48 protein-coding genes and 2 tRNA genes (1 of these 50 running past the window's edge) are annotated in these 57,671 nt (G+C 45.1%); 30 read left to right on the top strand and 20 right to left on the bottom strand.

The window, feature by feature from the left end:
• A protein-coding gene (locus MSG34_RS08150; protein WP_248336978.1) for a SidA/IucD/PvdA family monooxygenase crosses the window boundary here: on the top strand, positions 1-1,218 show its 3' portion. The gene continues 108 nt to the left of window position 1, outside the view; only the last 1,218 of its 1,326 coding nucleotides appear in the window; the start codon falls outside the window, past its left edge; its stop codon occupies positions 1,216-1,218.
• A 162-nt stretch (positions 1,219-1,380) separates the two neighbouring features.
• On the opposite strand, the gene MSG34_RS08145 is transcribed toward MSG34_RS08150, so the two are convergent.
• A complete protein-coding gene (locus tag MSG34_RS08145; protein WP_248336976.1) occupies positions 1,381-1,884 on the bottom strand; it encodes a GNAT family N-acetyltransferase in 504 nt (167 codons plus the stop codon).
• Positions 1,885-2,182: 298 nt separating this feature from the next.
• Here MSG34_RS08145 and aroC point away from each other — a divergent pair, with 298 nt between their 5' ends.
• Entirely contained in the window at positions 2,183-3,268 is a 1,086-nt protein-coding gene (gene aroC, locus MSG34_RS08140; protein ID WP_004734182.1) for a chorismate synthase, read from the top strand.
• A 113-nt stretch (positions 3,269-3,381) separates the two neighbouring features.
• Here aroC and MSG34_RS08135 read toward each other — a convergent pair whose 3' ends face one another.
• Entirely contained in the window at positions 3,382-4,005 is a 624-nt protein-coding gene (locus MSG34_RS08135) for a trimeric intracellular cation channel family protein (RefSeq protein WP_004734183.1), read from the bottom strand.
• Positions 4,006-4,304: 299 nt separating this feature from the next.
• Here MSG34_RS08135 and MSG34_RS08130 point away from each other — a divergent pair, with 299 nt between their 5' ends.
• From MSG34_RS08130 to MSG34_RS08120, 3 genes are all read left to right on the top strand, one after another.
• Complete coding sequence (locus MSG34_RS08130; RefSeq protein ID WP_248336974.1) at positions 4,305-4,835, top strand: elongation factor P hydroxylase; 531 nt, start codon at positions 4,305-4,307, stop codon at positions 4,833-4,835.
• Positions 4,836-4,844: 9 nt separating this feature from the next.
• Complete coding sequence (locus tag MSG34_RS08125) at positions 4,845-5,108, top strand: YfcL family protein (RefSeq protein ID WP_017063425.1); 264 nt, start codon at positions 4,845-4,847, stop codon at positions 5,106-5,108.
• Between the two features lie 176 nt (positions 5,109-5,284).
• A complete protein-coding gene (locus tag MSG34_RS08120; protein WP_017070306.1) occupies positions 5,285-5,806 on the top strand; it encodes an NADPH-dependent FMN reductase in 522 nt (173 codons plus the stop codon).
• A gap of 146 nt (positions 5,807-5,952) precedes the next feature.
• Here the strand turns inward: MSG34_RS08120 and mnmC are convergent, their stop codons facing one another.
• Positions 5,953-8,031 (bottom strand): bifunctional tRNA (5-methylaminomethyl-2-thiouridine)(34)-methyltransferase MnmD/FAD-dependent 5-carboxymethylaminomethyl-2-thiouridine(34) oxidoreductase MnmC, encoded by a 2,079-nt coding sequence (gene mnmC / locus MSG34_RS08115; protein ID WP_248336972.1) that lies wholly within the window; start codon positions 8,029-8,031, stop codon positions 5,953-5,955.
• A 128-nt stretch (positions 8,032-8,159) separates the two neighbouring features.
• On the opposite strand from mnmC, the gene fabB reads away from it, so the two are divergent.
• The 10 genes from fabB to purF all read left to right on the top strand — a co-directional run bounded on the left by fabB (position 8,160) and on the right by purF (position 23,216).
• On the top strand, positions 8,160-9,371 hold the full coding sequence (fabB, locus tag MSG34_RS08110) for a beta-ketoacyl-ACP synthase I (RefSeq protein ID WP_017062353.1): 1,212 nt from the start codon (positions 8,160-8,162) through the stop codon (positions 9,369-9,371).
• A 483-nt stretch (positions 9,372-9,854) separates the two neighbouring features.
• A complete protein-coding gene (locus MSG34_RS08105; RefSeq protein WP_048611503.1) occupies positions 9,855-10,988 on the top strand; it encodes a 4-phosphoerythronate dehydrogenase in 1,134 nt (377 codons plus the stop codon).
• 12 nt (positions 10,989-11,000) lie between these two features.
• The gene (locus tag MSG34_RS08100) at positions 11,001-12,014 is read left to right on the top strand and encodes an aspartate-semialdehyde dehydrogenase (RefSeq protein WP_048615089.1); all 1,014 of its coding nucleotides are present in this window, start codon (positions 11,001-11,003) and stop codon (positions 12,012-12,014) included.
• 207 nt (positions 12,015-12,221) lie between these two features.
• Positions 12,222-17,141: a FimV/HubP family polar landmark protein gene (locus tag MSG34_RS08095; RefSeq protein ID WP_248336971.1), complete on the top strand. Its 4,920-nt coding sequence runs from the start codon at positions 12,222-12,224 to the stop codon at positions 17,139-17,141.
• A 194-nt stretch (positions 17,142-17,335) separates the two neighbouring features.
• Positions 17,336-18,130, top strand: a complete 795-nt coding sequence (gene truA, locus MSG34_RS08090) for a tRNA pseudouridine(38-40) synthase TruA (RefSeq protein ID WP_248336969.1) — start codon at positions 17,336-17,338, stop codon at positions 18,128-18,130.
• Positions 18,131-18,306: 176 nt separating this feature from the next.
• On the top strand, positions 18,307-19,233 hold the full coding sequence (gene accD / locus MSG34_RS08085) for an acetyl-CoA carboxylase, carboxyltransferase subunit beta (RefSeq protein ID WP_017062348.1): 927 nt from the start codon (positions 18,307-18,309) through the stop codon (positions 19,231-19,233).
• Between the two features lie 42 nt (positions 19,234-19,275).
• Positions 19,276-20,538 carry a bifunctional tetrahydrofolate synthase/dihydrofolate synthase gene (gene folC / locus MSG34_RS08080; RefSeq protein WP_248336967.1) on the top strand — a complete coding sequence of 421 codons (1,263 nt, stop codon included), beginning with the start codon at positions 19,276-19,278 and terminating at the stop codon, positions 20,536-20,538.
• Positions 20,539-21,114 (top strand): SPOR domain-containing protein, encoded by a 576-nt coding sequence (locus tag MSG34_RS08075; protein ID WP_248336965.1) that lies wholly within the window; start codon positions 20,539-20,541, stop codon positions 21,112-21,114.
• Positions 21,115-21,175: 61 nt separating this feature from the next.
• A complete protein-coding gene (locus MSG34_RS08070; RefSeq protein ID WP_009848678.1) occupies positions 21,176-21,667 on the top strand; it encodes a CvpA family protein in 492 nt (163 codons plus the stop codon).
• A gap of 34 nt (positions 21,668-21,701) precedes the next feature.
• Positions 21,702-23,216 (top strand): amidophosphoribosyltransferase, encoded by a 1,515-nt coding sequence (purF, locus tag MSG34_RS08065; protein WP_248336963.1) that lies wholly within the window; start codon positions 21,702-21,704, stop codon positions 23,214-23,216.
• Positions 23,217-23,338: 122 nt separating this feature from the next.
• Here purF and MSG34_RS08060 read toward each other — a convergent pair whose 3' ends face one another.
• A complete protein-coding gene (locus MSG34_RS08060; RefSeq protein ID WP_017067604.1) occupies positions 23,339-24,214 on the bottom strand; it encodes a LysR family transcriptional regulator in 876 nt (291 codons plus the stop codon).
• Between the two features lie 228 nt (positions 24,215-24,442).
• On the opposite strand from MSG34_RS08060, the gene MSG34_RS08055 reads away from it, so the two are divergent.
• The 7 genes from MSG34_RS08055 to recR all read left to right on the top strand — a co-directional run bounded on the left by MSG34_RS08055 (position 24,443) and on the right by recR (position 30,401).
• On the top strand, positions 24,443-25,546 hold the full coding sequence (locus tag MSG34_RS08055) for a response regulator (RefSeq protein ID WP_248336961.1): 1,104 nt from the start codon (positions 24,443-24,445) through the stop codon (positions 25,544-25,546).
• A gap of 148 nt (positions 25,547-25,694) precedes the next feature.
• Complete coding sequence (locus MSG34_RS08050) at positions 25,695-25,832, top strand: hypothetical protein (protein WP_017067606.1); 138 nt, start codon at positions 25,695-25,697, stop codon at positions 25,830-25,832.
• 74 nt (positions 25,833-25,906) lie between these two features.
• Positions 25,907-26,278: a YbaN family protein gene (locus MSG34_RS08045; RefSeq protein ID WP_248337243.1), complete on the top strand. Its 372-nt coding sequence runs from the start codon at positions 25,907-25,909 to the stop codon at positions 26,276-26,278.
• Between the two features lie 161 nt (positions 26,279-26,439).
• Positions 26,440-26,985: an adenine phosphoribosyltransferase gene (apt, locus tag MSG34_RS08040; RefSeq protein WP_017101994.1), complete on the top strand. Its 546-nt coding sequence runs from the start codon at positions 26,440-26,442 to the stop codon at positions 26,983-26,985.
• Between the two features lie 18 nt (positions 26,986-27,003).
• Entirely contained in the window at positions 27,004-29,241 is a 2,238-nt protein-coding gene (gene dnaX / locus MSG34_RS08035; protein ID WP_248336959.1) for a DNA polymerase III subunit gamma/tau, read from the top strand.
• Positions 29,242-29,393: 152 nt separating this feature from the next.
• Positions 29,394-29,723: a YbaB/EbfC family nucleoid-associated protein gene (locus tag MSG34_RS08030; protein WP_050647394.1), complete on the top strand. Its 330-nt coding sequence runs from the start codon at positions 29,394-29,396 to the stop codon at positions 29,721-29,723.
• A 78-nt stretch (positions 29,724-29,801) separates the two neighbouring features.
• Positions 29,802-30,401 carry a recombination mediator RecR gene (gene recR / locus MSG34_RS08025; protein WP_019823189.1) on the top strand — a complete coding sequence of 200 codons (600 nt, stop codon included), beginning with the start codon at positions 29,802-29,804 and terminating at the stop codon, positions 30,399-30,401.
• Positions 30,402-30,467: 66 nt separating this feature from the next.
• Here recR and aqpZ read toward each other — a convergent pair whose 3' ends face one another.
• Positions 30,468-31,157: an aquaporin Z gene (aqpZ, locus tag MSG34_RS08020; RefSeq protein ID WP_050620916.1), complete on the bottom strand. Its 690-nt coding sequence runs from the start codon at positions 31,155-31,157 to the stop codon at positions 30,468-30,470.
• A gap of 100 nt (positions 31,158-31,257) precedes the next feature.
• Positions 31,258-31,506: a YkgJ family cysteine cluster protein gene (locus MSG34_RS08015; RefSeq protein WP_248336957.1), complete on the bottom strand. Its 249-nt coding sequence runs from the start codon at positions 31,504-31,506 to the stop codon at positions 31,258-31,260.
• Between the two features lie 159 nt (positions 31,507-31,665).
• On the opposite strand from MSG34_RS08015, the gene MSG34_RS08010 reads away from it, so the two are divergent.
• A complete protein-coding gene (locus MSG34_RS08010; protein WP_017059388.1) occupies positions 31,666-32,103 on the top strand; it encodes a YcgN family cysteine cluster protein in 438 nt (145 codons plus the stop codon).
• 105 nt (positions 32,104-32,208) lie between these two features.
• Here MSG34_RS08010 and MSG34_RS08005 read toward each other — a convergent pair whose 3' ends face one another.
• From MSG34_RS08005 to gap, 7 genes are all read right to left on the bottom strand, one after another.
• Entirely contained in the window at positions 32,209-34,095 is a 1,887-nt protein-coding gene (locus MSG34_RS08005; RefSeq protein WP_017063436.1) for a BCCT family transporter, read from the bottom strand.
• 128 nt (positions 34,096-34,223) lie between these two features.
• Positions 34,224-34,577 carry a hypothetical protein gene (locus MSG34_RS08000; RefSeq protein ID WP_048610474.1) on the bottom strand — a complete coding sequence of 118 codons (354 nt, stop codon included), beginning with the start codon at positions 34,575-34,577 and terminating at the stop codon, positions 34,224-34,226.
• Positions 34,578-34,851: 274 nt separating this feature from the next.
• A complete protein-coding gene (locus MSG34_RS07995; protein WP_050633715.1) occupies positions 34,852-35,805 on the bottom strand; it encodes a ChaN family lipoprotein in 954 nt (317 codons plus the stop codon).
• 75 nt (positions 35,806-35,880) lie between these two features.
• Positions 35,881-36,696, bottom strand: coding sequence for a 23S rRNA (guanine(745)-N(1))-methyltransferase (rlmA, locus tag MSG34_RS07990; protein WP_050633716.1), 816 nt, complete (start codon positions 36,694-36,696; stop codon positions 35,881-35,883).
• 192 nt (positions 36,697-36,888) lie between these two features.
• Positions 36,889-38,925 (bottom strand): methyl-accepting chemotaxis protein, encoded by a 2,037-nt coding sequence (locus tag MSG34_RS07985; RefSeq protein ID WP_248336955.1) that lies wholly within the window; start codon positions 38,923-38,925, stop codon positions 36,889-36,891.
• Between the two features lie 299 nt (positions 38,926-39,224).
• The gene (locus MSG34_RS07980; protein ID WP_248336953.1) at positions 39,225-40,109 is read right to left on the bottom strand and encodes a D-hexose-6-phosphate mutarotase; all 885 of its coding nucleotides are present in this window, start codon (positions 40,107-40,109) and stop codon (positions 39,225-39,227) included.
• Positions 40,110-40,351: 242 nt separating this feature from the next.
• Positions 40,352-41,347, bottom strand: coding sequence for a type I glyceraldehyde-3-phosphate dehydrogenase (gene gap / locus MSG34_RS07975; RefSeq protein WP_009848658.1), 996 nt, complete (start codon positions 41,345-41,347; stop codon positions 40,352-40,354).
• Positions 41,348-41,666: 319 nt separating this feature from the next.
• Here gap and msrB point away from each other — a divergent pair, with 319 nt between their 5' ends.
• Positions 41,667-42,104, top strand: a complete 438-nt coding sequence (gene msrB / locus MSG34_RS07970) for a peptide-methionine (R)-S-oxide reductase MsrB (protein WP_248336951.1) — start codon at positions 41,667-41,669, stop codon at positions 42,102-42,104.
• A gap of 175 nt (positions 42,105-42,279) precedes the next feature.
• Here the strand turns inward: msrB and MSG34_RS07965 are convergent, their stop codons facing one another.
• Positions 42,280-43,086: a DUF2989 domain-containing protein gene (locus MSG34_RS07965; protein WP_193840586.1), complete on the bottom strand. Its 807-nt coding sequence runs from the start codon at positions 43,084-43,086 to the stop codon at positions 42,280-42,282.
• A gap of 113 nt (positions 43,087-43,199) precedes the next feature.
• On the opposite strand from MSG34_RS07965, the gene MSG34_RS07960 reads away from it, so the two are divergent.
• Entirely contained in the window at positions 43,200-43,481 is a 282-nt protein-coding gene (locus tag MSG34_RS07960; protein WP_010437067.1) for a DUF1315 family protein, read from the top strand.
• 143 nt (positions 43,482-43,624) lie between these two features.
• On the opposite strand, the gene ansA is transcribed toward MSG34_RS07960, so the two are convergent.
• Entirely contained in the window at positions 43,625-44,641 is a 1,017-nt protein-coding gene (gene ansA, locus MSG34_RS07955) for an asparaginase (RefSeq protein ID WP_019823767.1), read from the bottom strand.
• 118 nt (positions 44,642-44,759) lie between these two features.
• The gene (gene sppA / locus MSG34_RS07950) at positions 44,760-46,610 is read right to left on the bottom strand and encodes a signal peptide peptidase SppA (protein ID WP_248336949.1); all 1,851 of its coding nucleotides are present in this window, start codon (positions 46,608-46,610) and stop codon (positions 44,760-44,762) included.
• A 279-nt stretch (positions 46,611-46,889) separates the two neighbouring features.
• Between sppA and MSG34_RS07945 the strand changes: the two genes are divergently transcribed.
• The 3 genes from MSG34_RS07945 to MSG34_RS07935 all read left to right on the top strand — a co-directional run bounded on the left by MSG34_RS07945 (position 46,890) and on the right by MSG34_RS07935 (position 51,764).
• Positions 46,890-48,899 (top strand): NADPH-dependent 2,4-dienoyl-CoA reductase, encoded by a 2,010-nt coding sequence (locus MSG34_RS07945; protein ID WP_165886704.1) that lies wholly within the window; start codon positions 46,890-46,892, stop codon positions 48,897-48,899.
• 206 nt (positions 48,900-49,105) lie between these two features.
• Positions 49,106-49,654: an NAD(P)H nitroreductase gene (locus tag MSG34_RS07940; RefSeq protein ID WP_017070328.1), complete on the top strand. Its 549-nt coding sequence runs from the start codon at positions 49,106-49,108 to the stop codon at positions 49,652-49,654.
• Positions 49,655-49,769: 115 nt separating this feature from the next.
• Entirely contained in the window at positions 49,770-51,764 is a 1,995-nt protein-coding gene (locus tag MSG34_RS07935; RefSeq protein WP_248336947.1) for a DNA topoisomerase III, read from the top strand.
• Positions 51,765-51,782: 18 nt separating this feature from the next.
• Here MSG34_RS07935 and MSG34_RS07930 read toward each other — a convergent pair whose 3' ends face one another.
• Together MSG34_RS07930 and MSG34_RS07925 are read right to left on the bottom strand one after the other, a co-directional pair.
• Positions 51,783-52,784, bottom strand: a complete 1,002-nt coding sequence (locus MSG34_RS07930; RefSeq protein WP_248336945.1) for a DUF3080 domain-containing protein — start codon at positions 52,782-52,784, stop codon at positions 51,783-51,785.
• 7 nt (positions 52,785-52,791) lie between these two features.
• Positions 52,792-53,478: an SDR family oxidoreductase gene (locus tag MSG34_RS07925; protein ID WP_248336943.1), complete on the bottom strand. Its 687-nt coding sequence runs from the start codon at positions 53,476-53,478 to the stop codon at positions 52,792-52,794.
• Positions 53,479-53,740: 262 nt separating this feature from the next.
• On the opposite strand from MSG34_RS07925, the gene MSG34_RS07920 reads away from it, so the two are divergent.
• Both MSG34_RS07920 and MSG34_RS07915 read left to right on the top strand, forming a co-directional pair.
• Complete coding sequence (locus MSG34_RS07920; RefSeq protein ID WP_248336941.1) at positions 53,741-54,661, top strand: histone deacetylase; 921 nt, start codon at positions 53,741-53,743, stop codon at positions 54,659-54,661.
• A 194-nt stretch (positions 54,662-54,855) separates the two neighbouring features.
• Positions 54,856-56,982: a methyl-accepting chemotaxis protein gene (locus MSG34_RS07915; protein ID WP_248336939.1), complete on the top strand. Its 2,127-nt coding sequence runs from the start codon at positions 54,856-54,858 to the stop codon at positions 56,980-56,982.
• Between the two features lie 75 nt (positions 56,983-57,057).
• On the opposite strand, the gene MSG34_RS07910 is transcribed toward MSG34_RS07915, so the two are convergent.
• Positions 57,058-57,148, bottom strand: a tRNA-Ser gene (locus MSG34_RS07910).
• A 419-nt stretch (positions 57,149-57,567) separates the two neighbouring features.
• Positions 57,568-57,658: transfer RNA gene (locus MSG34_RS07905), tRNA-Ser, on the bottom strand.
• Between the last annotated feature and the right edge of the window lie 13 nt (positions 57,659-57,671).

The raw sequence follows: 57,671 nt of genomic DNA, 5'->3' as shown, positions 1-57,671 counted from the left end.
GAACTAAACACGCTATTTCTAGATAAGCGTTCTCATTTTGCATGGCATCCAGGGTTGCTACTAGACGATGCAAAAATGCAAACATCATTCTTAAAAGATTTAGTGACTGCGGTTGACCCAACTAGCCCTTACAGTTTTCTCAACTATTTAGTCTTGAACAGAAAGTTCTACCCGTTTATGGCTTCGGGACAGAACACGATAGGACGTTTAGAGTTTTCAGATTATATGGGGTGGGTGGCGAATCAACTACCCAATGTAAAATTTAGCCAAGAAGTCATTCATATTGAAAACAACGATGGTTTATTTAAGGTAGTAACGGAAAACCACATCTTTTATGCAAAAAACCTTGTCATGGGAACCGGTGTTGTACCAACCGTTCCTGAATGTGCAATGCTACACATGGGCGATGAGTGCTTCCATGCCAGTGAGTTGGCTTTGCGTGCTCCTCAATTTGAAGGTAAACGAGTTGCCGTGATCGGCGGAGGGCAAACGGGAGCAGATGTTTTCCAACATAGTTTTGATCAACAGTTCGGTGCGTTATCTGAGCTTCATTGGGTGTCGAGAAGAGCGAATATCGAGGTACTTGATGAAGGTTGCTTTACTGACCAGTATTTCATGCCAGATTATGTGAATGGATTCTATCAACTTGATCAAAAAGTGAAAGATAGCGAAGTAGGGCGACAAAAGCTAACCAGCGATGGAATTACAAGCGAGTGCCTTCAGGGGATCTATCAGCGTTTGTATCATGATAAGTTTGTGTTGAGAAATAGACCATGGTGGAGCATTCAACCAAGCCGCTCCTTAATCGAGATGCAACGTGATAGCACAGATTACCAATTGAAACTTGAACATAGCTTAACAGGCGAAGTATCACAGATTACAGCGGATGTTGTTGTGATGTGCACTGGTTTTAAGCGCGTAACACCAAGCTGTTTAAACGCGTTACATGAACAAATCAAATGGGATGATGATGGGCGTCCTAAATTGGCAGAAGACTTCTCTGTAGAATGGGACGGTGGGGAGCATAATCGTATCTATATGGTTAATACTGGCATGGGGAGTCATGGTATCGCAGAGCCACAATTAAGCTTAGCTGCGTGGCGAGGTGCCAAAATACTCAACAGCGTCGCACAGAAAAACCTTTACGACCCGGTTGAGCACACCTGTGTCGTTGATTGGGGATTAGAGCCAAGTAAACAACAGAAAGAGCTCTGTTGATTTCGAGAAGGCCCTAAATTCTGCGTAACTCTCTAAACTCAAGCCTTTCATGCGAATGAGAGGCTTGATTGGTATGTTAACTGGGGAGGTAAATACCACTAAACTAGAGGAAGCTTCTCAATCTATAAAAGCGAGTACTTATACTGCGTCTGCCGCTTTCAGCTAAACCATCACAACCTCGGGAGTGTATCGAAGGCCTAACATCGTACACCCATCTTCTAAGTAACTGTCCGTAACCACGTCGAAACCGAATTTACCATAGTAGTCTTTAAGGTGTGCTTGTGCCGAAATAAAAATTGAGCAATCAGGATAAATCTTTCGAGTTGCATCAAAACTCACCTGCATGAGTTGGTTACCTATCTGTTTACCGCGATAGTCCTTTGTGACAATCACTCGTCCGATACATACATCGTTAGCGTCTGAATCGAGCAAGGGAAGAACATCGGTTGGATACCCAAGTTTCTGAGCCATAATTCGACTGTAAGCTACTAGGCGTTCGTTCTCATAGCCCATGACGTGATAAGTCTCCGGATGGTTATCTTTGCCATCCAAATCGCTGTAGGGCGTGTTCATATCGACGATAAAAATATCAACTCTTTGCTGCAAGAAATCATAGAGCTCTTGAACAGACAGATCCGCAAACTTTTTAACTCTCCACTCAATCATTATTCTTCTCCTTATTATTGTGGGCTACAACATAGAGAGTATTTAAAGTGACTTCATTAACCTTTGTTAATTGGACAATGTTACTGGTGAAAACGGCCACTTCAAAGCGACGCTCATTTCTCCTTGTCATTCATTTCATTCGGCTCATGTAATAGAAAGTTAAAATTGTTCGTTTTTTGGGGTTTACATCATTTGGTAATAAAGCCACTATGAATTCACGAAGAATAGACAAGTAAAGCTATTAGTCAGTCGGTTTAGGAATCAAACCTTCTGCTCAATAGCTGATTTAGAGGAAGTAATGGCAGGAAACAGTATCGGACAACATTTCCGCGTGACCACGTTCGGAGAAAGTCACGGTATCGCACTAGGATGTATCGTAGATGGGTGCCCACCAGGATTAGAAATTACCGAAGCAGACCTTCAAAGAGATTTGGATCGTCGTCGCCCTGGTACTTCTCGTTATACAACGGCTCGCCGTGAAGCGGATGAAGTGAAAATCTTATCAGGTGTATTTGAAGGCCAAACTACGGGCACTTCTATTGGTCTATTGATTGAAAATACAGACCAACGCTCTAAAGACTATTCCGAAATTAAAGACAAGTTCCGCCCTGGACACGCTGACTATACGTACCATCAAAAGTACGGTGTGCGTGATTACCGTGGTGGTGGTCGTTCTTCAGCTCGTGAAACTGCAATGCGTGTAGCGGCAGGTGCAATTGCGAAGAAATACCTAAAACAAGAATTTGGTGTTGAAATCCAAGCTTACCTTTCTCAAATGGGTGATATCTCAATTGATAAAGTGGATTGGAACGAGATTGAAAACAACGCTTTCTTCTGCCCAGATGCCGACAAAGTGCCGGAATTTGACCAACTGATTCGTGACTTGCTAAAAGAAGGCAACTCGATCGGTGCGAAGATTCAAGTGGTTGCGACTAAAGTGCCTGTAGGCCTTGGTGAGCCAATCTTTGATCGTCTCGATGCAGACATCGCGCACGCTCTAATGAGCATCAATGCGGTGAAAGGTGTTGAGATTGGTGATGGCTTTGATGTGGTTAATCAACGCGGTAGTGAACACCGTGACCCATTAACTCCGGAAGGTTTCAGCAGCAACCACGCTGGCGGTATCTTAGGTGGTATTTCTACTGGCCAAGATATTGTGGCAAGCATTGCGCTTAAACCAACATCAAGCATTACCGTTCCTGGTGACACGATCACTAAAGACGGTGAAGCAACGCAGCTAATCACTAAAGGTCGTCATGATCCATGTGTGGGTATCCGTGCTGTGCCGATCGCAGAAGCAATGTTAGCGATTGTATTGCTTGACCACTTGCTACGTCACCGTGGTCAAAACTTTGGTGTGACAACTGAAACGCCAAAAATCTAGTTCTGCTTCGTTTTATTCAGAACAGATTTGAAACTGTTTTGATAGAAACAAAAAAGGGTTGCTTCGTAATGAAGCAACCCTTTTTATATTGTGCGTAATTGAGAATATATTATCTAATGTACCGAGCTTTCCGGATCAAGCTGGAACGAAGGTAAACGCCACTTGAATCGCACGGCCGCCATGCGCAGCAAGTAACCAACCACAAGCGTAACAATCGTCGCGGTTACGTCGTTGATGCCAAGCTCAAGCAAACCTAGGTATAAACCTGAAGCGACAAGTGCGACAGACGCATACAGCTCTTCATGCAATACCAATGGTGTTTGACGACAGATAAGATCGCGCAGCAAACCACCAAAGACGCCAGTGACTAGCGCAGATACCATGCAGATCATAGGGTGAAGACCCATGGTCATCGCTACCTTAGTACCAATGATACTGAACACGATAAGCCCTAGTGCATCCAAACGAATGAATAGCCCTTTGAGCTTGATTACCCATTTAGCCAGTCCTGTAGTGATAACACCTGCGATACAGGTGATTGCCAGATACTGCGGGTTCTCAACCCAACCTAAAGGGTAATGGCCAAGTAGGATATCTCGTACTGTACCGCCGCCAATTGCCGTTGCACTGGCAACCAGCATTACACCAAACCAATCCATTTTTTGTTTGCCAGCACTGAGAGCGCCGGTCATGGCTTCTGCCGTGATGCCAATGATATACAAAACACTTAGTAGCATTGCTGTAGCTCTATAATATAGGTCTATAAATTGGAGTCTTATAGGCCTTAGGGATATAAAAATGAAGCGCGAGTGTAGTAGTAAAAACGCTTATTGACGAATGAATATTTGTACCGTGAATAGGCATTTCAGATTAGCTAAACTAATCATTCACCTCAAAGTAGTGTAATCTGGGATCTGCAATCGATTGTCACGGTAAAGTATTGGGGTCAACCCAATGCCATTGCTTGTGATAGGGCTTTACCGATCGCTGAAAAAAACGCAAAATGCCCCAGTTCTTTTTACTTAAATTTGATTTTATGACGCACCAATACTCAGACATCATCGATATTTTCAATCAAACCTTTTTCGAGAGCTACAATACCAAGCTCGAACTGGGTGCAGACGAGCCTATTTACCTGCCAGCCGACGAACAGATTTCTCATCACCGTATCGTTTTTGCTCGCGGCTTTTACGCGTCAGCCCTTCACGAAATAGCACACTGGTGTGTTGCTGGGCCTGAACGTCGTTTGTTGGAAGATTTTGGCTATTGGTATGAACCTGATGGTCGAACTGAGGTGGTTCAAGCTGAGTTTGAAAAAGTAGAAATTCGCCCACAAGCGTATGAATGGATCATTGCGATGAGTGCGGGCTTTCCTTTTAATGTCAGCTGTGACAATCTACACGGCGATTTTGAGCCAGATCGTTTGGCCTTTATGAATAAAGTACACAGTGAAGTCATGGGTATCTTTGAAGCTGGTCTTCCGCCTCGCGTGAAAATGCTCTCTGAAGCATTACGCAGCTTCTACGATGTAGAACCTTTATGTACTAGCCAATTTATTGTGAAATAAGAGAATATTATGATTATCGAATTTGAAGAAAAACTACTTGAAGTAATTGATGCTCGCATTGAAAACGCATCAGACGATGAACTGTTTGCTGGTGGTTACTTACGTGGTCATATTTCTCTTTCTGTGGCTTCATGTGAAGAAGAAGGCATTGAAGATGTGGCAGAAGTAAAAGCTCGTATTGAACAGAGCCTAGACGACGCTCGCTCTGAACTAACACCAGCAGACCGCACTATCGTTAATGACCTTTGGGTTGAGCTACAAAACCAAGCTTAATCTCGATATATTAATACTATCCGCTCAGTCCCTTCCTTTCCATTTTGCTGAGCGAACTGGTTTATTTGAGACTCGTTCGAAATTTTTGAATGAGTCCGTTCATTTCTTGTGATGGTTACATTTTCTTACTACGTTATTCTAATCCCACTTAACGGAATTACAGAAAAGGTCACATCATGAAAGTTATCGCATTTGGCGCAAGCACAAGTTCTACCTCAATCAACAAAACACTAGCAACTTACGCAGCAAACTTGATTGAAGGTGCTGAAGTTAAAGTCCTAGACATCAACGATTACAATGTTCCTATGTTCAGTGAAGACACTGAAAAAGAGATCGGCCAAGCTGAAGGCGCTCAAGCATTCTTACGCGACCTAGCTGAAGCTGATGCGTTTGTTATCTCGTTCGCAGAACACAATGGTCACTACCCAGCAGCGTATAAAAACCTATTTGATTGGGCGACACGCATTGAGCGTTCAGTATTTGGCGAGAAGCCGGCGGTTTACCTAGCGACTTCACCGGGCCCTGGCGGCGCACAAACGGTACTTGGCGCAGCAACAGGTTCTGCACCTTACTTCGGTGGCAACGTGCAAGCGTCAGTTTCAGTACCAAGCTTCTACGATAACTTTGATTTTGAATCTGGTTCTATCAGCAACGAAGAGATCGCTCTACAGATTAAAGACGCGGTTGCTAAGCTGTAAATACAGCTTCGTTTAGAGCATCAGTTTAGAGCAACACGAACAACAAAAAGCCCGAGGGACATAATGTCGCTCGGGCTTTTTAGCTTTTAACTTTTTAGTTTCAGATATTCAGAAATTTCAGATGTTCAGAATAGCTGGACTAGAAACTACGGGTTTGATTTAGAATGCTTGTCAGCAACCCATCCAGCCGTTAATGCCTTGCCTTTACGCAGTCTGCGTACCCACATTCGACTTGGGTGAATCGCCTCAAGCACATCAACAGGCAAGGGCAGCGGATCGCCACAGATCTGTGATGCTAATACTTCAGCCAATAATGGTGCAGAGCTCAAACCACGTGAGCCTAGCCCGATAAAGCAATAAAGGTTAGGGAAGCTTGTTACCGTCTGAACATCCTCAACCGAGTCACGCTGTGGGTTGAAGTTGTGGAGATCTTGATACTGTTCCTTAATGGCTTCAAAGTCACCAACGTTTCCGACAAACGGAAGGTGGTCACGGCTTACGCTTCGGATACCTTGGCGCGCTAAGTTGTCACTGGTGTCGACATCTTTTGTCCATGCTTGGTCTGGTAGCGACCCATGTAGGCGCTCGCCATTGTGCTGCTGAACCTCAATATCAAACTCTTGGTCGATATTAGTTTTGTCGTAGTTCGCACCAATACAGTGGTGACCATTGTTTGGGTTCTGTGGCGTCAGGTAGCCATCAAAGCACAATACGGTTTTTAGTTTACTGAGATTTTCCGTGGTCGGAATATGGCTCACTTGGCCTTTAACCGGAGTCAGTGGTACTGGCTGAGTTTGTTCAAACTGAGTGAACTTGTGTCCATTCGCGACAACCACTTGGTCGTGCTTGGTTTGAACCTCACCTTGAGGTGTCTCAATTGTCAGTAACCATTGCTGCTCTGCTTCTAACCATTCAAGTTGCGTTACTTGATGTTGATAGTGTGCGCTCACTTGGTTGCTCTCTTCTAACTTGCCAATCAAGCCTTGAGTAAGCTGAAGAGGGCTTAGCCAGCCGCCCAACGGAAAGTAAACACTCTCTTTATCGACCGGTAAGCCAATTTTTTCGTTGGCTTGCTCTGGTGATAAACGTTGAATTAGGTCGGTGTGGAAGTTGCCTTCCAACATGCGGTTGAGCTTTTTAGTGGAGCCTTGATCCCACATCAAAATGTTCACGCCACACCAGCTGTGATCAAATTGGACAGACTGAGCCGCTTGATTAATAAATTGACGAGCAAACAGTAAACCTGGGCCAAACACGCGAGACACGTTCGAGATCGCTTCACTCAACAACGGGTAAATCGCACCTTGGTTGTTACCTGAGGCATTGCCCGCAGCTTGTGGGTGTTCACAATAAAGGGTGATGTTTTTACCACGACGGCTTAGCGTTTTGGCTAATGCAGCACTGGCTACGCCACCACCAATGATCGCAATGTCTTGTGATTCACTGTGTTGAGAAAGGCCATACCAAGGTTTGATGTTGGTGTGAGCGTGCTTTTCGCCAAGTCGGCCGGCGATCATTTCTCGCTTAGTACCAAAGCCTTTGACCTTTTTCATTTCAAAGCCAGCTTCAATTAAGCCACGGCGAACAAAGCCAGCAGCGGTGAAAGTGGCGCAGCTACAATCTTGCTTAGCGAGCTTGGCCATACCGTTGAATAGGTTTTGATTCCACATCTCTGGGTTCTTGCTCGGAGCAAAACCATCTAAGAACCAAGCATCAACCAAACCTTCACGTGGGGTTGGTACGTTAGGCATGCAATCTTTAATATCGCCAAACCACAAATCAAGCGTGATTGCACCGTCGCCCAGCACAATGCGGTGACATTCAGGTAGAGCAATAGGGTAGTGTTCTTGGAGTTGCGTCGCATACTCGGCTAATTCTGGCCACGATTGGTGTGCTTTGATGAGATCCTCTTTATTTAAAGGATATTTTTCAAAACTGATGAAATGTAACTCTTTGGTCATCGCTTGTGGGTTATCTTTAAGAAAAGCATCGAACCATTGCCAAACTGCAAGAAAGTTTAAACCTGTGCCAAAGCCGGTTTCAGCAATCACAAAGCGGCGTTGTTCATGTTCAAGCCAACGCTCTGGAAGGTGGTTTTGCTTTAAAAAGACGTAGCGAGTTTCTTCTAAACCGTTAACATTGGAGAAGTAAACGTCGTCAAATTGGTCTGAAACTGGTGTGCCAGACTCATTCCATTCCAGTTCTGCATTAGTAATTGAAGTCATAAAATCTATCATTTTGTGATTTGAAGCGATATGTTGGTAGGGATTGTACGAATTTCTAGGAAAGCTGACCACTTTTGTTAGGCTTCTTAGTTATCATCTAGCTGAATTTAGAATTATAGGAATGTCACATGAAACGAGTCGTAATCACCGGTATGGGTATTGTTTCAAGTATCGGTAACAACGTCGAAGAAGTTTTAGCATCACTGAAAGAGGGTAAATCTGGTATTACCGCTTCAGAGCAGTTCAAGGAAAATGGCTTGCGCTCTCAAGTATGGGGTAACCTAAAAATGAACCCTGCTGACCATATCGATCGCAAAAAAATGCGCTTTATGGGTGATGCAGCGGCATTCGCTTATCTTTCAATGGAGCAAGCAATTGCTGATTCTGGTTTAACTGAAGATCAAGTATCTAATGACCGCACGGGTATCGTTGCGGGTTCAGGTGGTGCTTCATCTCTAAACCAAGTAAACGCGGTAGACATCATCCGTGAGAAAGGCGTGAAGCGCGTTGGTCCATACATGGTGCCACGTACAATGGCTTCTACGGTTTCTGCTTGTCTAGCAACTCCTTTCAAAATCCGTGGTGTGAACTACTCAATGAGCTCTGCATGTGCGACATCTGCACACTGTATTGGTCACGCAATGGAGCTTATCCAACTTGGTAAGCAAGACGTTGTATTCGCTGGTGGCGGTGAAGAACTGGATTGGTCTCTGACTATGATGTTCGACGCAATGGGCGCACTTTCTACTAAGTATAACGACACGCCAGAACTGGCTTCTCGTACCTACGATGCAGACCGTGATGGTTTCGTTATCTCTGGTGGCGGCGGCATGCTAGTTATCGAAGAACTTGAGCACGCTGTTGCTCGTGGCGCAAAAATTTACGGTGAAATCGTAGGCTACGGCGCAACTTCAGATGGCTACGATATGGTTGCTCCTTCTGGTGAAGGTGCGGTTCGTTGTATGAAGATGGCAATGCAAAACGTTGATGGCGTTGACTACGTGAACACTCACGGTACTTCAACTCCAGTTGGCGACGTGAAAGAGCTTGGTGCTATCCAAGAAGTGTTTGGTGGCAACAGCCCAGCAATTTCTGCAACTAAAGCGATGACAGGTCACGCTCTAGGTGCTGCTGGCGTACACGAAGCAATTTACTCAACGCTAATGCTAGACAACGGCTTTATCGCTCCAAGCATTAACGTTTCTAACCTAGACGAAGCTGCTGCTGGCCTAGACATCGTAACTGAAGCTCGTGATCAAGAGCTAACAACGGTTATGTCTAACAGCTTTGGTTTCGGCGGTACGAACGCAACGCTAGTAATCAAAAAGTACCAAGCTTAACTGAGGCTTGAGTTACAGAGACAAGGTTAATCGTTAAAGGGTTGCGCTAGTGCAGATTCAACACGCACAGGTCACCCAGTAATAATGACCATCAGAACAAAGTTTTTAGACGTAGGTTGGTAAACGTGTTTTTTAAACATAGTTTTTAAATCTGGGTTTAGAAATTGAAAGGTTTCCAGAGCTTGACCAGTACTGACCTTGGTTAGTACTGGTTGAACAGACGCAAGACTCTGTCTCCTGGAGAGCGAGATAGGATCCTTTTGTTCTGGATGTTTGCCCGATTGTTTATTCAATCGGGCATTTTTCGTTTTAGCCGTTTGATATTTGGGTATGGAATCTTATGCCTGTTGTTTGTGCAGACTCAGTGATTCAGCCCTTTATTTATAATGTATTCCAATTGCTACTCGACACCGTGTGTGGAATTTTGCACAATCATTTCAATTCACATTTAGGTCGATAGACCCCAACAAAAGTACTCGCCAAATGAAAATCTTAATCGACGAAAATATGCCTTACGCTGAAGCGCTTTTTAGCCAGCTAGGGGAAGTGACAATGAAGTCTGGTCGCACATTAACAGCTGACGACCTAGTTGACGTAGACGCATTGATGATTCGCTCTGTTACCAAGGTAAACGAGTCATTGATCAGCAAAGCCAATAAGCTGAAGTTTGTCGGTACTGCGACGGCTGGTATGGATCATGTTGACCAAGAGTTGATGAAAGAGCGTGGCATCTTCTTTACTGCGGCGCCTGGCTGTAACAAGGTGGGTGTTGCTGAGTACGCGTTTAGTGCGATGATGGTGCTTGCGCAGCAACAAGGCTTCTCTGTTTTTGATAAAACGGTTGGTATTATCGGCTGTGGTCAAGTGGGCAGTTACTTAGCGAAGTGCCTAGAAGGCATTGGTATTAAAGTTCTGCTGAACGACCCTCTAAAACAGCAAGAGGGTGATACTCGCGAATTTACTGAGCTAGAGACTCTGCTTGAGCAATCAGACGTTATTACATTGCATACACCGATCACTAAGACGGGGGAGTTTCCAACGCATCACTTGATCAATGAGCAAGTGCTGAACAACTTACGTGCTGACCAAATCCTGATTAATGCAGCTCGAGGTCCTGTGGTTGATAACCAAGCGCTAAAAGCTCGCCTGCAAAAAGCCGATGGTTTTACTGCAGTGCTTGATGTGTTTGAGTTTGAACCTGAAGTCGACTTTGAGCTTCTTCCACTTCTTGCTTTTGCAACGCCTCACGTAGCGGGCTACGGTTTAGAGGGTAAAGCGCGTGGTACCACGATGATCTTCAACAGTTATTGTGAGTTTTTAGGTACTGAACAGCGTGCGTATGCAAGCGACTTATTGCCGACAGCGCCTGTACCTCAAATGAAATTAGATAGAGCTTGGGATGAAGCAACACTGCACAATTTGACTCAGTTGATCTATGATGTGCGCAAAGACGACGCCTTATTCCGTCGCAATATCGCTACGCCGGGTTCTTTTGACAAGATGCGTAAAGAATATTGGGACCGCAGAGAGTACAGTGCAGTCGAGTTAACGGGCGACGAATCTTGTAATTTAACGCCGTTATCTAAACTCGGTTTTATGGTAAAACCAACTTTATAAAAGAGAGAAACAATGAGCCAAGAATTTAATATTGCTATTTTAGGTGCGACTGGTGCGGTTGGTGAAACCATTCTTGAAGTACTTAAAGAGCGTAAATTCCCTGTCGGTGAAATGCACTTACTAGCAAGTGAACGTAGTGAAGGCAAAACTTCCCGTTTTAACGGCAAAACAATACAAGTACAAAACGTAGAAGACTTCGATTGGTCTCAAGTACATATTGCGTTTTTCTCTGCAGGTAGCGAGCTTTCAGAGCGTTGGGCTCCAATTGCGGCTGATGAAGGTGTTGTTGTTATCGATAACACATCACGCTTCCGTTACGAATACGATGTTCCTCTGGTTGTGCCTGAAGTGAACCCTGAAGCAATTGCTGAGTTCCGTAACCGTAACATCATCGCGAACCCTAACTGCTCGACTATCCAAATGGTAGTTGCTCTGAAACCAATTCACGATGAAGTGGGCCTTGAGCGTATTAACGTTTCAACTTACCAATCTGTGTCTGGTGCGGGTAAGCCAGGTATCGATGAGCTAGCGGGTCAAACGGCTAAGCTTCTTAACGGTATGCCAGCTGAAAACTCAGCGTTCTCACAGCAGATCGCTTTCAACTGTATTCCTCAAATCGATGAATTTACCGAGAACGGCTACACGCGTGAAGAGATGAAGATGGTTTGGGAAACTCAAAAAATCTTTGCTGACTCTTCAATCACAGTGAACCCGACTTGTGTTCGTGTACCAGTATTCTACGGTCACGCAGAATCTCTACACATTGAAACTCGCGCACCAATCGCTGCAGAGCAAGTGGTACAGCTTCTAGAGAACACAGAAGGTGTTGAAGTATTCCAAGCGCTAGACTTCCCAACTCAAGTTCGTGATGCAGGTGGTAAAGACCACGTAATGGTTGGTCGTATTCGTAATGACATCAGCCATCACAGCGGCGTGAACATGTGGGTTGTCGCTGATAACGTTCGTAAAGGCGCAGCAACAAACGCAGTTCAAATCGCTGAAGTTTTGATTCGCGATTACTTCTAAGCTTTATTGCTTTGATAAACAAGCCTCACTCTTTAGTGGGGCTTTTTTAATCGATTAAAAATATTGTTAGTCAAATTGTGTGAAATTGCTGCGAATATTGTTGCTGCAACACATTTTTTGTTTTCATCTCTATAGTTTTACGTCATTTATCCGATATATTTAATAGATCATCACTTTTCCGAATTTAAGCACCTAGCTGAGCCTTTTATGTTTCAAATTTTCAAGCCGTGGTTAATGCCTTTTGCCTTTATCATTGCGACTCAGATTTCCGTTGTTCGTGCAGATTCCATTCGAGTTGTAGGGCCTAATGGCCAGATACAATCAGCGCCTACGTTTTCAGAACCTCTTCAAAGAGCGCAATCGAATAGCGCTGAGCCTTCACGTTTCTATGGTCCAACTCGCGGCTCAGAAACATTGTGGTCTATTGCCTCAAAGTTACGCCCTGATAACTCCGTTTCAGTCCAACAAACTCTGTTGGCTATTTATCGCTTAAACCCACAAGCGTTTGAAAACCAGAATATCCATAGCCTGCTGCCTGCCAGTAATTTACGTGTACCTTCTTTAGAGCAAGCACGTGCAAGCTCGACGCAGCAAGCTATCAACATCATGAACTCACATCTTGCTAAGCTTGATGCTCCTGCAAGTAAGCCTGTCGCTTCAAAACCCAAAGCGTCGAGTTCTGATGCAAAAAATGTTGCTCCTGTTAAACAAGTAAGCACTGCTGAAGTCGCTAAAAAGCCATTGTCTCCAACTCAATCATCTCTAGCTCCATCTGCTCCAACTCAAGAGATGAACAAGTTAGAGAAGCAGCTAGAGCTTTCAGAAACTGAATTACTGTCACTTGAAGAGAAAAACCACCAACTTCGTTTGATGTTATCGAATGTTCAATCGGAAGTGGATGAGCTAAAAACTGAGCTCAGCGATGAAGATCGCATTCGTAGCGAAGTGGAAAAACTGCTTGATGAAGAGCGCAGAAAGAACGCCGAAATTGAAAAAATGGCACCAAGTGCCATGGACGAACTGTTATCGAATGGTTGGTTAGTAGCGGCTCTGGCGATTATCCCAGGCCTGCTAATTGGTTTGATCGTTGTGATGCTGTTAGGCCGTCGTTCTAAAAATGATGAGCAACAGCAAACTGCTCAAGAGCAACCGATTCAGCCAGAACCAAGCACCGTTGCGCCTATTACATTGGGCGACGAGATGGATGACCTTAACGAGCTGTCTTTAGACGATGACTTGTTTGGTACGGAAGATGACGCCAACAAGTTGTTTGACGATCAAGCGCTAGCTGAGGAAGACGATGTCTTTGCCGGCTTAGATGAATCTGATCTCGATTTTAATCTAGATGGTGAAGACGATGACCCGTTCGCCAGCATTGGCGAAAACGGTGATTTAGACACCAACTTCGACGATCTAGATTTAGACAGCAGCAACGGCATTAGTGTTAATGGTGAAGAGAAAGCGCTTGGCCTTGAAGAGATGGAGCGTGCGCTAGACAAAACAGCGGAAAGTGCCGTCGATACTGATGATGTCGACTTCGACCTTTCTGATGATAACGCAATGTCTGCGGATGACATTGAAGCTTTACTATCTCAAGAGTCTGAAACTGAAGATCTCGGTTCCAACGAGCTAGACCAATCTTTATTAGATGATCTGTTTGCTCTTGATGACGAAGATGATGATAGCTTCGATATTGATGCTCTGATTTCGGAAGAGCAAAGTGATTCGCCTTCTAGCACTGAAACACCAGCAAGCGATGATTTTGACATCGATGCGCTTATCTCTGAGCAACAAAGTGAGACCAAGCCTGCTGATTTGAGTAATGACGACTTTGATATTGATGCTCTAATCTCTGAACAACAGTCCCCTGAGCCTGAGCCTGAGCCTGCGTCACCAACAGCGAATGATGATATTGATGACATCTTTGCCCAAGTTGCCGCTCAGAACGATCAAGCGAATGACCCTTTCAACCTCGATAGCGACGATGAGATTGCCACTAACCTAAACAATGGTTTGGCGTCTGACGATGATATCGAAAACATTCTGTCTCAGTTCGATAAGCCAATCGTAGATGAAGAACCTCAAGACAGCGTTGACCTGCTTGATGAGCAACTGGCAGGCGATGACGTAGACCTAAGTAACTCGACAGACCTTCTTGATGAGATGCTAGGGGACGATTCGGATGATGAGTCTGAAAGCGAACCTCTTGGCTTTGATTCTCTGTCTGAGCTTGAAGAGCTTTCTGGTTTATCGACCGATGATGACCTCAACATCGCAGAAGACAGCACGGAAACCTTGGATGAATTAATAGGTGACTCTGACGACGATGATTTCGAACTCGACGCCGAAAGTACCGACTTATTGGATGATTTCCTTGATAGTGAATTATCGGATGGTGCGCTTTCAGCGGACCAAGCCGATTCACCAAAATCTGAATCTTTAGACCCGTTTGATGATTTACTGACAAGTGGTATCGAAGACGAGCTTGAATCAGAAGAGCAGACGTTTGATAAAGAGCTAGATGCTGCCTTTGGTTCTGATAAAGCCAGCGACGACCTTATCAAGGATTCAGATGTTGAACATACTCAATTAACGTCAGAGCCTTCTGAAGCCGAGCCTGAGCAAATAACGGACATTAGTGAAACTCCACAACCTGAACTTGTTGGTGATGCTTCATTAGACTCGGAAGTGACTCAAGAAAGTACTGACATTAAGCCAGAAAATGATGAAGCCTTTAATCGTGATGGTTTTATCGATGATTTGTTCGGTGTCGCACCAGCAACGGATGCTTTGCTTGATGACTCGCTAGAAACAACAGATGAAGCATTGATTGATGAGTTAATGACTTCTGATGACAATGATTTGTTGCCAGCAATAGAAGAGCCTGTTGAACCATCAATTGACAATACGGTTGAACCAGAGCAAGCGCCTCTTTCAAACAGCAACGAAGTATCAGCGCAAGAAATCGCATCATCGGTGGAAGATGATGAATTGGATATCGACTCGCTGTTATCTGAGAATTCTGATTTTGATAAACCAGATTTTGAAGAGCGAGTTCAAGAAGAAACCGCACAACAAGAACCAGAGCCGAAAGAAGCCGACGTCCAAGAACAGCTCGAAGACATTGCTGCTAACTTTGAAGAACAAGCTTCGCCATCCTCTTTAAATGATATATCTGAAGATGATGAAGAAACGGTTGAAGACTGGTTAGCTGAAGCCATCGACGATGTAGAGTCGCCAGCGAACGTTACCTCTGATTTTGACTTTGAACCGAAAATCCAAGGTAGCGATCAGCTTGAAGATGTCGTTGAATCCTTGCCAGAGCCAGAGCCAGAGCCAGAGCCAGAGCCAGAGCCAGAGCCAGAGCCAGAGCCAGTTCGAGCTGCAAATATGCCAGAGATCATTCCGAATGAATTTGGTGTGCCAGAAGACGATGATTGGTTGATTGAAGATGAGGCGTCTGAACCAGAAGCATTAGCGGAAACTGACGTAACACCAGATCTAGTGACACCAGTCGCTGAACCTCAGTTAGATGCTGAACCGCAAGTTGAAGCGACACCACAAGCGGAAGTAGCAGAACAAGCTGAAGTTCTAGGACAAGAAGGCGAAGAAGAATTCTCGTTTGATGACTTTGAATTGCCAGAGTTTAGTGAAGAAGACGCACTAGCGGAAGCCGATGCTGAATCAACACCAGAACCAGTAACGCCAGCTATTGATGCTCAACCAAGTGTTGAACCTCAAACTGAAGCCCAAGTTAAAGCTCAGGGGCAAGACGACGAAGAGTTTTCGTTTGATGATTTCGAGTTACCAGAGTTTGGTGAAGAAGACGCACTAGCGGAAGCTGATGCTGAATCAACACCTGAACCAATAACGCCAGCTATTGATGCTCAACCAAGTGTTGAATCACAACCTACCGCTGAGCCTCAGCTAGATGCCGCACCACAGGCTGATACTGCGCAACCAGAAAGCGAAGAAGAGTTCTCATTCGATGACTTCGAACTTCCAGAGTTTGGTGAAGACGATGCGTTAGCGGAAGTGGTGAGTGAACCAGATGAAGCGCAGCTAGAGCAAGACTTAGCGCCTGACACCGAGAAGTTCGAGTTCGATGACCTTGATCTTCCTGAGTACGATGAAGAAAGCGCAAAAGCGGACTCTGTTTTAGATGATATTGAGCAAAGCAATGCTGAGCCGGTAGCGGAAGACCAAGGCGTAGAGTTTGATGAGTTTGATTTACCGGAATACGGTGAAGACGAAGCCATCTCCGATGCGTTTGCAGAGAAGCCAACACCACTGACCTCTTTCAGCCCACAAGGCGAAGAGCAAGATGCGTTGCATGATTTGTTCTCAAATCCTCAGAGCTACAGTCAGGCTGATGATTTCTCGAATGCACAAGACTCTGAGCCGGCTGGTTTTGCACAGCCAGAACAATCACTGAGCGCGGCTTCAGAACCAAACTCAACGCCTACAGCGGTTCAAGATGAGCCACTAGAAGGCTTTGATGACTTTGATGAGACAGCATTAGCTGAGTTGCTTTCTGAAGATGTTCAAGACTCTGTCGACAACATGTTCGATAAGCCATTGGACGCAACTTCGATTGATAGCGCAGGGCTGGATATTGACGCCATGCTTGAAGTTGGTGGCGAAGACTGGAAAGGCTTTAACCTAGCACCAGAGCAACAATCGAGCATGCATAATGATGTGCCTGATGACCAACAAGAGATTTGGGCATCGGCTGAGCAGCAAGCTGAACCGAAAATCAAAGAAGAGAATTGGGCTCAACAAGACAACCTAACTGAATCAGGCAACAGTCGTGATAAGCAGTATATGACGATTGATGAACTGATGGCTCAAGTCGAGCAAGAAGGTGAAGAGGTCATTAATCCAGACGATGAAGAGCTTAAACTGGATGTGGGTCTAAACGAATTCCCTGATGTTATCGGTGATATTGGCAATTATGATGTCGACAGCAATGCAGAAGCTGCAGGTAAGCTTGATTTGGCCAAAATCTACATCGAGATGAGTGACTCGCAAGGGGCAATTAAGCTTCTAGAAGAGGCAATCGTTGACGGCAGCGATGATATTCGTCGAGAGGCAAAAAATCTTATCGATACGCTAAACGGTCGATAAATTAACAAATCAGAAAGGGTAGCGTTGGCTACCCTTTATTTTAAGGCGATACAGAGCACTATTGTTTGATTTGGTTTTTCAAAAGCACCGTATCAGTCGACGCTGATTGTTTATTGAAGTTTTAGCCCCATCCTATTTGGGCTAGCACTGATTTCCGTATATACTTCTCGCCCATTTTCAAAGAGAACAAGAACATGAAAATTGCTTTAGGTATTGAATATAACGGTACCCACTACTTTGGTTGGCAGCGCCAACGAGACGTGAAAAGTGTCCAAGAAGAATTGGAAAAGGCTCTTTCAGTTGTCGCGAATCACCCTGTAGAAGTTATGTGCGCAGGTCGTACAGATGCCGGTGTTCACGGTACGGGACAAGTCGTTCACTTTGAAACTAATGTTGATCGTAAAATGGTGGCATGGACAATGGGCGCGAATGCTAACATGCCAAAAGATATTGCGGTTCGTTGGGCGACAGAAGTGAATGAGGATTTCCATGCTCGTTTTTCTGCGACTGCCCGCCGTTATCGCTACATTATCTTTAACCATGCACTACGCCCAGGCATTTTGAATTCAGGCGTGAGCCATTATCATGGTCACCTTGATGAGAAAAAAATGCATGAAGCGGGTCAGTACTTACTTGGTGAGAATGACTTCACTTCGTTTAGGGCAACACATTGTCAATCTCGTAGCCCATGGAGAAACATGATTCACTTGAACGTGACTCGTCATGGACACTACATTGTGATCGATATTAAAGCGAATGCGTTTGTTCACCACATGGTGAGGAATATTACTGGTAGCCTTATTGCTGTAGGTAAAGGGGAGCAGAAACCAGAGTGGATCCAGTGGCTTTTAGAAGCTAAAGATCGAAAAGTAGCCGGCGCAACTGCAAAAGCGGAAGGTTTGTATCTGGTGGATGTTGATTATCCTGAACATTTTGAGCTACCACGAGAGCCAATTGGCCCTCTATTTTTACCGGATTATTTGAACTAAATGTGAGACTTAGGTTCAAAAATTATTACGGTTTAGTGCGTAAGATAGTCCCAGAAAATAGGTACAACCAGTTTTTTATCTACAGTCGCTGTTTTATGTGCTTTAATTCCCACGCATAATTCCCAAATTTATTTCTTTCGCAATCAAGCGGAAGAATCGAAACAAAAAGGTCTTCCATGAGTTGGCTTGAAAAGATTTTAGAAAAAAGCAACATCGTAACATCTCGTAAAGCGTCTATCCCTGAGGGTGTTTGGACTAAATGTACTTCTTGTGAGCAGGTTCTGTACCATGCTGAACTAGAGCGTAACCTAGAAGTATGTCCAAAATGTGACCATCACATGCGCATGAAAGCACGTCGCCGTCTGGATACATTCTTAGACAAAGGTGAGCGTGTTGAACTAGGTGCTGATCTTGAGCCACAAGACAAGCTGAAGTTTAAAGACTCTAAGCGTTACAAAGAGCGTATCTCTGCTGCTCAAAAGAACAGTGGTGAAACAGACGCATTAGTTGCAATGAAAGGCGAACTACTGGGTTTACCTATCGTAGCGTGTGCTTTTGAATTCTCATTCATGGGCGGCTCAATGGGTTCTGTTGTTGGTGCTCGTTTCGTGAAAGCGGTAGATGCTGCTATCGAGAACAACTGTGGTTTAGTGTGTTTCTCTGCAAGTGGTGGTGCTCGTATGCAAGAGGCATTGATGTCTCTAATGCAAATGGCGAAAACCAGTGCTGCGCTTGAGCGTTTATCTGCGAAAGGCCTACCGTTTGTTTCAGTCATGACTGATCCAACAATGGGTGGTGTTTCTGCAAGTTTGGCAATGCTTGGCGATATCAACATTGGTGAGCCAAAAGCACTGATCGGTTTTGCTGGACGTCGTGTAATCGAACAAACGGTACGTGAAGACCTTCCTGAAGGTTTCCAACGCAGTGAGTTCCTACTAGACCACGGTGCTATCGACATGATCGTTGACCGTCGTGAGATGCGTCAGCGTGTTGCAAGCCTTGTTGCTAAAATGACCAACCAGCCTTCACCATTAGTAGTTTCTGTGAACGATTCACCGAATGAAGCTACTTATGAAGTACCAGAAGCGCCAGAAAAAGGGTAAAGTACCTTCTAACAAACCAACTTTATTATGGTTATGAGTTAGATGAGTCAACAACCTATTCCTCAAGCCACATCCTCTTTGGAGATGTGGCTTGATTATTTATCAAACATCCACACAAGCGCTATTGATCTTGGATTAGACCGAGTTCAGGCCGTCGCCTCTAAGGCAAACCTCACCAAACCTGCTCAACATGTTATTACTGTTGCCGGAACCAATGGCAAAGGCTCAACATGTGCACTGATGGAAGCGATTCTATTGGACGCTGGTTACTCAGTTGGTGTCTACAGCTCTCCTCACTTAATTCGCTATAACGAACGTGTTCGTATCAACGGCCAAGATCTATCTGATGAAAAGATGGTTCAGTCTTTCGATTTCATTGAGAAAGAGTGTGGCGAAATCAGCCTGAGCTTTTTCGAATATGGCACTTTAGCGGCGTTACGCGCATTTCAAACTGAAGCGGTTGATGTTGTGCTTTTAGAAGTGGGTTTAGGCGGGCGTTTAGACGCGACCAATATCGTTGAGCATGATGTTTCTGTGATTACTAGTTTGGCTGTCGACCATGTTGACTGGCTAGGTGATGACATCAATGTGATTGGCTTTGAGAAAGCGGGCATTTATCGTAGTGGTAAACCCGCTATCTGTGGTCAACCCAAGCCACCGGCTACGGTTGCGGCGCACGCTGATGACATTAAGGCTGAGTTCTACCAAGTCGGTATTCAATACACTTATGATGTTGACGGTGATACGTGGAACTGGCGCAGTGGTGCATTCCAACTAGAATCGCTGCCTATTCCAAGCCTGCCGTTACCTAACGCTGCAACAGCGTTGATGGCATTGGGCACATCAGAGCTTAGTATTAGCGACGTGAACGTGGTTAACGGCATGAAGAATGCTCAGCTTCCAGGTCGTATGCAGCAAATTAGCGATCAACCCGTGATTGTGCTTGATGTGGCGCATAACCCGCATTCTGCTGAATACTTTGCGCAGCAAGTTACGAAGAAGTATGCAGGTAAAAATTTACACGTTGTAGTCGCGATGCTTCATGACAAAGATATCCCAGCGACATTGGAAGTATTAGCGCCAATCGCAACTCATTGGTATCCAGCTTCATTGCAAGGGCCACGCGCAGCGACAGCCGCTGAATTGTGTCAAAGCCTACCTCAAGGCGTAGAGCAGCATTCAAACCCTGTCACAGCGTTTGAAGCGGCTTTAGCTTCTGTTAAAGGTGACGATGTTGTGTTGGTTGTCGGTTCTTTCCATACCGTGGGTGAAGTGTTGGAGCATTGGCAGAAAAAAGGAAACTAAATGGCAAGTAAATTCCAAAGCCGATTAGTCGGCACCATCATTTTAGTGGCCATTGGCGTGATTGTATTACCCGATGTGCTAGATGGTAAGAAGCTCCACTATAAAGAAGAGTTTGCAAGCATTCCCATTAAGCCTGAGCTTGATAGTAATGTTGAAGTGTTTGAAGTGCTCGATCCCGTTGAAGATCAGATAGCGCTACCGGATTCTCCGGTTGAGCAAGTGGTTGAAAGTGGTCGTACTGATAATTCAAACACGCAAACTGCGTCTTCTTCTAATGATAAAGAAGCAGACAAAGTGGCAGTTGTGGTTAAGCCAGTACCGGAAAAAAATGAATACCAAGACAGTGCTTGGATTATTCAATTGATGGCTTTGAAGAATGCTGACAATGCAAAAAACGTTGTTAAGGATCTGCAAAAGCGTGGTTATCAGGCTCACACCAAGCAAGAAAAAACTTTTACGCGAGTAATTATTGGCCCGGATGTCTCTAAATCCAAACTTGAGCGACAAATTAGGGAATTAGAAAAAATTACGGGTTCAAAAGGCCAATTGCTCAAATTTAAACCGTTAAATCCATAAGAAAACGTTTGCGTCAGCATTTTTTCTGTTAAAATGCGCGCCAACTTAAGATGAAGAATTCATGAATTGGTTAGATTTTGTCATTTTAGGCGTGATCGGCTTCTCTGCCGTGATCAGTTTAGTTCGTGGTTTCGCTAAAGAAGCCTTGTCACTCGTTATTTGGTTTGGAGCATTTTTTATTGCTAGCCAGTACTACGCTAAATTAGCGATGTACTTCACCAATATCGAAGATGAGATGTTTCGAAACGGAACTGCGATAGCAGCATTGTTTGTTGCAACGTTAGTTGTGGGTGCCTTAGTTAACTATGTCATCGGTCAACTAGTTCAGAAAACAGGCCTGTCAGGTACAGACAGAATCCTCGGTGTCGTCTTTGGTGGCTTACGTGGTGTTTTGATTGTTTCTGCAGTGTTGTTTTTCATGGATGCGTTTACTGCATTCCCAAGTTCTGAGTGGTGGAAGAATTCGCAATTGGTTCCGGAATTTAGTCGAATCATTGCGCCGTTCTTCGAGCATTTACAAGCAACATCTAGTTTCTTATCTGGCGCGCTCTAGCGCCAGTTAATGTCGAAAAATCGAGGATTAGGACATGTGTGGTATTGTTGGAATCGTGGGTTCAACACCTGTAAACCAGTCTATTTATGACGCTTTAACGGTATTGCAGCATCGTGGCCAAGATGCCGCTGGTATTTGTACCATAGAAAGCAATCGTTTCCGTCTGCGTAAGGCGAACGGTTTAGTAAAAGATGTTTTTGAAGCAAAACACATGCAGCGCCTACAAGGTGAAGTTGGTATTGGCCATGTTCGTTATCCTACTGCGGGTAGTTCAAGTGCGTCTGAAGCTCAGCCTTTCTACGTAAACTCTCCTTTTGGCATTACGTTAGCGCACAACGGTAACCTGACGAACGCAAACGAAGTTCGTGAGAAGTTGTTCGAAAAAGACCGTCGTCATGTAAACACAACCTCTGACTCTGAAGTTCTACTGAACGTATTAGCTCATGAGATCGATACCGTTAAAGGTAACGTAACTTCAGATGACGTTTTCCGCGCTGTGGCAAACGTGCACCGTACAATTCGTGGTGCTTACGCCGTAACTGCGATGATCATCGGCCACGGTATGATCGCATTCCGTGACCCACATGGTATTCGTCCATTGTGTCTTGGTAAGCGTGAAGTTCAAGGTAAAACAGAGTACATGGTTGCGTCTGAATCGGTAGCTCTCGATGCTGTTGGTTTTGACTTCATGCGCGACGTAGCACCAGGTGAAGCTATCTACGCAACGTTCGACGGTGAGCTTTTCACTAAGCAATGCGCAGATAATCCTCAACTAAACCCATGTATCTTTGAGTTTGTATACTTTGCACGCCCAGATTCATTCATCGACAAAATCTCGGTTTACAGCGCACGCGTTGAGATGGGTGAGATGCTTGGTAAGCGTATTAAAGAAGAGTACGCAGACTTAGACATTGATGTGGTTATTCCAATCCCTGAAACATCAAACGATATTGCGCTACGAATCGCTCAAGCGATCAATAAGCCATACCGTCAAGGTTTCGTGAAAAACCGCTATGTTGGCCGCACGTTCATCATGCCTGGTCAGCAACAGCGTAAGAAGTCGGTTCGCCGTAAGCTCAACGCAATTCGCTCTGAGTTTAAAGGTAAGAACGTTCTTCTGGTTGACGATTCTATCGTTCGCGGCACAACATCAGAGCAGATCATTGAGATGGCTCGTGATTCTGGCGCAAACAAGGTCTTCATGGTTTCAGCGGCTCCAGAGGTTCGCTTCCCTAACGTTTACGGCATTGATATGCCGAGCGCGACAGAGCTGATTGCTCATGGTCGTGATAACGAAACGATTTGTAAGCAGATTGGCGCAGACGCATTGATTTTCCAAACGCTACCAGATCTGATTTCTGCAGTGGGCATGGGCAATCAAGACATCTCTCGTTTCGATACTTCTGTATTTAACGGCGAGTATGTGACTGGCGATATCGACCAAGCGTACCTAGATTTCCTAGACTCTTTGCGTAATGACGACTCAAAGATTCAGCGTGAGATTCAACAAGATCTTGCTAACTTAGAGTTACACAACGAAGGCGCTTAGTTAGCGTTTCGTTAGTGATAAAGAGTTTTTGCTAGCAATGATTCAGTATTGCTAGCGATACAGAAAATAAAAAACCAGAGCATCGGCTCTGGTTTTTTTGTTTATAGAGAAGGGGATTGACCTTAATGAATGTGGTATGCGATCACAAAATCAATAAACAATCTCACTTTTTCTGGTAGATGGTCTTTGTGATTATAAAGCATGTAAATATCACGAGGGTTAGCGCTCCAGTCTTCTAAGACTTGCACTAAGCTGCCATCTTCAATGTATTCACGAATCATCACGTCAGGCATTAGGGTGATACCTAGGCCTTCTGAGCACGCTTGTCTCACGACATTAAGCGCATTGGCGTTGAAACGGCCTTTCTCGCTATTCACCACCGTCTCTTCATTCGAATTACTCAGCTGCCATTTAATCAGCGGGTAGCCTTTGAGTAGCGAATGGTTCGCTAGCTCTTCAGCATGGCTTGGAGCTGGGTTCTTCGCTAAGTACTCAGGGCTCGCGATAAGAATATCTTTGACTTCACTGATTTTTCGAGCGATTAGGCTTGAATCACGTTGTGGACCGACTCGGAAAATTACGTCCCACTCAGTTGGATCCAGCTGATCCGCTTGGTTGTTCATCATCAGCTCAATATTGATATCAGGGTATTGAGTCATGAATTCACTGAACATTGGCATCATCATGCGCTTGGTCAGGTTTGAGGGTGCCGTAATACGAATCTTACCGGAAGCGCCTTTGCACACGTCAGTTAACTCTTCTGCAGTAGAAGAGAGACGTTGCAATAGCGGAGAGCATTCATTGAAGAAACGTTCGCCTGCCTCTGTTAAAGAAAGTTTACGCGCGTGTCTATTGAGAAGCCTAAGGTTCAAAGAATCTTCTAAGGCTTGGATGCGTCGTGTGATGGTCGCAACCGGAATCATAGTCTTGCGCGATGTTGCGGTGTAGCTCCCATTTTCAACGACGAGTCGAAAGAGGTTTAAATCATCTAATTTCATAAATCCAGACACATTTGTTTACAATCTCATCTAATTTATACGTAACAGTGAGATCAATGTTTGCGTTACGTCAACTCGTTGCACTATTTACAAGTATTCCAACCCTCGTCACGAATTACCAGTAAAGAGTGCAAATTTGTGTATTTAGCATTTTATTACTAAGTTTTATATTAGTTCTTAGAACAGATAACAATAATAATTCGACTTAGTTTTGTGAGGTTATAGATTATGTACAAAACTCACAGTCAGCCAGTAATGACCTCGGCTCAGGAAGTAATTAACCAAAAATGCGTGATGTTGGTTGATGATGATCCTATTTTTCGCCGTATAACCAGCGCGTACCTAGACAAGGTCGGTTATAAAGTGGTTGAGGCTGAAAATGGACTGGACGCTTTGCAGAAACTTAGAGACTCAGCGCCAGATTTAATTGTGTGTGACTTATCAATGCCAATACTTGATGGCATCGAGCTTGTGGAAGAGCTCAGTTTAGAGTACCCGTCACTGCCTATGATCGTTGTGTCCGGCACTGATGATATGTCTGATGTGGCGAAAGCCTTGCGATTTGGTATTAAAGACTTCTTAGCGAAACCGTTAGAGGATCACCGTCACCTAGGAAGTGCGATTGCGAATACATTGACAGATTCGTTCGATAACATTTCAGACCAACGAGATTTTTCGAGCCAGTGGTTCTGTGTGGATGACGGGGGAGAGATCCCTGAAGACCAAGAACTGCATTGGCACCTGAATTATCTTCAAGATAACCCCAGCGCAGCAAAAGACTTACTGCATGCGCTGCTTCCAGAGAAAGATACGCGACAAGGCTCATGGCGTTGCAGTTACCGTTTACTGCAATCAACAGAGATGATGCCACTTGTGTTTGATTATGCGTGGATGATGAACGGGCAGTTTGCTTTTTATCTCGTCGATTCATCGTCTTCTGAGAATGGCGGCTCTGCGACAACATTGTTGGTGAGAGCACTGTTCCACGATTACATAAGAAACAGAAAAGATTTTAATGTTGATCTCAAAGATATTGCTGAGATTCTAGAGAAGGGGATTCGTTGCTCTAAATGCTCCACCCCAGTGAATGCCTTGTTTGGTGTTGCTGACCTTGCCGAGGGAACCATCTCCATTTTGCCTGCGGGTTTAGACGGGCAATGGTCGAATGGTGAATTGAATCAATATATTGCAGCAGGTGAGCGCTTGGGCGAGAACTGCAAGAAGAACTTTATTACACGGGACCTTCCGATCGAACAGGGCTGCCAACTTTCGTTGAGCCTACTTGGATCGGCAAGTTTTAGTTTAGACATACACCAAGGGTCTACTGATTAACCCTATATTTCCTCGGTTTTTGTGAATAATTGATTAAGGTATAGTTGCGCAAATGGTGTAGCTATGCCTTTTTTGTTAAATGTCGATTTAGCAAAGCGGGTTTGGTTCGCCGGATACTTACCTTTACTAACAAAAACAAGAAGCAATCATGGCAGATAACAAAGACTTTCAAGACCCGTTTAATGTATTCTACTTTTTAGGATTTTTAGCCGCATTTTTAATGATTCCATTGCTACCAGCAACGCTTACGTTGATCCGTGTATTCAATGGTTACGCAACATTCTAGTTAAGCTGTCGTCGCCGGTTGGTGACAGCTAACTCAAGGAGGCCACAATTAGCGTTCGAGTTTTAAGCCTCAATATTGCTGGTGGCCTTTGTATATTTCTCGCAGTTCTAGGGATAGTTTTGCCCGTTCTGCCAACTACTCCTTTTCTCCTTCTTGCCAGCGCATGCTTCATGCGAAGCAATCCGAAAGTCCATAAATGGATGCATGAGCACAAAACGCTGGGTCCTTTGTTGACCAATTGGTATCAACACGGTGCCGTCACCAAACAAGTTAAAACGCGTGGCGTATTCTTTATCTTGTTGAGTTTCGCGTTATCCATCTACTTTGCCCCTATCATTTGGGTCAAGGCTTTCCTAATTTGTGTACTTGTTATTCTTCTCACATGGTTTATGCGACTTCCAACCCATGAGTTGGTTGCTGACAGCAAAGAAAATCACTACCATTAAGCCAGTGTGCCTGCTTGTATAGCGGGCGTTTATTATTTCAGCAATCAGAGTTATGACTCTCGTTGCAATGAATACCAATCGTACCTTTCCTTAATTCCGAGCGTTGATGTTTGATTCGTTAACGAGAGTTTGGAAAGCGGCCTAATGAAGTGCATAAGATTATGAACACAGAAAAAATCTCTCTGATCAAAGCAAGCATCAAAAGCATTCCTGATTACCCTAAAGCGGGTATTTTGTTCCGTGACGTAACAAGCTTGATGGAAGACCCAGCAGCTTATAAAGCGACTATCGACCTGCTAGCGGAAACATACAAGGACATGGGCTTTACTAAGATCGTTGGTACTGAAGCTCGTGGTTTCCTATTTGGTGCGCCTTTGGCACTTGAGCTAGGTGTTGGCTTCATTCCTGTTCGTAAGCCGGGCAAGCTGCCTCGTCAAACTGTGGCACAATCTTATGAGCTTGAGTACGGCACCGACACTCTAGAAATCCATACTGATGCTATCGTTGAAGGCGATAAAGTGTTGATGGTTGATGACTTGCTAGCAACGGGCGGTACGATTGAAGCAACAACAAAGTTGATTCGTCAGCTTGGTGGTGTGGTAGAACACGCTGCATTTGTTATTAACCTTCCAGAAATCGGTGGTGACAAGCGCTTACAAGGCTTAGGTCTAGAAGTGTTTAGCATCTGCGAATTCGACGGTCACTAATCCTTTTCGGAATTATTCATGAGCTATCTTGCGTTAGCGCGAAAATGGCGACCAACCAAATTCAAAGAAGTGGTTGGTCAAGCCCATGTTTTAACAGCATTAGAGAATGCCCTTAGCCAGAACAGGTTGCACCATGCATACCTGTTCAGCGGTACACGAGGTGTCGGTAAAACGACCATCGGCCGTTTGTTTGCGAAGGGACTCAACTGTGAAACAGGCATTACCTCAACACCTTGTGGTGAATGTGCAACCTGTAAAGAAATCGATGAAGGTCGCTTTGTTGACCTACTTGAGATTGATGCGGCATCACGTACTAAGGTAGAAGATACCCGCGAGCTTCTGGACAATGTTCAGTACAAGCCTGCACGTGGTCGCTTCAAGGTTTACCTAATCGATGAAGTACACATGCTTTCTAGGCACAGCTTTAACGCGCTTCTAAAGACCTTAGAAGAGCCGCCTGAGTATGTGAAATTCTTGCTCGCAACAACGGATCCACAGAAGCTTCCAGTAACGATTTTGTCGCGTTGTTTGCAGTTCCACCTTAAGCCGATCAGCGTTGATAATATTCACGAGCAGCTCGATCATATTCTTGAACAAGAAGATGTGACGTCTGAATCTCGTGCACTTGGAATGATTGCTCATGCTGCTGATGGCAGTATGCGTGATGCACTAAGCCTTACAGATCAAGCAATCGCATTGGGTAACGGCAATGTTGTAACAGATACTGTTGCTCATATGCTCGGGACACTGGATACCGACCAAGCTATCCACTTGCTTGAAGCGATTAGCAGTAAGCAGCCGCAACAAGTAATGGCGTGTATTCAAAGCCTTGCTGAGAACGGTGTTGAGTGGGACGGTTTGCTGAATCAGCTTGCGACTCAACTGCATCGTCTTGCGATGTTCCAAGCTTTGCCATCTACATTAGATAAGGCACAGCCTGACGCAGAGAAGCTTGAGTTACTGAGCAAAGCGCTTAGCCCACAAGACATTCAACTCTACTACCAGATCGTGTTGAAAGGTCGTGAAGACTTACCATTGTCGCCAACCGCTCGCGTTGGTATTGAGATGGTGGTTTTACGCATGTTGGCATTTAGACCAGCTGAACAAGCGGTTGCTACGGCAATCTCGACTCAGTCGGCAAGCCCAGCGCCAGTTCCAGCAGCTCAAGCTCAGAACGTTGCTCAACCTGTGAGCCAATCTGCGCCAATGGTAGCTCCGAGACAGCCTCAGATGCAACAACAGGCGCCTCAACAGCAGCCTATGCAGCAGCAACCCGTGCAACAGGCTCCGCAGCAGAACCCAGCACAGTATTCAGATTCGCAAGGTTACGCTGAACATTCAGGCAACCAAGGTTATCCAGAACAGGATTACCCGCATAGCCAGTATGACGCGCCTCCTGCTTATGATGAGCGTCCAAGCTACGGAGCAGAGCAGCCTCAGCAGCAACAAACGAATTATCAGAACCAGAGCCCGGTTCAACAGCCAAGCGCTGCACCTTCTGCACCTTCTGCTCCGCAAGAGCAGCCAGTGCGTGCAACTTCGCCTGTGAGTGGTTTACGCCACCAATTACGTTCTCAACGTAGAGGCAGTTCGGCAACAGAAAACAAAGGCTCGGCGCCAAAAAAGGCTAAAGCGACACCTGCTAAAACTTCAGTTCTTGATCGAGTTGCTCAGCAACACGGTGGTTCTGAGCGGGTGTCGCCAGCTTCTTTATCAGCCTCTTCGACAGAAAATGTGACCAACGATAATGAACCTTATCGCTGGAAACCGTCTAAACCTGTAGTGAAAGAGGTGAGCAAAGAGCTTACACCTACTCAAATCAAGCGTGCGTTAGAGCATATTAAGACACCAGAAATGGTCGACAAATTGCTTCAAGAGTCGATTGCTCAAGATGAATGGTCCGCCACGATTCAAAAGCTAGAGACAGCCAAGCTTGTTGAACAGTTAGCATTGAACTCAGTGTTTGCTAAAAACGACACATCAATCACTTTAACGTTAAGGGCGAGCCAAGCTCATTTGAATACGGACCGTGCACAGAGTGAGCTATTGCAGTCTCTCAATACTGTGCTTGGAGAAGAGTGTCATTTGAGTGTTGAAATCGGTGATGGCGGAGAAACGCCGCTAGAATTACGAGAAAGATTGTATCAAGGTAAGTTGAAAGACGCGTTTACCGCGTTGGAAAACGATGCCAACGTACAGTTCATTGAAAGACGTTTTGCCGCTGAACTCGACAGAGACAGCGTTCGTCCTATCTAGAACGTTTTCTTGTTTAGTGACCGGCTTATCATCCCAGATAAGCAAATCTGAGAACTGAACAACGAGGGGTTGAATCACACTGTTTTAACCCCCATTTAAGCTCGTATAGCTTAATTAATTTTAATAAACCAATTAGACCAGAGAGTATTAACATGTTTGGTAAAGGCGGTATGGGCAACATGATGAAGCAAGCCCAGCAAATGCAAGAGCGCATGCAAAAGCTTCAAGAAGAAATCGCAAATATGGAAATTACAGGTGAGTCAGGTGCTGGCCTTGTAAAAGTAACGATCACTGGTAGCCACAGCGTTCGCCGTGTTGATATCGATGAAAGCCTAATGGAAGACGATAAAGAGATGCTTGAAGATCTTATCGCTGCTGCTTTCAACGATGCGGCTCGTCGCGTTGAAGAAACTCAAAAAGAGAAAATGGCTAGCGTAACTGGCGGAATGCAACTTCCACCAGGTATGAAGATGCCTTTCTAAGTAACTTATTCTTAAAGGTTAATTCAGGTGGTGGTTTGTATTGAACAGGCTATTACTTGAACATTAGAACGGTTAAATATGCGTACCAGTCATATGCTGGAGCATTTGATGGAGGCCTTACGTTGTCTACCTGGGGTTGGCCCCAAGTCGGCGCAGCGTATGGCCTTTCATTTGTTACAGCGCGATAGAAAAGGCGGCCTACAATTGGCTGAAGCTCTTAGCCAAGCAATGACCGAAATTGGTCACTGTAATGAGTGCCGTACTTTTACTGAAGAAGATACTTGCCACATTTGTACCAATCCTAAACGTCAGGAAAATGGTCAAATCTGTGTAGTAGAGAGCCCTGCAGACATTGCAGCAATAGAAGCGACAGGCCAATATTCAGGCCGTTATTTTGTATTGATGGGTCACCTTTCACCACTTGATGGCATTGGTCCAAGTGACATCGGTCTTGATGTTTTGGACTACCGCCTGCGTCGTGGTGATATCTCTGAAGTAATCCTAGCGACTAACCCAACAGTTGAAGGGGAAGCAACAGCGCATTACATTGCTGAGCTATGTAATGCCCATGAAGTGAACGCTAGCCGTATCGCTCATGGTGTTCCCGTTGGTGGTGAGCTAGAGCTGGTGGATGGCACCACGCTTTCGCACTCCTTACTCGGTCGTCATAAGATCTAAAAAAGCCGCTTGGTGAATCATCACTAAGCGGCTTTTTCTTTTATTGCTTTAGACGTTTTTCAGCGCTTAATCTGAACCTCTCACCGCTTTGTATATCATCGCGCCAATCACGGCACCAATAATTGGTGCCACCCAGAATAGCCATAGTTGTGAAACAGCCCAGTCACCGACAAATACAGCCACGCCGGTACTTCGAGCAGGGTTCACAGAGGTGTTAGTGACAGGGATACTGATTAGGTGGATCAAGGTCAAACAGAGACCAATCGCAATGGGTGCAAACCCAGCAGGCGCTTTTGAATCAGTTGCACCCATGATCACGAATAGGAATACCATGGTCATGACCACTTCACAGACCAGTGCTGCTGTGAGCGAGTAGCCGCCCGGTGAGTGTTCACCGTAACCATTTGAAGCAAAGCCAGATGCCGCAGCGTCAAAGCCTACTTGGCCTGAGGCAATCACAAATAACACTCCACCCGCGATAATACCGCCAATGACCTGGGCAATAATGTAAGGTGCGACGTCTTTGGCATCAAAGCGACCACCGCTCCAAAGTCCAATAGTAACAGCAGGGTTGAGATGACAGCCAGATATATGGCCAATAGCAAAAGCCATGGTGAGTACGGTTAAACCAAAGGCGAGGGAAACCCCGAGTAAGCCGATACCTACATCGGGAAAAGCAGCGGCTAAGACGGCACTACCACAACCCCCTAACACCAACCAAAATGTACCGAACATTTCTGCGATATACCTATTCATAACGATCCTTATTAATCTGTACCAGTATCAACAAGATAGTTTAGATTTCGAAGAATTGTGAAATCTTGGGCATATAGGAGGAAGAAAAGGTCAGCTAATCTTAGGTAATGGCTTCTAACTCGATCAGGTTATCAAGGGCATCTTGGTCGGTTTTACCACAAATTACAGGGCAAGCTTTGAATTGGTGACATACCTTCGGACGTGAAGGTTGACCAAACAATTTGCAGAGATCTTGCTCATTTAATTGGATGCAGCGTACGCCAGCAGGCTTACCATTAGGCATTCCAGGAATAGCAGATGTAATACTCGGAGCGATACAACATGCTCCACAACCTAGGCGACATTCCATCAAATTAAACTCACTAAATAACAGGGTGCGCGATAGTAGCAAAAAATGATGAGAGTGACAGCTGTTGATTGAATCAAAGAATGAACAATTATTATCCTTGAACTTTTTATGGGCTAGCGGTATAACACGCACCCCAGTAAAAGAGTAAGAAGTAATCCTATGACGAATCCATTTTGGCAAGAAAAGACACTAGAGCAAATGACCGAGAATGAGTGGGAATCACTTTGTGACGGTTGTGGTAAGTGCTGCCTGCATAAACTAATGGATGAAGATAGCGATGAAGTTTACTACACCAACGTGGCGTGCAGCTGGTTAAACGACAAAACATGCTCGTGTAAAGACTACCCGAACCGCTTCACTTCAGGTGAAGAGTGTTTGAAGCTGACTCGTGACAAGATCGATGAATTTCACTGGCTACCAGACACTTGTGCTTACCGTCTTCTATCAGAATCTAAGCCGATCCCTGAATGGCACCCGTTGATCACCGGATCAAAAACAGAGATGCATGCAGCAGGTGAAAGCGTTCGTAACAAAGTAGTGTACGAAATTGATGTGGTGGATTGGGAAGACCACATTTTGAACCACCCGAATCGCTAGTTAACGAAGACTAGTCAATCACCCGAATAAAAAAAGGCTCACATTTCTGTGAGCCTTTGTCGTATTTAGGAGGGTCCAAATCAATGGACTGTGTCATGGCTAATGTCAAGCAAGCGGTAAGTCTGCAACCACCTGGTTGAACGTGATACGAGCATTCTGAGCTTGCTCAGATAACTCGATCTTTTTCGCTTGTGCGGCACTAAGATTACTCTCGGCCTGCTCAAGTGCTTGTTGTAGGTTCTCTGGTAACTCGTGAGTTTCCATTTGTGAACCTTGTTCTAGCACATAAGCGCGAATTTCTTTCTTCACTGCGGCAAGTTCTGTGTAAGCAACACGCTCAAGTTCTGCAGCTTCTTGTGCTGCATCTCTCTCTTTCTCAAATTGAGCCAGCGCCATACCTTCAGCAGACCAAGGGTCCATGTCTGGCAGTTCTTCGATGTTGATCGTTGGCTCGATGTACGCATCTTGATGGCGTAGGTCGAGGTTAGTCGCACGAACCGCTGAAATCATCAACATGACAGAGATAGCAAGCAGCGGTAAGCCACCAACAATCGCTGCGGTTTGTAGCGTACTTAGGCCGCCCAAGAACATCAGAATAGTTGGCAAGAACGATAGAGTGAATGCCCAGAACATACGGTTCCAGCGCATTGGCTCTTCGGTCACGTTGTTTTGTACAACAGACGCTAGGATGTATGAGATAGAGTCAAATGTCGTTGCCGTAAAAATGATACACAGCATTGTAAATACAGCGATAACCAGCGTGCTCATTGGCAGTTGTGCAAGCATCGAGAAGATAGCTTTGGTTGCGCCTTCAGCATTCAAAATCGCTACTACATCCAGCTCACCAGAAAGCTGCAGTGATAGGCCGTAGTTACCTAAGATCATGAAGAATAGGAAACAACCTAGAGAACCAAAGAAAATCGAACCTGATACCATTTGTTTGATGGTTCTGCCGCGAGAGATACGCGCAACAAACAGACCCATACTCGGTGCAAATACTAGCCACCATGCCCAGTAGAAAATCGTCCAGTCTTGTGGGAAGTGAGTGTTTTCGAATGTACCGTAGCCACCAAATGGTTCAGCCCACGTTGCCATCACGAAGAAGTTAGACAGTAGACGACCAATTGAGTCTAAACCTGTTTCTAACATGAAGATTGTTGGACCCGCGATCAGAACGAAAGCCAACAGACCCATTGCACCCCAGAAGTTGATGTTACTTAGGATCTTGATGCCTTTTTCCAATCCAGCATAAGATGAGTAAGCAAAAATCGCTGTACACACTAAAAGCACCATCACTTGCGTCAGGTTATTTTTAGGTAGACCAAATAGGTGATTCAGACCTTCAGTGATTAGAGGTGCAGCTAAACCTAGTGTTGTTGCAGCGCCGCCTAATAGACCGAAAATGAAAAGGATATCGACGATTTTTCCAGGTACGCCTTTACTACGGTGTTCACCAAGAACAGGCATTAACGCGCTAGAAATTTTTAGAACTGGCTGTTTGCGTACATAGAAGAAGTAAGCGATAGGAATCGCAGGGATCAGGTAGATAGACCACGCGATTGGTCCCCAGTGGAACAAACCGTAAGTTGCAGCCCAACGAACCGCTTCTTCACTGCCCGGCTCTAGTTGGAAAGGCGGTGATTGGTAGTAGTAAGCCCACTCAATACAGCCCCAGTACAAGATACTTGCACCGATACCGCCACAAAATAGCATTGCAGCCCATGATGCTGTTTTGAATTCAGGCTCTTCATCAGCTTCGCCCAGTTTAATTTGTCCCATATCACTGAACACAACGTAAACCATAAATGCACAGGCAGCGAGGCCTAGCGCAAGATATAAAAATCCAAGTTGGTCCGTCATGAATGTTTTCGCAACCGCAATCCAGTCTGCGCCCTGTGCAGGGAACAAAATGAGCGGGAAAACTATCGTGAGTAGGAGTGCAATCGCACCAAAGAAAGTAGGCTTATCAATAAGCTCAAAAGTGTTTTTCACGAGTATTATTCCATTAAAATGAGAGCGGAATTATGGAATGAACTCGTTTTTTAGACCAAATCGGGTCTGTTGTCGTGACGACAAATCGCTTTAATGCAGAGAGGAAAGTGCAGTAACAGAGGGGAAAGTTAGATTAAGGCAAGTAGAATGCCACCAACGGTTGCCGCTGCGGATAAGTATTGCCCAGCTGAATAAGAACCATCGTCCTCTTCTTCAATCTTATCTGGGTGATCCATACCTAAAGCGCCATGAGCAAATGACTCAACCTTATCGGTAACGGTCTCGTTTTCAGCTTCGACTTTCTTGGCTTCTTTATCGATTTCTTTAAGTGCAGATAATAGGGCTTTGCCTTCATCAGAAAGCTTCACGGTATTTTGCTCAACCTTAAGCGGCGCAGGCTTTTCAGCTTCAGTGCTTTTAGCTTGTGCATTCATTTGCGAAGGTGAATACAGCTGAGTATTACTCGTTCCTACTGGCGTCATATCGCTCTCCTTACCTATCCTTAAATATAGTATCGGCAGAGGTGTGAAAAACTTGTGCAATTAATCATCGATAGTGATGTTTTTTATTCGCACATTACATTTTCGTCTGCTTGGTTAAATCGTCTATTTACTAAGCAAGTCTTGTGCCGATAAGAATGTTTGATTTAGATAGAGTTAGGATGAATGACGGGAACGTGATCAAGTTTTGACGATGGGCTAATTATCTAGGATTAGCCCATCGACTCTTTAGCTTAGAAGAGTGGATCAACAGACCTTACTCACACTCTAGGCTAGCGCTGCGTTTTGACAGGTGCTTGTATGCCTTCATTCGGTTCTCTTTCTTAACAAAGCGAGCCGGCGGCGAAAGTACTTTTAGCTGGTAGTCATTGCTATCTGATGAAACCTCTTCAACTGGGCTGATGATGGCGATTCTCAAATCAGGGTTACGACGTAGAATTGATGCCGCCGTCCCTAAACCACCCTCGGTGTGGAACTTGCCAGCCACATGAATTACTTGTTTATCAGGGTTTGATGCTAGGTAATCCACAATCGACTCAGCCATGGTTTCATCCCAGGTTACCTGAGCGGCAAACTGTTTTTCTGTTTGCTCTGGCGTACCGTGGTGCATAGAAGCCATGAACTTTTCTTTGTAAGGGCTATCGCCAGTATTCACTTCGGCAGCAATCCATTGGCGTTGCTCGGTCGATAATTGGTCTAGGTAAGGCAATCCTTTACGGCCAATACACTGCACGAATGGCTTTGGTGCATTTGCCGCAATAACATCGACGTCATTGGCTTTTGCGAACTCAACTAACGCGCGGTAATCACTTTCGTAATTTGGCCAAGCTGCCGCTTGAGACATGAGAATTTGTTCGCCAATTTCGCCGTTTAAGTATTGGTCAAGTGTGGCTTGGTGCTCTCGAGTGAATTGTTCCATTGAAAGCGCAATGTTTGATGTTGCGTTGCGGCGCGCTTTTAAGAAGTCGGTTTGGAAGCGGTGAATGGCAGAATGCGTGTGCCATTCGCCAATTAGAACCACATCAGCGTCAATCAGCTGCTCGGGTAATGCATCGAGAGAAAGTGTTTCGCCTTGTGGAGAAGCGAACTGGTAGTCATAGAATGTGGAAACGGATTCCGTTTGAGCCACTTTTTGAGAAGTGTCTTTTGCAGGTTGACTAGCACAAGCCGTGAGAAGAGTAGCTAATCCGATAAGAATAATACGTTGCATGAAATGCCTCCTTGAAGAACACGCATACTAAAGGAGGCAAGATAAGATTTCAATGCAAACGATAATCAATATCAATTAAATTTGTTTGCGGTACACTCGCAGCATAAAGTCAGCTTCACAGTTGAATTGCTCTGCCTCGGTGAGTTGTTGTTTAAACTCTTCACTCGCCTTCCAAGCAAACGGCGTCATCTGTAGCAGGTCGAATGCATCTGACCCCGATAGTTCCATCATATAGTTTAGTTGCTCTTGGTGCTCAAGCGTAAAACCTTCGATCACTTCTGGATCTTCATCGTGCAAACGAACGCCATCATAAATTGCATCACGCAGTTGATACAGGTGTCGGCTAGCTGGTGTCACGGTGATCACCACACCATTATCTTTGATGGTGCGTTGTAACTCTTCAGCCTTGCAAGGCGCATAAATGCGTAGAATGCCGTCTAAGCTGCTTTCAGCAAAGGGTAGGCGATGACTTGATGCAACTGAGAAGTCGACAGCAGGGTAGCGTTTAGCGGCGTATTTGATAGCAATCTTAGAAATGTCTAGGCCAAAAGTCGCACCATTCTTTTCTTGAAGATTCACAGCAATTTCGTTGGTGTAATACCCTTCGCCACAACCAATATCCAATAGACTAGGTGCCTCAGCTGGTAGATAGCGAGAACACAATGTCACCACCGCTTGGCGCATTGGGTCATAGTGGTTACCTTCAAGGAAACGACGACGTGCCTGCATCATCTCTTTGTTGTCACCTGGATCTTTTGAGCGTTTGTGGTGCGCAGGCATCAAATTGACATAGCCTTCTTTCGCTAGGTCGAACTGATGGTTCTTTTCACACTTAAACGTACGATCGTTCTGAGATAAAGGTTGGTGACACAAAGGGCATTGGTAAGTCATTGCGAACTCGAGGTAGAAATTTCAAGTCCAAAATTTTAACAGGAAGCATAGTGGGGCGCTAGAATAAACGCAGCTGTGTTGGTTAACGGCAATCCGAGAGTAGATAGAACCAGTCAGTGAAGAGATAGAGCCAACGAATGGTTGGCTCTATTAGTTATGAGCGAGTCGCTGATAAAACAGAGAACTCAGCTTTTAGCTAAAGAAGTTAACTTGATTCTTCAACGATTCCGCTTGTTTCTGAAGCTCATCAGCACTGTGAGAGGTCTTAGCGCTGGTTTCACGGCTTTGTTGGTTCAAGTCGCTGATCGCATGCGCGTTCGCTGCTATCTCTTGAGAAACCTGAGCTTGCTCTTCTGATGTCGCAGCAATGGTTTCAGCTTGAGAAGCAATAGATTCAACTTGAGAAGCAATCGACTCTAGTGCGGTGCCTGCTTCTTGCGCTTTATCGAGTACTTGGTTGGCGTTCGATTGGCTTTGTGTCATCAGGTTTACGGCATTGTGGGTCGAAGACTTTAGCTTCTCGATGATGCTCACTACATCTTGTACTGATGTTTGTGTTCTATGAGCGAGCGTTCTTACTTCATCAGCAACAACGGCAAAACCACGACCTTGTTCACCCGCTCGTGCTGCTTCAATCGCAGCGTTCAATGCAAGCAAGTTGGTCTGCTCTGCGATGTCATCAATCATCTTGGTGACGGTTTGAATGCTTTCGCTATCAGAGCTTACTTGCTCGATAGCCGATGCTGACTTGTCTAATTGATCATTCAGTTGGGCAACATCAATACACACACCTTCAACGACTTCTAAACCTTTCTGGCTGTCTTCATTGGCAAGGCGAACATTTTCCGCAATGCTGTTTACCTGCTGCGCTACTGATTCAGCAGAGGTGGCCATCTCTTCTATGGCAGTAACGACTTGCTCTACCTGTGCTTGCTGGCGATCAGATTGACTCAAGTTGTGGCTGGCATCTTGTGACACACTGCTTGAGCTGTTCTGTACTTGATCACTGGTTGCACGAATCTCGCCCACGAGTGTGTTCAGCTGGGCTGCCATGTTCGCAACACCGGTATTCAGATTGCTGATCTCGTTTTTGGTCTGCTTACCATTGTTTGGAATATGCAGGCTTACTTCGCCTTTTCCTAGACGTAGCATGTACTCGTTTAACGTCGTTAGTGGCGTCAGTGTACGGTTCAACACGAAGGTTAACGCAACGATGGTGGCGGCAGCAATCAAGGTGGCAATAATAGCGATGAGCTTCAACAGTTCATCAGTGCCCTTGGTCACTTCCTTGATAAAAGTCCCACCAAGCAGTTTCCAATCCCACCCAGAAACTTCAGTGTAGACGAGATATTTTTCACCTACCGTCCCTTGGTACTCAAAAGGGTAGAGAATCAAACCGGATTGCTGTTCAAAGATCTGATAGAAAGGTTTGTTGCCGTCGTAGTCAGCCACGTCAACAATCGATTTACCACCGCCAACGTTAGTAGGGTGCAGTAAGTACTGGCCTTGATGCTCTTTCTCGTTATCAACAATGATGGTGTATCCGGTGTCACCCCATGATACAGAGCGTAAAGATTCAAACAGACTTTGAGTTGCCTCTTCTACTGGCAAGCCAATGAAAGAGACACCGTTTACTTTACCTTGAGCATTGGTCAAAGGCGCATAGTAGGTGATGTAACGTTGGCCGAAGAGCTTAACTTGAGAGTAATAAGGCTGGCCATTCTTGAGCTTGCTATAGCCTGGATGATTTTTCCCTAGCGTGGTCGCAACGACTCGTTCGCCTGATGGCTTTTTAAGAGAAGTCGACACACGAATAAAGTCGTCGCCAAATGGGGCAAATAGGGTCGCTACGGCGCCGGTGTCGCGAGTAAAGCTATCAACCAGTTTGGTGTCGTTGATTAAGCTCTCACCGTATTGAGTCATGTTAGGAATGGAATGACCGTTGAACTCAACATCATAACTTTCAACATAAATACCTGCTAGGTAACCGTTGCGAAAAGTGGATTCTAAAACTTTGGCGGTATGCAGGTAGGCATCGAACTGACCAGAGATGGTTTTGGCCATCGCTTCTACTTTGGATTGGTGTTCTTTTAACGTGTTGTCTAATAACACCTGAGAGGCATTTCTATATACGAGTGTCGCAATGGAGCCAAAGGCGATAAGCAAGCACAGCAAAATGACCAACTTAAGTTGGAAGCCAACACTTTGATTTTTGTATTTCTCGAACATGAATTCACTATCCTGTCTTCATTGAGGTGTTGTTAAGTGGTTTTAAGGAAGTTTGTTATTGAGCTTTCTATCATAGGTACTTATTTATCGGCAGTAATTGATAATAATTAATGAATTGATAGTTATATTTATAAACTAGAGTGATGAGAGCTAAATGGTGCGGAGTTGAATAAAGAGGTGATGGACTAATAGGCTTGTGCTAAAGCATTGATTACTAAGCGATGCGTGTGAGGTTAGGGGCAATAAAAAATGCAGATCAATGAGCTGCATTTTTGTTTTTAATTAAACTCGCTAGAGGTCTAGTTTGAGGACATCACCGTAATCAGCTGGTGGCTTTCACCAGGCTGTAATGTTTTTCCTGCTTCTAGGCTTGGTGCGTGCAGTGTTGATTCAACACATAGCATGGTTAGGTAACCGTCGTCTTGCATGTCGCCCATACCAGCAGCGCCTTCTGCCCACGGGTTCCACAGTACTGCAGAGTTATGACCATGGTTTTCAACGGTTAGCGTGCGATCCAACTTCTTGTCAGCAACAAAGATTTGCGCTTCTGGTTGCGTGTAAACGCGGTCAATCGTGTCGGTCAGTACCAGTTCAGCTCCACCTTGGCAGATCTTGCCACCTTGCAGGCTATCAATGTACTCAGCACCCATACCTGTTGTGGTTGTGGTGTGAATATCACCAACGTTTAGGTAAGTGTGTAGGGCACCAGAGAAAGTCCATGGTTGAGAATCAGTGTTCTTCACGTCCAGCGTTACTTTTAGCTGCTCGCCGATCTCAACATTCAAACGTGCATCGAACTGATGAGGCCATACTGCTAGCGTCTCTTCGCTTGGCTTCAGACCTAAGCTAACAATCACGCCAGCTTCGCTTTCACGGTGTTCAACCAATTGCCATTCACTTGAACGGGCAAAACCATGTGCTGGTGCTGCAATGCGACCAAACCAAGGCCAACATACTGGAATACCACCACGCAGAGCCGTTTTACCGTCGAATTTAGCTTGTTGGCTCATCCAAATCAGGTCTTCTTGACCTTGCGGTTGGAATGACACCACATGGCCGCCAAATAGTGAAATCGCTGCGTTTGCTTTATCGTGGATAACGCGAACCAGTTTTACGCCTTCGTGCTCAACGATAGTGACGTTGTCAGAAAGTACCGCCAGTGCAGGTAGAGTAGATAAATCCATTACATGATCCTTCTAAGGAAATTGAATTCAAATGCTGACTAGAGTGATGCTTGTGTTTTCATGAGTGATAAACAGAGTCAGTATTAGAATTGAATTTTGCATTTGGGCTATCTTGATAGGCTTAGACAGACGCGGTTTAAAAGATAGCAGGTATTAAAAAGGCGACACTAAGGTCGCCTTTTTCAAAGTCTGCTCAAAACAGTCTTCGCTAATGCTTATCTAAAGCGATTTCTAAAAAGAAATTACTTAGAGATGTGAGCGATTAGGTCTAGAACTTTGTTTGAGTAACCGATTTCGTTGTCGTACCAAGATACAACTTTAACGAATTTGTCAGTTAGAGCAACACCAGCTTTAGCATCGAATACTGAAGTTTGAACTTCACCGATGAAATCTTGTGATACTACTTGGTCTTCAGTGTAACCAAGAACGCCAGCCATTTCGCCTTCAGAAGCTTCTTTCATTGCAGCACAAATTTCTTCGTAAGATGCAGCTTCTTTTAGGTTAACTGTTAGGTCAACTACAGATACGTTAGCAGTTGGTACACGGAAAGCCATACCAGTTAGAAGGCCGTTTAGTTCTGGAAGAACAACGCCTACAGCTTTAGCAGCACCAGTTGAAGATGGGATGATGTTTTGAGAAGCACCACGGCCACCGCGCCAGTCTTTAGCAGAAGGGCCATCTACAGTTTTTTGAGTTGCTGTAGTAGCGTGAACTGTAGTCATAAGACCAGACTCAATGCCCCACTTATCGTTAAGTACTTTAGCGATAGGTGCAAGACAGTTAGTAGTACAAGAAGCGTTAGAAACGATGTCTTGACCAGCGTAAGATGCTTGGTTAACGCCCATTACGAACATTGGAGTTGCATCTTTAGAAGGACCAGTAAGAACTACTTTCTTAGCGCCAGCAGTGATGTGCTTACGTGCAGTCTCGTCAGTTAGGAAAAGACCAGTTGCTTCAGCAACTACGTCTACTTCGATAGCATCCCACTTAAGGTCTTCTGGGTTACGCTCAGCTGTAACACGTACAGTTTTACCGTTAACGATTAGGTTACCGCCTTCAACTTCAACAGTACCGTTGAAACGGCCGTGAGTTGAGTCGTACTTAAGCATGTATGCCATGTACTCTACGTCGATTAGATCGTTAATACCTACTACTTCGATGTCTGCACGCTCTTGAGCTGCGCGGAATACGAAACGGCCGATACGGCCAAAACCGTTAATACCTACTTTGATAGTCATTGTAGTTGCTCCACAACTTAATTTCTGATTAAAGATAACTGGTAGTAAAATTACAGAATCCAGTATACATCTGCAATAGATAATCCGACTTAACTTGTTTAATGTCAAAAAAAAGCGACGCTTTTCTTAACAATTGGGTGTAAGTGGTTGAAAATTGACCATTGCGAGTGGCTCTGTACCCTTCCAGTTGGGTAAAATACCTCTAAATGATGATTCACTTATGAGTGTATATGTACAATGTTTCCTGGTGAGAAAGTATGTGCTACAAAACGACTCATATGCAAGCCTTTATAGAAAAAAGTAAATATAATAACTGATAATGTGGAGAGATATTAACGTGATTCAAAAGGGAGGAAATATGATAAAGCCTGATGAATACTGGCGTGAACGCCTAACGGACGACGAATTTGCAGTGTGTCGTCAACGTGGTACCGAAGCCCCATATAGCGGTAAGTTACTGCACAACCATAAGACGGGTGTCTATAGCTGCACATGCTGTGAAAGCCCTTTGTTTCTGTCGGATAACAAATATGATTCAGGGTGCGGTTGGCCAAGCTTTGATGCCCCAGTGAATGATGAAGCAGTACGCTATATAGAAGATCTAAGTCACGGAATGAAGCGTGTAGAGATCCGTTGTACCGCTTGTGATAGCCATTTAGGTCACGTTTTTCCTGATGGTCCGAAGACAACCGGTGAACGGTTCTGTGTTAATTCTGTGTCGTTAATTTTCAACAAAAATGACGAAAGTACGAAATAACTTGTAACTATTGTCTAATCCTTACAGGTCGCATTTGTCGATTTAGGAATGCTGAAACGTCCAAGATTTCAGATTTAACTCTAGTACAAATAAAAACAGCTACCAAAAAGGTAGCTGTTTTTATTTGGAAGCAGGTGAATAAGAAGCTTAAGTAAGAACACTATAAATGAAGCGATCAGTAACTCGGGACGATTGAAGGGCTGTAAATTCCATCCTCAATCGCTTCGACGATGTTGTCTGCGTCTTTATTTAGCTTCTTATAGGTTGCTTTGTCGAAATGGTACAACACCGTGAGCTCGGCTTCAGAAGCAATCGGCACATCAAAGTCTTTGGCAACCATTGCCCAAACGTACGCTTTTTCCATATGACCCAGGCTGTGGTTGATACTGGCCATCGACTTGAAGATTTCAGTGTTGGCTGCCGAGCCATTAGAAAGCGTTAACGCATTATTGAGTAGCTTAAGTGTCTTTATATGATTGCGGGTAGTATAGAAGGTTGCCAAGGCATATTGCATCTCAGCTGTGTTTAACGCTTCAGTGCCTTCTAGTTGTAGGAAACTGCGTCTGGCGTTGGTGTCCCCAGTTTGCGACCACAAGAAGTATAGCGTTTCCGGTGTATCGGATTTCGATAGCTCATCAACAATGCGCTCAGACTCTTCGATACTGTGCATTAAAGAGGTAAAGCGACGTTCTTGCAGCTTAGATTGATCGATCGTTTCGATCTGCGCCGCGAGTTCTAGGCACTTTTTGTAGGCAGTGACTAATTCGAATTCTTTAATTTTGTTGATTTCGGTGGGTTGCTTCTGAACTTCAAATCGATGCCAGATGAGGTCGGTACGTGCGACACGACATTGCCCATCGTTCATGTTCAATTGTTCACATTGAAGACCCGGGTTGCTTTGGCACAGTTGATCGGTATTTTTGTTCCCTTCAAGACACCCAACCAGAGTGAAAGGCAATAGGCTAATCGCCAACCATTTCATAATTTTCATATTCCTTCACTTGTGATCAGATGCACTTATTATTGGTCAGGTTCTTGACTCAATTCTGTTACGGGTTATTTTCTGGTGAAAATTGTTAAAACTAAGGCTTTACCATGGATGCAGAACAACTTCTTAGCGCAATGACACCCGAGGTCTACGAACGTTTAACCTACGCAGTTGAAACGGGTAAATGGCCAGAAGGTACGGCGCTCTCAAAAGAACAGCGCGACTCGTGTATGCAAGCGGTTATGTTATACCAATCTAAACATAACTCTGAAGCTCAACATATGACAATTGCAGCTGGTGGTGAGATTAGCTTTAAATCTAAGTCTGAACTAAAGAAACAGTTTAAGTCAGATCAAGAAGACATTGTTAGGGTTAACCCGAATCATTAAGCTTAAATTACAACAAAGGGGTGGCAATGTGCCACCCCTTTTAGTTTAACTCGTTTATTTATAAGCAATAAAACGATTTAGTTCACGTTAAGCCAGCGTTATTATCATCGAATAACTGGGGTTAACGTGAATCTTTGAACAGGTTATAAGCTCATCTCACCGCGCAACACTTGTTGCATCTGAGCCTTCACTTCTTCGTAGCCTAGGTTTTGGCTTAATAGATAATGCAATTTCGCCAGTGCCGCTTCTGGTGTCATATCGTAACCACTGACAACGCCCGCTTCTGCTAGTGCACAACCCGTCGCGTAACCCCCCATGTTGACTTTGCCAGCCAAACATTGAGTTAGGTTCACAACAATAACACCGCGCTCTGAGGCATCTTTCAGGTGCTGAAGCAGTTCTGGGTTTTGTGGTGCGTTACCCACACCAAAAGTAAGCAGAATCATCGCGTTAACAGGTTGTAATAGCGTGTTACGGATCACTTCGTGTGAGATGCCTGGGTACATTGTGATTACGCCGATAGGTTGCGGAGTAATGTTATGAACCTTGAAAGCACCTTCAGGTTGTTCGTTTACCTTGACGTTATTGCTAAGTTGGATATTGATACCCGCTTCTAGCAATGGGTTCAGGTTTGGAGATGTAAACGCATTGAAGCCATCTGCGTGTGATTTTGTGCTGCGGTTACCACGCATCAACTTGTTGTTGAAGAACAGTGTCACTTCGTTGATTGGGTAGTTTGCTGCAATGTGTAGCGCATTCAGCAGGTTTGCTTGTCCGTCTGAACGAAGCTCTGCTAATGGGATCTGAGAGCCCGTAACAATCACAGGTTTGCCGAGGTTTTCAAGCATGAAAGACAGTGCTGAGGCAGTGTAAGCCATAGTGTCTGTACCATGCAGGATAACGAAACCATCGTACTTATCGTAATTCGCGCGAATGTCATCAGCGATAGTCTGCCAATCAAGTGGCGTCATATCTGAAGAGTCCATTAATGGAGAGTATTCGTGAATGGTGTACTCAGGCATCTCTGGGCGATGGAATTCAGGCATGCCAGCTAGCTGCTTATCCATGAAACCTGCGACAGGAACATAGCCGTGGTCAATAGACTTCTGCATGCCAATTGTGCCGCCGGTGTACGCGATATAGATGTGTTTTCTTTCCATGGCGATTAATACTTAGTGTGATGTAGGGAACAGGGGGGCGATTATAGCGAATTATCATGCAATAAAAAGAGGCACCTCACACAGAGGCACCCCTTAGTTATTGAGTTATTGGCTCAACTTATTGAACTTGGCAATTTAAGCAGAAAGCGTATCGGCCTTGTGGGTCGTTAAAGTTGCCTAACAGCTGGCTATCTTGAGCTAACTGCTGAGTAACCGGCTGTAAACTGCTTGGTATCATCGATTGAATATCTAGGCCTATCGACATCTGAACTTGGTTCATAAATTCTTGAATAAATTGTTCAGTAGCCGAAAGTGGCTCTTCTACCCAGTAGATGTTGTAACTTTCAAGCTCTGCAAGTGAAGCTGCTGCTGCAACCGCATCATCGAAATCACCAATCTCATCGACTAAGCCTTTCTGAATCGCATCTTGACCTGTCCAAACTCGACCTTGAGCAATCTTGTCGACAGCATCGACTTCCAGACCGCGATTTTCTCCAACTAGGCTGATGAATCGGCGGTATCCGTTTTCAATGCCCATTTGGAACGCGTCTTTCGCGCCATCGCTAAGTCCAGTTGTAATACCAAGACCTGAGAAAGGTGAGGTGCCAACGCCATCAGTGTAAACACCAATATCGTTCAACCCTTTTTCGAAGGTGGTGATAACACTGAAGATACCAATTGAACCCGTTAGTGTGGTTGGTTGAGCTAGGATCTTATCCGCACCCATCGAAATCCAGTAACCACCCGAAGCCGCAAGGCTAGACATCGACACAACAACCGGCTTACCCGCTTGCTTGATCGCTTCTATTTCATTGCGAATAACTTCAGAAGCAAAGGCACTGCCACCTGGGCTATCGACACGAAGTACAACGGCTTTTACTTTGTCGTCGTTACGTGCTTGGCGCAGTAGGGCTGCTGTGGTATCTCCGCCAACGGTGCCACGTGGTTGCTTGCCATCCATAATTGCGCCGCTCGCTACAATCACGGCAACGTCGTGTGATTCACTGGTCATGTCTGGAAGCATGGTTGCACGGTATTCGTAGTAACCAAACGCGTTGTAGCTGTCTTGACCGTCACTGCCGAAAACATCTGCAAGCTCTAGTCGAACTTGTTGGCGTGTCGCTAACTCATCCACTAAGCCAAGTTTCTCAGCCAGTTTTGCAATGTCACCATCGACAGACTCAAGTTCTTTCAAGAAGGTGCCCATGCTTGGGTTCAGTGTTTTAGCGTCGATCTGACGGTTGTTACTGACGTCATCAACGTACGCACCCCATAGTTGGCTTAACCAACGAGAAGCGGACTCTTTCGCTGCATCTGACATGTCGTCACGAATGAATGGCTCGATAGCTGACTTGTAAGTACCCACACGGAACACGTGTGTGTTTACGTCTAGCTTCTCTAATAAGGTTTTGTAGTAAAGCGAATAAGCGCTGTAACCTTTAAGAAGAACCCCGCCATCTGGTGATAGGAAGACTTTAGTTGCGTAGCTTGCTAGGTAGTATTGGCTTTGGTTGTAAAAGTCACCCACCGCATAAATAGGTTTGCCTGCCGCTTTGAACTCATTCAACGCTTTAGCGATGTAGCGCAGCTTGGTTAGGTTGGTTTCTGGCAACTCTTTGAGTGCTAAAACGATACCTGTAACCTTGTCATCGTCTTTTGCGTAGCGAATCGTTTCAACGATATCAAACAGGATGTTCTCTTTTGGAAGGTCTTTGCCAAGCAGCGAACCCGTGACCGAATCCATCGGATTGATATAGCGACTTTGTTCTACAATAGGACCAGACAGGTTAAGCACCAGAGCTGAATCCTGTGGAACCGTCGGTTGAGCCGTATCTGAATGGAAGTACACAAAGTAGATGATGGCGATACTGAGTAAAAAGACTAGGTTAACCAGCGCAAGACGTACAAACGTAATGAGCTTCCAAATCCCTTTAAAGATCATACTTATAAATTTGAATATTTTTTTCATTCTGTCTCCGCAGTGAGATCACGTCGCTTTAACAAGCCGTAGTACCATTAATCTCAATAATATGAACTGCTTAGTATCCTACGATAATTCCCAAGCTCAAACTACACCAAGAATTGTTAATCGATATATATTCTCATTAAGTGTAGTCAAATTAAGGGGTTCTGAACGATTAATACCTTCAGCATTATGATCGGTGTTACAAAAATGTAAACAGTTGTTTGAACTTTTGGTGATTGAACTATACTGTGGTCAGACCACAAGGATAAAATAATAGAAGTGATGTCTGCCATGTACCCACATTTACTTGAACCACTCGATCTTGGATTTACTCAGTTACGTAACCGTGTATTGATGGGATCAATGCACACAGGTTTAGAAGAAAATAAAGAAGGCCTACACAAACTTGCCGCGTTTTATGAAGAGCGAGCAAAAGGAGGCGTTGGTCTTATTGTTACCGGTGGTTTCTCTCCTAATTTACGTGGCAGATTAACCCCATTTAGTGCTGAATTCAGTAAAGTAAAGCACGCCAAAGCGCACCAAGTTGTTACCGAAGCCGTCCACAAGCACGGCGGTAAAATTGCGCTTCAACTATTGCATGCCGGTCGTTATGCGATGCACCCATTCGCGCAAAGTGCTTCTGGCATTAAAGCGCCAATCGCTAAGTTCGCACCCAGTGAGATGAGCCCTCGTCAGATCAAAAAGACCATCGGTGCTTTTGCCAACAGTGCCGAGCTCGCTCAAGTCGCGGGTTACGACGGCATTGAGATCATGGGCTCTGAAGGTTACTTGATTAACCAATTCATCTGTAAGCGTACCAACATGCGTTACGACGAGTGGGGCGGCTCTTACGAGAAGCGTATGCGTTTCCCGTTAGAGATCGTTAAATCGATTCGTGAAGCGGTGGGCAAGGATTTCATTATTATTTTCCGCTTGTCGATGCTGGATTTGGTTGAACAAGGTAGCACCTTTGAAGATGTTGTTCTTTTGGCTCAAAAACTAGAAGAAGCGGGCGTGACTATCATCAATACTGGTATTGGTTGGCATGAAGCTCGTGTTCCGACTATCGCGACGCAAGTACCACGAGGCGCATTCTCTTGGGTAACCGAGAAAGTGAAACCATACGTGTCGATCCCAGTGGTGACATGTAACCGAATCAACACGCCAGAAGAGGCCGAACGTATCCTCAGTTCAGGGCAGGCCGACATGGTTTCAATGGCGCGCCCATTCTTGGCAGATCCGGACTTTGTTAATAAAGCCGCTCAAGACCAAGCGCAGTTCATCAATACCTGTATCGGCTGTAACCAAGCTTGTCTTGATAACGTGTTTAAGGGTAAGCGAGCGAGCTGTTTGGTTAACCCACGAGCTTGTTACGAGACTGAAATTGTTGTTCAGCCAGCGCAAGCGACTAAGTCCATTGCGGTTGTCGGCGCAGGCCCAGCCGGTTTAGCTTGTGCAACGACTTTAGCGCAGCGTGGACACAAGGTTGACTTGATTGAAAAAAATGACCGTATCGGCGGCCAGTTCAGATTGGCAATGCAGATCCCGGGCAAAGAAGAGTTCAGAGAAACGATTCGTTACTTTGCTAACCAAATCGACGCTTCAGGCGTGAATCTGAAACTGGATACCGAAGCAACGTTTGAGATGTTGTTGAAGTACGATGAAGTAGTGATGGCTGCTGGCGTAGAGCCAAGAAAGCTCGATATTGAGGGCATTGACCAAGAAAACGTGGTCGATTACCAAACCTTGATTCGCGAAAAGACACCAGTCGGCGAAAAGGTCGCGATTGTTGGTGCTGGTGGTATCGGTGTCGATGTGGCAACCATGCTGACAGAGCCGACTTCACACAGCCTAGACGATTGGCTGCATGAGTGGGGTATTGATAAGAACATGGAACACCCAGGTGGTTTGTATCCTTACCCGGATTCATTCAGCGACAAAACGGTTTGGGTGATGCAGCGTAAAGCGGGGCGCGTTGGTAAAGGCCCGGGTAAAACCACAGGTTGGATTCATAAACGTACGCTAGAAAAGCGCGGCGTGAATCTACTGGGTGGCGTGAGCTACAACAAAATTGATGACCAAGGTCTGCATATCAGTATTGGCAAGAAAGAACAGGTCCTCGATGCCGATTCCGTTATCGTGTGTGCAGGTCAGGTGTCAGTTCGTCCATTTGAAGATATGTGGCAAGAGTTTGGTGGCAAACTGCACGTGATAGGCGGTGCCGATTATGCCGGTGAGCTGGATGCAGTACGTGCTATCCGTCAAGGTGTTGAGTTAGCTATTAAGTTATAGAATCATCTATCAAACTGTAATCTTATCGGTAGATATTGTTACTTAATTTGCTGAGCTAGATTTTGAACAAGGCTCCTAAGTCATAGATTTAGGAGCCTTTATTGTTTCTAATCTAGCCCAAATTGACAGCCGTTGAGATTTATTATCGTTTGTATTCTGTGCTAAAGTTCAACTATACAAACAATAAAAATTAGTAAGGACTTCAAATGGATGCTTTGGATCTATTGCTCAACAGACGCTCAATCGCAAAACTCTCTGATCCAGCACCTGAAGGTGTGGCGTTAGAAAACATCATTAAAGCAGGGCTGCGCGCTCCAGACCACGGTGCACTAACACCTTGGCGCTTTGTTATCGCGCAAGGTTCTGGTCTACAAAAGCTTTCAGACATCTTGGTGCGTGCCGCTGAAGCGGATGAAAGCGAAGAAGCGGTTATCGAGAAAGTAAAAAAAGCGCCGTTCCGAGCTCCGATGGTGATCACCGTGATTGCTAAAGTAACCGAGCATGAAAAAGTACCAGCGATTGAACAACATCTTTCTGCAGGTTGCGCTGCTCAAGCGATGCAAATGGCTGCAGTCGCACAAGGTTTCCAAGGCTTTTGGCGCTCAGGTAAATGGATGTTCCACCCAGAAGTACACCAAGCATTTGGCCTAGAAGGCGACGATGAAATTGTTGGCTTCCTTTATTTAGGCACTCCAGGCTGTACACCAATGAAAGTGCCAGAGCGCGACTTCTCTAAGTTCGTTGAGTTCTTATAGAGAAAGCTGAAGCTTGAATAGTGGAATGCTAACTGTATAAACAACCAGTTTTTCTTGATTTATTAGGGCCACATTAGATAATGTGGCTCTAATTGTTTGTAGCATCTGGAAAAACATGTCTCGCCTTATTATTGCTGAAAAACCAAGCCTCGGCCGCGCGATCGCCGCTGCACTACCTAATCCACAGAAGAAAGACCAAGGGTTTATCAAATGTGGTAATGGCGATGTGGTGACTTGGTGTATTGGACACTTATTGGAGCAGGTTGAGCCAGATGCTTATGACGACCGTTATAAGAAGTGGAACTTAGCCGATCTTCCTATTGTGCCAGAACAGTGGCAACTAAGACCGCGTAAGACGTCAAGCAAACAGCTCACGGTGATCCGAAAGCTATTGAAGGACGCGACCCAAATTGTCCATGCGGGTGACCCGGATAGAGAAGGGCAGCTGCTGGTGGATGAAGTGATCGATTACTGCAAGGTGTCCAAGGCCAAAAAAGAGTCGATGGACAGGCTACTAATCAGCGACTTGAATTTACCTGCTGTGAAGCGGGCGCTCTCTCAAATGCGCAGCAACCGCGACTTTATTCCACTGTCTATTTCGGCTTTAGCACGCTCTAGAGCCGATTGGCTGTATGGCATGAACATGACTCGTGCTTATACTTTGCTTGGTCAAAAAGCCGGTTACCAAGGCGTATTGTCGGTTGGGCGTGTGCAAACGCCAGTACTCGGTTTGGTCGTAAGGCGCGATGAAGAGATCGAAAACTTCATTCCGAAAGATTACTTCACTTTGCACGCTTTGATCCCTTATCAAAATAACGGCCAGAGCTTTGATATTCGCGCGCGTTGGAAGCCAAGCGAAGCATGTAAACCATGGCAAGATGAAGAAGGGCGCGTGCTCAATCGAAAGCTGGTTGAGAATGTGGCTAACCGAATTGCGAATCAACCCGCGACGGTGACGGAATCAGAGCAAAAGCAGAGTAAACAAGCTGCACCACTGCCTTATTCGTTGTCAGCTTTGCAGATTGATGCGTCTAAGCGTTTTGGTATGAGTGCTCAGCAGGTTCTCGATACGTGTCAGTCATTGTACGAGAAACACAAGCTCATCACTTACCCACGTTCTGATAGCCGCTATCTACCTAAAGAGCACTACTCGCAGCGAGAATCGATCGTTGATGCTATCGCTAACAATGCCAAAGAGCTGCAAAGTGGCGCTCAAGGTGCGGATCTTTCGCTTAAATCCAAAGCATGGAACGACAGTAAGGTCGATGCTCACCACGCAATAATCCCAACACCGAAGAAATCATCGGTGAATGGTTTGTCTGCCAACGAGATGAAGATCTATCAGCAAATCGCTCGTCAGTATCTGATGCAATTCTACCCACCTGCCGTTTTTGCTGATGCTAAGCTAGTCTTTGATATTGCTGGTGGTGTGTTCATCGCAAAAGGGCGTCAGCTTATCAACCCCGGCTGGAAAGTGTTGATGGGCAAAACAGACACCGAAGATAAAGGGGATGGCACGGATACGGTTCCCCCATTGGATAAAGGTACGGTGTTGACGTGTCGTGAAGGCGTGATTGGTGATAAGAAAACCGAGCCACCAAAGCACTTCACGGAAGCGACGTTGCTTCAAGCGATGACAGGTATCGCGCGTTTTGTTGCAAACAAAGACCTCAAAGCCATTTTGAAAGAGACCGACGGCCTTGGTACAGAAGCAACCCGTGCGGGTATTCTCGATACTCTATTCAAAAGGCAACTGCTAACGCGCCAAGGTAAGAGTATTCTTAGTAGCCCTGCGGGCCGAGGTTTGATTCATGCCTTACCTGAGGATTCGACTTTTCCAGACATGACGGCCCATTGGGAGCACCAGCTTCAAGGTATGGCTGAACGAAATCAAGCGTATCAACCTTTCATGCAAGCGTTAGAAAGCAAGATTGATGGTTTGATGGGCAAGGTAAAAACCGGCGAAGTTCCTGAGTCTCTGCGTCATCTTCCTAAAGTCGAGAGACCTGCCTTCAAACGACGTAAAGGCGGTGGTGCGAAGAAGTCTTATGCCAAGAACGGTTCGTATGCTAAGAAAGGTACTTTCGCTAAAAAGAGCACCAGAAGCTAAGACTTATTGAGTTAAGGATTAACGTCCGACTTTACGGCCACAACGTTTAAACAGCTGCTGCCAATAGTCGACATGGCGACGAGTTGATACTCGAAAAGCTTGATGTGCATCTTGAATGGGAAAGTAATAACTGTGCAGTTCAGGTTGCGCGTCAAACATTCCTAGTTGCGGGGCTAACTGCTGATAGTAGCCATCCAGTTGCGCCATGTAAGGCTGAACCTTACCTATGTATTGTTGCTCGAATACATTGTTGAGATAACGAAACTTGGTCGTGTCTCGTTGCTTGCCGCAGATGATCTTGGCATCAAAGGTGGTGAGTTGCTTAGTAATGGTATCTAGCTCTACCGAAGCACGAGCCAGCGAGTAGTGCAAATCCCCAAGGGTCGAACTCTTCTCTAATACTTCTTGAACCTCAGTGGTTTTGCCGGAAACGAGCGGAACGTTTAACGCTTGATTGATGTGTTGTAAGGCATCACTGGTTTGTCGTACCTGATCGCCGATATCAGCGCGTAACCACTGACTACCACGCATTTGTGACTGCATCGCATCACTGGCATAGATGAGATTCCATTGATGCAGTGGAAACTGTGCGAGTTTCTGTTGCTCAATTTCTTTGAGTAATTCTACGATCTCTGGGTCTAATTCATTACTGGATAAACATTTACCCACACCTTCAAGTAGCGCGGCTTGATAATCGTAATTACGAAACTCATCCGCGACCGTGCCCAGAACCGAATTTCTTTCTGCTATCAGATTGAACAGTCCACATTGACGAAGCTGGTAGCTGTCGATGAGGCCGATAGAGAGTGAGGGCACGTCAAGAAGCAGTTCTCGTTTTCTCGGTAGGCTTTCAAATTCCCATTCCTCTTTTATCTCGTCAGCATCTTGTACTCTAGCTATCTTGGTTTGATAGTCGTCGAACAAGTCGCCGGGACCATCACTGAAACAGCCAGCTAGCATCACTGTCAGACAAAACAGCGTTGAGTGCTTAACTAGGTTTGAGAGATGCCCTGCATTCATCTGTGGATTACCAGTCTATTTCGCTGCCATCGAAATTGAAGAAGTGACCACTTACTTCGATATTCGCTGACTCGATGACTTTAATAAGGCCAGAAGCTGAGGTGTCGGTGTCGATCAGAGCGTTTGGCCCTCCCATTTCAGTCTGTACCCAACCTGGATGCAGTGCTAACACCGTAAAGCCATAATCGGTTAAGTCGTTGCTTAAGCTCTTCACCACGGAGTTTAGAGCGGCTTTAGAGGAGCGATAGATGTAACCGCCGCCTGAGGTGTTCTCGGTCATGCTGCCGACTCTAGAGGATAAACAAGCGACCTTTTTGATATCGCTGCCTTCTAATAAAGGCAATAGCGTTTCGACAAGCTTGAGCGGAGCGATGGTGTTGACTTCGAATACACGACGCCACTCTTCAACATCGGTATTACCCAGTCCGTAGCCTTTTGGACCATAGTAGCCAGCGTTGTTGATCAAGATATCAATCGACTCTATTTGCGAAGGGAGTTGGCTTACTGCTTGGTAATCGGTTATCTCTAATTGAATGCAGGTAAGGTTGGTGTTGTGGTCTGCCAGTGAGAGCAGTTCTTTTGCTGAATGGGTATCACGATAAGTCGCGTACACCTTGTGGTTACCTTCCAAGTATTGTCGAGTCAGGCTTAAGCCAATGCCGCGGTTCGCTCCAGTAATAAAAATAACGCTCATGGTGATTCCTTTTCAGTTCAATTAGTTAAGTTTGATGGCTTAACACGAGAAAATCAACGCTCCACCAACTGGCCATTAGCATTCCTACAAAAATCATTACTGCTGCCGCTGAGCCGCAGATCACCCCAAAGATGAGTATTACGTTTTTCATTGCTGTCTCTATTCTTCATTTAATAGTAACAATAATCATTATCATTAATTCAGGTTGTCGCCAAGTCTGAGACTGTTATGATTTTGAGAAAGATACGCAATTAGCCTGATTATGATTCCTTTAATTTACCACCCAATCTACTCGCAGTTACCTTTACCAGAAGGTCATCGCTACCCAATCAACAAATATCAGTTGTTGCATAGTGCTATTGAGGCGCTGATGAATAGTGAACCTCGATGGAAGAGCAAGTTTGAAGTGTGCCAACCAACGCCAGTTTCAGTTGAGCAAGTAAAACAGGTACACGATAGCGAATATGTCGATTTGCTCGTGTCTGGTAATTTGCCTGCAGCAAAGATGAGACGTATCGGTTTCCCGTGGAGCGAGCAACTTATCAAAAGAACACTCTACTCAAGTGGCGGAACCTGCTTGGCCGCTGAAATGGCAATAGAGAGTGGGTTAGCGATTCATTTGAGTGGTGGTTATCATCACGCACATCATGATTTTGGTAGTGGCTTTTGTTTGTTGAACGATTTGGTTTTAGCGGCAAAACACGCGCTGACCTTTGAACATATCGATAAAGTGCTGATCGTTGATAGCGACGTTCATCATGGTGATGGCACAGCAACTCTTTGCCAAGAGAACGACGACATCATTACTCTGTCGTTCCACTGCGATAAAAACTTCCCTGCACGAAAGCCGCTATCCGATTTAGATGTGCCGTTAAGTCGTGAAACAGAAGATGAAGAGTTCTTACGTTGTTTTGAACAAGTCACTAAGTTAGCGATTGCTCACCATCAACCTGATCTGATTATTTATGATGCGGGGATCGATATCCATCAAGACGATGAACTGGGTTATTTGAATGTCTCGACACAAGGGGTATTCGAGCGCGACTGTTTCATGATTGAATTAGCGAAATCAGAGTCTATTCCGATGGCCTGCGTAGTCGGTGGCGGGTACCGCACTCAACATCAAGATCTGGTGCCGATTCACATGCAGCTGTTAAAAGCGGCTTATCATGTTCACGGTTAGCTTCCTAAATTAACGACTGAAAGCTCATTAGAAATGATGGTGTTAAATAAGCACCTCTTGCACCATAAGAGGCACGCTTGCACCATTGTGATTCATATAAAGTACTTTTTTATTAATTAGTTACGTATTTGTGTGATTAATTGTGGTCTGTAAATTGCTTGACCCATGTGTATATAAAAACACAAGGGATAAAAATGAACCTGACGGACAAGGAACGTAGTTGGCTTAATTGGTTTGGCGCAACAGGAAAATTGGCTATGCGCAGAGCTTGTTTCCTCAATCGAAGTAGGACGGAGGAGCTTGAACAAGCTTTTGAAAGTATTGCTCACACGCGAGTTCAACTTCTGCATAACTGGGTCAAGAATCAATGGGATTTTTTAGAAGACTCTGCGGTTTATTTAGCAAGTCGAACGGAAGAACAAGCTCAGGGGACGTTAGCTAGCCTTCTTAAACGAAGTACGGATTTTTCTGAGTTGGCGATCGTCGATGCTAAGGGGATAGCACAAGCATCGAGTTATCATGAGCATGTAGGGGTTACTCTTGGGGATAAGAAGGCTTTAGTTGAAGGAGCTTCAAAGCGTTATCTTCATGGGCCGTATATGGATCCACGCACGTTGAACGTAGGGGCGTCGAGTTCATCGTTTCATGACCAAGTGACGCTGATGTTTTATGTCCCCTTTTCTCGGGATGAAGGTGCCCAGCAATTTTTATGTGGCCGAGTTCCAAATGATGTTATTGGTGACATTATTCAAAGAGAAGCGGGGCATATTTATAGCGAGTCGGGTGATAACTATATCTTTATGGTCGACTCCATTTATGATCCTCATACTCAGCCGGGGGTTGCGCTCTCTCGTTCTCGCTTTGAAGATAATACCTTTTCACACGGCGAGAACTTAAAGCAAGGGATTCATACTGATTGGGGAACGGTTAAGATCCAGCAGCACACCGAATTTGAGATTCGCTTTACGGACCCAGCCACTAATCAGCTTCACCCAGGCGTAAGAGAAACCATTAAAAATGGCAGTAACCTGTTTATAGGTTATCCGGGGTATTCCGACTATCGCCACATACCCGTTATTGGCAAAGGTATCACTTTTCAATTGGATGGTTCACCAGATACCTTTGGCATGATGTGTGAGTCCGATTTAGAAGAGGTCTACAGGGACCGAAGCCTAAGTTATACCTTATCTAAGCACTTCATCAGCTGCATGCTACTGCCTCTATTTATTCCATTACTGTTTGCCAACCTTTATACACTCACACCTTTTATGCAGAGCGGCATTATGTTCGCTTGCGCGTTGCTTTCATTGGGCTTATTCCGTTTAGTTAGCGCCAAACCACTAGCGAAGAAGATTCACGAAATGACCGGGGTAATGCAGACCTTAGCCGAAGGTGATGGCAACTTAAGTCGGAGACTTGATCCCACCACATTCAGTCATAATGAACTTGGCAACCTAGGGCGCTGGACTAACAGTTTTATCGACAATTTAGATAACACGGTGAGTGAGTTGATTCATGCGAGTCACGAAGTTAGAGAGGTTTCGGAATCGATGTTTCGTCGCAGCGTCGTAATGAAACAAACCAGTGATGATGCATCACAAGCGTTAAGCAATATGCTTCAGTTGAGTCAGTATCAACAGAGTGAGATTACTCATGCGAGTGTCTCAGCAACGCAAATGGACACGGTAATGAAACAAGCCGTTCTGAGCGCGGAGAAGGAGTACAATCAGTCCGTCGAAGGCATGGAGATTGTTCGCAATATCGTAGAAAGCTCGGCGCATAGTGTGAATGAGGTGAATAATGAAATGACCAAAGTGTCTGACATTATAGATATCATTACTGACATCACCGCGCAGACTAACCTTTTGGCCTTGAATGCGGCCATCGAGTCGGCAAGAGCAGGTGAACACGGGAGAGGGTTCTCTGTCGTCGCTTCTGAAGTAAGAACACTGGCTGATCGCACCTCACAAGCTGCGAACCATATTAATGACCTAATGAAAGAGCTGCATAGTAAGTCTCGCAGTGCTGTTGAGTCTATGGAGCGAGGCGTCGAAAATGTGAGTAAGGGAAACTTAACAGTAGACTCAAACGCCCGCAGTGAACAAATTCAATCAGCGGTGAGTGACCTCTTTACCACGATGTCTAACTTAGATGAAAACAGTCAGAAAAACGGACAAACGGCAGATAAAGCCCAACGTTCAATATCTGACTTACAACTGTCTACTAAGCAACTCGCACGTCGAGTTTCTTTGATGGGCAATGCATTGAGCCGCTTAGACCAATTGATTGGACGCTTTGAAGTGAGCCGAAAGGTGGCGTAGTGGAAAATACGTGAGCTCTTTACACAAACGCCAGATACAAAAAAGCCGCTGATTTCTCAGCGGCTTTCTTTAATGTGGTGGAGGGATAGGGATTTGAACCCTAGAACCGCTATTAACGGTTGCCGGTTTTCAAGACCGGTGCTTTCGACCACTCAGCCATCCCTCCAATGGCGCGTATATTATAAGGGTGGCTTTCGCTTGTAAATACCCTTATTAACTGACTGCTTTTTTTATGAACGCTTTTTGGTGTTTTTGTTCTGAATGATTATTTATTGTTCGGTTTATTAAGAGGCAGACAAAATCTAATATTCAACAAGCCAAGTATTCCCAACTTTTGTTATACGTGAAGTGTTTCAGTGTCATTAAAAAAGAAAGTATCTAATTGGCTTGGAGGTAAAGTTATGAGGGGAGTAGCTTAGGCGCATGAACTTTTAGTTTAGAACGGTGAGCTTGGAATTTAAAACTAGGTATAAAGTGAATGGGTTTGAAACTGGGACTGTAGAGAGTCTTGTTAGATGAGCTTTATATTTTAGATAAGCTTCAGATGCAAAAAAGCCGCTGATTTCTCAGCGGCTTTTTTTAATGTGGTGGAGGGATAGGGATTTGAACCCTAGAACCGCTATTAACGGTTGCCGGTTTTCAAGACCGGTGCTTTCGACCACTCAGCCATCCCTCCAGTGGCGTGAATA

The organism is Vibrio sp. 1CM2L, from assembly GCF_023161695.1.
Taxonomy (GTDB): domain Bacteria; phylum Pseudomonadota; class Gammaproteobacteria; order Enterobacterales; family Vibrionaceae; genus Vibrio; species Vibrio coralliirubri.
Note: the sequence above shows the minus strand (reverse complement) of the source record. Positions and strands in the feature narration are given on the sequence as shown.

Bases quoted from the DNA above. Each gene is read 5' to 3' on its own strand.
- MSG34_RS08145 (WP_248336976.1), bottom strand. From the start codon at position 1,884: ATGATTGAGTGGAGAGTTAAAAAGTTTGCGGATCTGTCTGTTCAAGAG.
- aroC (WP_004734182.1), top strand. From the start codon at position 2,183: ATGGCAGGAAACAGTATCGGACAACATTTCCGCGTGACCACGTTCGGA.
- MSG34_RS08135 (WP_004734183.1), bottom strand. From the start codon at position 4,005: ATGCTACTAAGTGTTTTGTATATCATTGGCATCACGGCAGAAGCCATG.
- MSG34_RS08130 (WP_248336974.1), top strand. From the start codon at position 4,305: ATGACGCACCAATACTCAGACATCATCGATATTTTCAATCAAACCTTT.
- MSG34_RS08125 (WP_017063425.1), top strand. From the start codon at position 4,845: ATGATTATCGAATTTGAAGAAAAACTACTTGAAGTAATTGATGCTCGC.
- MSG34_RS08120 (WP_017070306.1), top strand. From the start codon at position 5,285: ATGAAAGTTATCGCATTTGGCGCAAGCACAAGTTCTACCTCAATCAAC.
- mnmC (WP_248336972.1), bottom strand. From the start codon at position 8,031: ATGACTTCAATTACTAATGCAGAACTGGAATGGAATGAGTCTGGCACA.
- fabB (WP_017062353.1), top strand. From the start codon at position 8,160: ATGAAACGAGTCGTAATCACCGGTATGGGTATTGTTTCAAGTATCGGT.
- MSG34_RS08105 (WP_048611503.1), top strand. From the start codon at position 9,855: ATGAAAATCTTAATCGACGAAAATATGCCTTACGCTGAAGCGCTTTTT.
- MSG34_RS08100 (WP_048615089.1), top strand. From the start codon at position 11,001: ATGAGCCAAGAATTTAATATTGCTATTTTAGGTGCGACTGGTGCGGTT.
- MSG34_RS08095 (WP_248336971.1), top strand. From the start codon at position 12,222: ATGTTTCAAATTTTCAAGCCGTGGTTAATGCCTTTTGCCTTTATCATT.
- truA (WP_248336969.1), top strand. From the start codon at position 17,336: ATGAAAATTGCTTTAGGTATTGAATATAACGGTACCCACTACTTTGGT.
- accD (WP_017062348.1), top strand. From the start codon at position 18,307: ATGAGTTGGCTTGAAAAGATTTTAGAAAAAAGCAACATCGTAACATCT.
- folC (WP_248336967.1), top strand. From the start codon at position 19,276: ATGAGTCAACAACCTATTCCTCAAGCCACATCCTCTTTGGAGATGTGG.
- MSG34_RS08075 (WP_248336965.1), top strand. From the start codon at position 20,539: ATGGCAAGTAAATTCCAAAGCCGATTAGTCGGCACCATCATTTTAGTG.
- MSG34_RS08070 (WP_009848678.1), top strand. From the start codon at position 21,176: ATGAATTGGTTAGATTTTGTCATTTTAGGCGTGATCGGCTTCTCTGCC.
- purF (WP_248336963.1), top strand. From the start codon at position 21,702: ATGTGTGGTATTGTTGGAATCGTGGGTTCAACACCTGTAAACCAGTCT.
- MSG34_RS08060 (WP_017067604.1), bottom strand. From the start codon at position 24,214: ATGAAATTAGATGATTTAAACCTCTTTCGACTCGTCGTTGAAAATGGG.
- MSG34_RS08055 (WP_248336961.1), top strand. From the start codon at position 24,443: ATGTACAAAACTCACAGTCAGCCAGTAATGACCTCGGCTCAGGAAGTA.
- MSG34_RS08050 (WP_017067606.1), top strand. From the start codon at position 25,695: ATGGCAGATAACAAAGACTTTCAAGACCCGTTTAATGTATTCTACTTT.
- apt (WP_017101994.1), top strand. From the start codon at position 26,440: ATGAACACAGAAAAAATCTCTCTGATCAAAGCAAGCATCAAAAGCATT.
- dnaX (WP_248336959.1), top strand. From the start codon at position 27,004: ATGAGCTATCTTGCGTTAGCGCGAAAATGGCGACCAACCAAATTCAAA.
- MSG34_RS08030 (WP_050647394.1), top strand. From the start codon at position 29,394: ATGTTTGGTAAAGGCGGTATGGGCAACATGATGAAGCAAGCCCAGCAA.
- recR (WP_019823189.1), top strand. From the start codon at position 29,802: ATGCGTACCAGTCATATGCTGGAGCATTTGATGGAGGCCTTACGTTGT.
- aqpZ (WP_050620916.1), bottom strand. From the start codon at position 31,157: ATGAATAGGTATATCGCAGAAATGTTCGGTACATTTTGGTTGGTGTTA.
- MSG34_RS08015 (WP_248336957.1), bottom strand. From the start codon at position 31,506: ATGGAATGTCGCCTAGGTTGTGGAGCATGTTGTATCGCTCCGAGTATT.
- MSG34_RS08010 (WP_017059388.1), top strand. From the start codon at position 31,666: ATGACGAATCCATTTTGGCAAGAAAAGACACTAGAGCAAATGACCGAG.
- MSG34_RS08000 (WP_048610474.1), bottom strand. From the start codon at position 34,577: ATGACGCCAGTAGGAACGAGTAATACTCAGCTGTATTCACCTTCGCAA.
- MSG34_RS07995 (WP_050633715.1), bottom strand. From the start codon at position 35,805: ATGCAACGTATTATTCTTATCGGATTAGCTACTCTTCTCACGGCTTGT.
- rlmA (WP_050633716.1), bottom strand. From the start codon at position 36,696: ATGACTTACCAATGCCCTTTGTGTCACCAACCTTTATCTCAGAACGAT.
- MSG34_RS07985 (WP_248336955.1), bottom strand. From the start codon at position 38,925: ATGTTCGAGAAATACAAAAATCAAAGTGTTGGCTTCCAACTTAAGTTG.
- MSG34_RS07980 (WP_248336953.1), bottom strand. From the start codon at position 40,109: ATGGATTTATCTACTCTACCTGCACTGGCGGTACTTTCTGACAACGTC.
- gap (WP_009848658.1), bottom strand. From the start codon at position 41,347: ATGACTATCAAAGTAGGTATTAACGGTTTTGGCCGTATCGGCCGTTTC.
- msrB (WP_248336951.1), top strand. From the start codon at position 41,667: ATGTGGAGAGATATTAACGTGATTCAAAAGGGAGGAAATATGATAAAG.
- MSG34_RS07965 (WP_193840586.1), bottom strand. From the start codon at position 43,086: ATGAAATGGTTGGCGATTAGCCTATTGCCTTTCACTCTGGTTGGGTGT.
- MSG34_RS07960 (WP_010437067.1), top strand. From the start codon at position 43,200: ATGGATGCAGAACAACTTCTTAGCGCAATGACACCCGAGGTCTACGAA.
- ansA (WP_019823767.1), bottom strand. From the start codon at position 44,641: ATGGAAAGAAAACACATCTATATCGCGTACACCGGCGGCACAATTGGC.
- sppA (WP_248336949.1), bottom strand. From the start codon at position 46,610: ATGAAAAAAATATTCAAATTTATAAGTATGATCTTTAAAGGGATTTGG.
- MSG34_RS07945 (WP_165886704.1), top strand. From the start codon at position 46,890: ATGTCTGCCATGTACCCACATTTACTTGAACCACTCGATCTTGGATTT.
- MSG34_RS07940 (WP_017070328.1), top strand. From the start codon at position 49,106: ATGGATGCTTTGGATCTATTGCTCAACAGACGCTCAATCGCAAAACTC.
- MSG34_RS07935 (WP_248336947.1), top strand. From the start codon at position 49,770: ATGTCTCGCCTTATTATTGCTGAAAAACCAAGCCTCGGCCGCGCGATC.
- MSG34_RS07930 (WP_248336945.1), bottom strand. From the start codon at position 52,784: ATGAATGCAGGGCATCTCTCAAACCTAGTTAAGCACTCAACGCTGTTT.
- MSG34_RS07925 (WP_248336943.1), bottom strand. From the start codon at position 53,478: ATGAGCGTTATTTTTATTACTGGAGCGAACCGCGGCATTGGCTTAAGC.
- MSG34_RS07920 (WP_248336941.1), top strand. From the start codon at position 53,741: ATGATTCCTTTAATTTACCACCCAATCTACTCGCAGTTACCTTTACCA.
- MSG34_RS07915 (WP_248336939.1), top strand. From the start codon at position 54,856: ATGAACCTGACGGACAAGGAACGTAGTTGGCTTAATTGGTTTGGCGCA.